General features: G+C 68.7%; 56 protein-coding genes (1 of these 56 running past the window's edge). 34 read left to right on the top strand and 22 right to left on the bottom strand.

Translation table 11 applies throughout. From position 1 onward, the window contains the following. The 5 genes from ACWELJ_RS08225 to ACWELJ_RS08205 all read right to left on the bottom strand — a co-directional run. A protein-coding gene (locus ACWELJ_RS08225; protein ID WP_452365480.1) for an MBL fold metallo-hydrolase crosses the window boundary here: on the bottom strand, positions 1-779 show its 5' portion. It extends 46 nt beyond the left edge of the window; 779 of the gene's 825 nt are visible here — the first part of the coding sequence; its start codon is at positions 777-779; the stop codon falls past the left edge of the window. 96 nt (positions 780-875) lie between these two features. After that, positions 876-1,688 carry a carbohydrate ABC transporter permease gene (locus tag ACWELJ_RS08220; RefSeq protein ID WP_452365479.1) on the bottom strand — a complete coding sequence of 271 codons (813 nt, stop codon included), beginning with the start codon at positions 1,686-1,688 and terminating at the stop codon, positions 876-878. Next, positions 1,678-2,625 (bottom strand): carbohydrate ABC transporter permease, encoded by a 948-nt coding sequence (locus tag ACWELJ_RS08215; protein WP_452365490.1) that lies wholly within the window; start codon positions 2,623-2,625, stop codon positions 1,678-1,680. Before ACWELJ_RS08215 ends, ACWELJ_RS08220 begins: the two co-directional genes overlap by 11 nt. Next, complete coding sequence (locus tag ACWELJ_RS08210) at positions 2,625-3,989, bottom strand: ABC transporter substrate-binding protein (protein ID WP_452365478.1); 1,365 nt, start codon at positions 3,987-3,989, stop codon at positions 2,625-2,627. The genes ACWELJ_RS08215 and ACWELJ_RS08210 overlap by 1 nt, the downstream gene beginning before the upstream one ends. 29 nt (positions 3,990-4,018) lie before the next feature. Beyond that, entirely contained in the window at positions 4,019-5,185 is a 1,167-nt protein-coding gene (locus ACWELJ_RS08205) for an ABC transporter ATP-binding protein (protein WP_452365477.1), read from the bottom strand. 205 nt (positions 5,186-5,390) lie between these two features. Between ACWELJ_RS08205 and ACWELJ_RS08200 the strand changes: the two genes are divergently transcribed. Genes ACWELJ_RS08200 through ACWELJ_RS08165 form a run of 8 tightly spaced genes read left to right on the top strand, consistent with a single transcriptional unit; the run spans position 5,391 to position 12,661 of the window. Continuing rightward, positions 5,391-6,326 (top strand): PDR/VanB family oxidoreductase, encoded by a 936-nt coding sequence (locus tag ACWELJ_RS08200; protein ID WP_452365476.1) that lies wholly within the window; start codon positions 5,391-5,393, stop codon positions 6,324-6,326. A gap of 42 nt (positions 6,327-6,368) precedes the next feature. After that, positions 6,369-7,049: a hypothetical protein gene (locus ACWELJ_RS08195; RefSeq protein WP_452365475.1), complete on the top strand. Its 681-nt coding sequence runs from the start codon at positions 6,369-6,371 to the stop codon at positions 7,047-7,049. Between the two features lie 36 nt (positions 7,050-7,085). Beyond that, a complete protein-coding gene (locus ACWELJ_RS08190) occupies positions 7,086-8,054 on the top strand; it encodes an acyl-CoA desaturase (protein ID WP_452365474.1) in 969 nt (322 codons plus the stop codon). Between the two features lie 12 nt (positions 8,055-8,066). Continuing rightward, positions 8,067-8,333, top strand: a complete 267-nt coding sequence (locus tag ACWELJ_RS08185; RefSeq protein WP_452365473.1) for an acyl carrier protein — start codon at positions 8,067-8,069, stop codon at positions 8,331-8,333. Positions 8,334-8,335: 2 nt separating this feature from the next. After that, positions 8,336-9,247 carry a class I SAM-dependent methyltransferase gene (locus ACWELJ_RS08180; protein WP_452365472.1) on the top strand — a complete coding sequence of 304 codons (912 nt, stop codon included), beginning with the start codon at positions 8,336-8,338 and terminating at the stop codon, positions 9,245-9,247. Then, on the top strand, positions 9,244-10,488 hold the full coding sequence (locus ACWELJ_RS08175; protein ID WP_452365471.1) for a cytochrome P450: 1,245 nt from the start codon (positions 9,244-9,246) through the stop codon (positions 10,486-10,488). Before ACWELJ_RS08180 ends, ACWELJ_RS08175 begins: the two co-directional genes overlap by 4 nt. Positions 10,489-10,499: 11 nt before the next feature. Then, positions 10,500-12,218, top strand: a complete 1,719-nt coding sequence (locus ACWELJ_RS08170) for a fatty acyl-AMP ligase (RefSeq protein ID WP_452365470.1) — start codon at positions 10,500-10,502, stop codon at positions 12,216-12,218. A gap of 2 nt (positions 12,219-12,220) precedes the next feature. Then, positions 12,221-12,661: a PaaI family thioesterase gene (locus ACWELJ_RS08165; protein WP_452365469.1), complete on the top strand. Its 441-nt coding sequence runs from the start codon at positions 12,221-12,223 to the stop codon at positions 12,659-12,661. 51 nt (positions 12,662-12,712) lie between these two features. Here the strand turns inward: ACWELJ_RS08165 and biuH are convergent, their stop codons facing one another. The 3 genes from biuH to ACWELJ_RS08150 are packed head-to-tail and all read right to left on the bottom strand — an operon-like array spanning position 12,713 to position 15,422. Continuing rightward, positions 12,713-13,393 (bottom strand): biuret amidohydrolase, encoded by a 681-nt coding sequence (gene biuH / locus ACWELJ_RS08160; RefSeq protein WP_452365468.1) that lies wholly within the window; start codon positions 13,391-13,393, stop codon positions 12,713-12,715. Further along, a complete protein-coding gene (locus ACWELJ_RS08155; protein ID WP_452365467.1) occupies positions 13,390-14,697 on the bottom strand; it encodes a purine-cytosine permease family protein in 1,308 nt (435 codons plus the stop codon). Before ACWELJ_RS08155 ends, biuH begins: the two co-directional genes overlap by 4 nt. Then, complete coding sequence (locus ACWELJ_RS08150; RefSeq protein WP_452365466.1) at positions 14,694-15,422, bottom strand: GntR family transcriptional regulator; 729 nt, start codon at positions 15,420-15,422, stop codon at positions 14,694-14,696. Before ACWELJ_RS08150 ends, ACWELJ_RS08155 begins: the two co-directional genes overlap by 4 nt. A 117-nt stretch (positions 15,423-15,539) precedes the next feature. Here ACWELJ_RS08150 and ACWELJ_RS08145 point away from each other — a divergent pair, with 117 nt between their 5' ends. The 4 genes from ACWELJ_RS08145 to ACWELJ_RS08130 all read left to right on the top strand — a co-directional run bounded on the left by ACWELJ_RS08145 (position 15,540) and on the right by ACWELJ_RS08130 (position 19,708). Beyond that, positions 15,540-15,938, top strand: a complete 399-nt coding sequence (locus ACWELJ_RS08145; RefSeq protein ID WP_452365465.1) for an allophanate hydrolase-related protein — start codon at positions 15,540-15,542, stop codon at positions 15,936-15,938. Positions 15,939-16,560: 622 nt separating this feature from the next. Beyond that, positions 16,561-17,880, top strand: coding sequence for a GH25 family lysozyme (locus tag ACWELJ_RS08140; protein WP_452365464.1), 1,320 nt, complete (start codon positions 16,561-16,563; stop codon positions 17,878-17,880). A 72-nt stretch (positions 17,881-17,952) separates the two neighbouring features. Beyond that, positions 17,953-18,345 (top strand): nitroreductase/quinone reductase family protein, encoded by a 393-nt coding sequence (locus ACWELJ_RS08135; protein ID WP_452365463.1) that lies wholly within the window; start codon positions 17,953-17,955, stop codon positions 18,343-18,345. A gap of 103 nt (positions 18,346-18,448) precedes the next feature. After that, entirely contained in the window at positions 18,449-19,708 is a 1,260-nt protein-coding gene (locus ACWELJ_RS08130) for a lipase family protein (RefSeq protein WP_452365462.1), read from the top strand. A gap of 155 nt (positions 19,709-19,863) precedes the next feature. Here the strand turns inward: ACWELJ_RS08130 and ACWELJ_RS08125 are convergent, their stop codons facing one another. Beyond that, positions 19,864-20,553 (bottom strand): TetR/AcrR family transcriptional regulator, encoded by a 690-nt coding sequence (locus ACWELJ_RS08125; protein ID WP_452365461.1) that lies wholly within the window; start codon positions 20,551-20,553, stop codon positions 19,864-19,866. A 125-nt stretch (positions 20,554-20,678) separates the two neighbouring features. Further along, complete coding sequence (locus ACWELJ_RS08120) at positions 20,679-21,902, bottom strand: oxygenase MpaB family protein (protein WP_452365460.1); 1,224 nt, start codon at positions 21,900-21,902, stop codon at positions 20,679-20,681. Positions 21,903-22,203: 301 nt separating this feature from the next. On the opposite strand from ACWELJ_RS08120, the gene ACWELJ_RS08115 reads away from it, so the two are divergent. The 4 genes from ACWELJ_RS08115 to ACWELJ_RS08100 all read left to right on the top strand — a co-directional run bounded on the left by ACWELJ_RS08115 (position 22,204) and on the right by ACWELJ_RS08100 (position 24,399). Continuing rightward, the gene (locus ACWELJ_RS08115) at positions 22,204-22,590 is read left to right on the top strand and encodes a hypothetical protein (protein ID WP_452365459.1); all 387 of its coding nucleotides are present in this window, start codon (positions 22,204-22,206) and stop codon (positions 22,588-22,590) included. Between the two features lie 69 nt (positions 22,591-22,659). Further along, complete coding sequence (locus tag ACWELJ_RS08110) at positions 22,660-23,262, top strand: Rv1733c family protein (protein WP_452365458.1); 603 nt, start codon at positions 22,660-22,662, stop codon at positions 23,260-23,262. Positions 23,263-23,559: 297 nt separating this feature from the next. Further along, positions 23,560-23,808: a three-helix bundle dimerization domain-containing protein gene (locus ACWELJ_RS08105; RefSeq protein ID WP_452365457.1), complete on the top strand. Its 249-nt coding sequence runs from the start codon at positions 23,560-23,562 to the stop codon at positions 23,806-23,808. A 78-nt stretch (positions 23,809-23,886) separates the two neighbouring features. Then, the gene (locus ACWELJ_RS08100) at positions 23,887-24,399 is read left to right on the top strand and encodes a hypothetical protein (RefSeq protein ID WP_452365456.1); all 513 of its coding nucleotides are present in this window, start codon (positions 23,887-23,889) and stop codon (positions 24,397-24,399) included. On the opposite strand, the gene ACWELJ_RS08095 is transcribed toward ACWELJ_RS08100, so the two are convergent. Then, entirely contained in the window at positions 24,380-25,684 is a 1,305-nt protein-coding gene (locus tag ACWELJ_RS08095) for a family 1 glycosylhydrolase (RefSeq protein ID WP_452365455.1), read from the bottom strand. The two genes, ACWELJ_RS08100 and ACWELJ_RS08095, sit on opposite strands and share 20 nt — an antisense overlap. A gap of 114 nt (positions 25,685-25,798) precedes the next feature. Here ACWELJ_RS08095 and ACWELJ_RS08090 point away from each other — a divergent pair, with 114 nt between their 5' ends. The 4 genes from ACWELJ_RS08090 (at position 25,799) to ACWELJ_RS08075 (ending at position 30,364) form a co-directional block, all read left to right on the top strand. Continuing rightward, positions 25,799-26,164 carry a BlaI/MecI/CopY family transcriptional regulator gene (locus ACWELJ_RS08090; RefSeq protein WP_452365454.1) on the top strand — a complete coding sequence of 122 codons (366 nt, stop codon included), beginning with the start codon at positions 25,799-25,801 and terminating at the stop codon, positions 26,162-26,164. Next, entirely contained in the window at positions 26,161-27,108 is a 948-nt protein-coding gene (locus ACWELJ_RS08085; protein ID WP_452365453.1) for a M56 family metallopeptidase, read from the top strand. Before ACWELJ_RS08090 ends, ACWELJ_RS08085 begins: the two co-directional genes overlap by 4 nt. A 43-nt stretch (positions 27,109-27,151) precedes the next feature. After that, the gene (locus ACWELJ_RS08080) at positions 27,152-29,083 is read left to right on the top strand and encodes a peptidase (RefSeq protein WP_452365452.1); all 1,932 of its coding nucleotides are present in this window, start codon (positions 27,152-27,154) and stop codon (positions 29,081-29,083) included. A 192-nt stretch (positions 29,084-29,275) separates the two neighbouring features. Continuing rightward, positions 29,276-30,364, top strand: a complete 1,089-nt coding sequence (locus ACWELJ_RS08075; RefSeq protein WP_452365451.1) for an AI-2E family transporter — start codon at positions 29,276-29,278, stop codon at positions 30,362-30,364. 13 nt (positions 30,365-30,377) lie between these two features. Here the strand turns inward: ACWELJ_RS08075 and ACWELJ_RS08070 are convergent, their stop codons facing one another. Then, complete coding sequence (locus tag ACWELJ_RS08070; protein WP_452365450.1) at positions 30,378-32,066, bottom strand: hypothetical protein; 1,689 nt, start codon at positions 32,064-32,066, stop codon at positions 30,378-30,380. Positions 32,067-32,308: 242 nt separating this feature from the next. On the opposite strand from ACWELJ_RS08070, the gene ACWELJ_RS08065 reads away from it, so the two are divergent. Further along, entirely contained in the window at positions 32,309-33,148 is an 840-nt protein-coding gene (locus ACWELJ_RS08065) for an IclR family transcriptional regulator (RefSeq protein ID WP_452365449.1), read from the top strand. A gap of 6 nt (positions 33,149-33,154) precedes the next feature. Here the strand turns inward: ACWELJ_RS08065 and ygiD are convergent, their stop codons facing one another. Together ygiD and ACWELJ_RS08055 are read right to left on the bottom strand one after the other, a co-directional pair. Then, on the bottom strand, positions 33,155-34,000 hold the full coding sequence (gene ygiD / locus ACWELJ_RS08060) for a 4,5-DOPA-extradiol-dioxygenase (RefSeq protein ID WP_452365489.1): 846 nt from the start codon (positions 33,998-34,000) through the stop codon (positions 33,155-33,157). Between the two features lie 23 nt (positions 34,001-34,023). Next, positions 34,024-34,998 (bottom strand): hypothetical protein, encoded by a 975-nt coding sequence (locus tag ACWELJ_RS08055; protein ID WP_452365448.1) that lies wholly within the window; start codon positions 34,996-34,998, stop codon positions 34,024-34,026. Between the two features lie 264 nt (positions 34,999-35,262). Here ACWELJ_RS08055 and ACWELJ_RS08050 point away from each other — a divergent pair, with 264 nt between their 5' ends. Beyond that, complete coding sequence (locus ACWELJ_RS08050) at positions 35,263-35,736, top strand: cytochrome P450 (protein WP_452365447.1); 474 nt, start codon at positions 35,263-35,265, stop codon at positions 35,734-35,736. Between the two features lie 24 nt (positions 35,737-35,760). On the opposite strand, the gene ACWELJ_RS08045 is transcribed toward ACWELJ_RS08050, so the two are convergent. Further along, positions 35,761-36,549: an SDR family NAD(P)-dependent oxidoreductase gene (locus ACWELJ_RS08045; RefSeq protein ID WP_452365446.1), complete on the bottom strand. Its 789-nt coding sequence runs from the start codon at positions 36,547-36,549 to the stop codon at positions 35,761-35,763. 159 nt (positions 36,550-36,708) lie between these two features. Here ACWELJ_RS08045 and ACWELJ_RS08040 point away from each other — a divergent pair, with 159 nt between their 5' ends. Continuing rightward, positions 36,709-37,911 (top strand): cytochrome P450, encoded by a 1,203-nt coding sequence (locus tag ACWELJ_RS08040; RefSeq protein ID WP_452365445.1) that lies wholly within the window; start codon positions 36,709-36,711, stop codon positions 37,909-37,911. A 148-nt stretch (positions 37,912-38,059) separates the two neighbouring features. Here ACWELJ_RS08040 and ACWELJ_RS08035 read toward each other — a convergent pair whose 3' ends face one another. Further along, positions 38,060-38,260 (bottom strand): hypothetical protein, encoded by a 201-nt coding sequence (locus tag ACWELJ_RS08035; RefSeq protein ID WP_452365444.1) that lies wholly within the window; start codon positions 38,258-38,260, stop codon positions 38,060-38,062. Between ACWELJ_RS08035 and menD the strand changes: the two genes are divergently transcribed. From menD to ACWELJ_RS08015, 4 genes are read left to right on the top strand one after another with little or no spacing between them, the layout of a single operon-like run. Then, positions 38,241-39,929 (top strand): 2-succinyl-5-enolpyruvyl-6-hydroxy-3-cyclohexene-1-carboxylic-acid synthase, encoded by a 1,689-nt coding sequence (gene menD / locus ACWELJ_RS08030; protein ID WP_452365443.1) that lies wholly within the window; start codon positions 38,241-38,243, stop codon positions 39,927-39,929. The two genes, ACWELJ_RS08035 and menD, sit on opposite strands and share 20 nt — an antisense overlap. Beyond that, entirely contained in the window at positions 39,929-41,101 is a 1,173-nt protein-coding gene (locus tag ACWELJ_RS08025; protein ID WP_452365442.1) for an AMP-binding protein, read from the top strand. The genes menD and ACWELJ_RS08025 overlap by 1 nt, the downstream gene beginning before the upstream one ends. Continuing rightward, positions 41,094-42,191, top strand: coding sequence for a chorismate-binding protein (locus ACWELJ_RS08020; RefSeq protein ID WP_452365441.1), 1,098 nt, complete (start codon positions 41,094-41,096; stop codon positions 42,189-42,191). Before ACWELJ_RS08025 ends, ACWELJ_RS08020 begins: the two co-directional genes overlap by 8 nt. After that, positions 42,191-43,363 carry a thiolase family protein gene (locus ACWELJ_RS08015; protein ID WP_452365440.1) on the top strand — a complete coding sequence of 391 codons (1,173 nt, stop codon included), beginning with the start codon at positions 42,191-42,193 and terminating at the stop codon, positions 43,361-43,363. The genes ACWELJ_RS08020 and ACWELJ_RS08015 overlap by 1 nt, the downstream gene beginning before the upstream one ends. A gap of 25 nt (positions 43,364-43,388) precedes the next feature. Here the strand turns inward: ACWELJ_RS08015 and ACWELJ_RS08010 are convergent, their stop codons facing one another. Then, positions 43,389-44,246, bottom strand: a complete 858-nt coding sequence (locus tag ACWELJ_RS08010; protein ID WP_452365439.1) for a hypothetical protein — start codon at positions 44,244-44,246, stop codon at positions 43,389-43,391. 311 nt (positions 44,247-44,557) lie between these two features. Beyond that, the gene (locus tag ACWELJ_RS08005) at positions 44,558-45,100 is read right to left on the bottom strand and encodes an Rv1476 family membrane protein (protein ID WP_452365438.1); all 543 of its coding nucleotides are present in this window, start codon (positions 45,098-45,100) and stop codon (positions 44,558-44,560) included. A gap of 182 nt (positions 45,101-45,282) precedes the next feature. On the opposite strand from ACWELJ_RS08005, the gene ACWELJ_RS08000 reads away from it, so the two are divergent. Beyond that, positions 45,283-48,075: an aconitate hydratase gene (locus ACWELJ_RS08000; protein ID WP_452365437.1), complete on the top strand. Its 2,793-nt coding sequence runs from the start codon at positions 45,283-45,285 to the stop codon at positions 48,073-48,075. 185 nt (positions 48,076-48,260) lie between these two features. Then, positions 48,261-48,827 (top strand): TetR/AcrR family transcriptional regulator, encoded by a 567-nt coding sequence (locus ACWELJ_RS07995; RefSeq protein ID WP_452365436.1) that lies wholly within the window; start codon positions 48,261-48,263, stop codon positions 48,825-48,827. Between the two features lie 49 nt (positions 48,828-48,876). Here the strand turns inward: ACWELJ_RS07995 and ACWELJ_RS07990 are convergent, their stop codons facing one another. Further along, positions 48,877-49,383 carry a MarR family winged helix-turn-helix transcriptional regulator gene (locus tag ACWELJ_RS07990; RefSeq protein WP_452365435.1) on the bottom strand — a complete coding sequence of 169 codons (507 nt, stop codon included), beginning with the start codon at positions 49,381-49,383 and terminating at the stop codon, positions 48,877-48,879. 71 nt (positions 49,384-49,454) lie between these two features. On the opposite strand from ACWELJ_RS07990, the gene ACWELJ_RS07985 reads away from it, so the two are divergent. The 4 genes from ACWELJ_RS07985 (at position 49,455) to ACWELJ_RS07970 (ending at position 52,183) form a co-directional block, all read left to right on the top strand. Beyond that, positions 49,455-49,955, top strand: coding sequence for a cupin domain-containing protein (locus ACWELJ_RS07985; RefSeq protein ID WP_452365434.1), 501 nt, complete (start codon positions 49,455-49,457; stop codon positions 49,953-49,955). 184 nt (positions 49,956-50,139) lie between these two features. Next, a complete protein-coding gene (locus tag ACWELJ_RS07980; RefSeq protein WP_452365433.1) occupies positions 50,140-50,556 on the top strand; it encodes an acyl-CoA thioesterase in 417 nt (138 codons plus the stop codon). A gap of 193 nt (positions 50,557-50,749) precedes the next feature. After that, the gene (locus ACWELJ_RS07975; protein WP_452365432.1) at positions 50,750-51,211 is read left to right on the top strand and encodes a hypothetical protein; all 462 of its coding nucleotides are present in this window, start codon (positions 50,750-50,752) and stop codon (positions 51,209-51,211) included. 12 nt (positions 51,212-51,223) lie between these two features. Continuing rightward, positions 51,224-52,183, top strand: a complete 960-nt coding sequence (locus tag ACWELJ_RS07970) for a hypothetical protein (RefSeq protein ID WP_452365431.1) — start codon at positions 51,224-51,226, stop codon at positions 52,181-52,183. A gap of 94 nt (positions 52,184-52,277) precedes the next feature. Here ACWELJ_RS07970 and ACWELJ_RS07965 read toward each other — a convergent pair whose 3' ends face one another. From ACWELJ_RS07965 to ACWELJ_RS07955, 3 genes are all read right to left on the bottom strand, one after another. Continuing rightward, positions 52,278-52,526, bottom strand: a complete 249-nt coding sequence (locus ACWELJ_RS07965) for a helix-turn-helix domain-containing protein (protein ID WP_357082573.1) — start codon at positions 52,524-52,526, stop codon at positions 52,278-52,280. Positions 52,527-52,699: 173 nt separating this feature from the next. Next, the gene (locus ACWELJ_RS07960) at positions 52,700-54,331 is read right to left on the bottom strand and encodes an ABC-F family ATP-binding cassette domain-containing protein (RefSeq protein ID WP_452365430.1); all 1,632 of its coding nucleotides are present in this window, start codon (positions 54,329-54,331) and stop codon (positions 52,700-52,702) included. 119 nt (positions 54,332-54,450) lie between these two features. Continuing rightward, positions 54,451-54,759 carry a hypothetical protein gene (locus ACWELJ_RS07955; protein WP_452365429.1) on the bottom strand — a complete coding sequence of 103 codons (309 nt, stop codon included), beginning with the start codon at positions 54,757-54,759 and terminating at the stop codon, positions 54,451-54,453. A 123-nt stretch (positions 54,760-54,882) separates the two neighbouring features. Between ACWELJ_RS07955 and ACWELJ_RS07950 the strand changes: the two genes are divergently transcribed. Continuing rightward, positions 54,883-55,509: a hypothetical protein gene (locus tag ACWELJ_RS07950; RefSeq protein WP_452365428.1), complete on the top strand. Its 627-nt coding sequence runs from the start codon at positions 54,883-54,885 to the stop codon at positions 55,507-55,509. The last annotated feature ends 56 nt before the right edge of the window (positions 55,510-55,565 follow it).

Here is a 55,565-nt window from a genome sequence, read left to right as displayed (position 1 = left end):
GGGCCCGGAAACAGTTGCGCCGCTTCGTCCATCCGGGCCTTGCGCCAGACCTCGTCACCGGTGGGCAGGTGCGTCAGCAGCAACTCGCGCGCACCCGCGGCGACGGCGGCCCGCGCGGCGTCGGCGGCGCAGAGGTGGCCGTGGGCACTGCGATCGGTCCGCTCGAGGCTGGCCTCGCTCAGGAACAGGTCCACCCCGGCGGCCAGCCGCTCGAGCGCGTCCGAGACCCCGGTGTCGCCGGTATAGGCCAGGGAGCCGTCCGGGCCGCAGATCCGCAGTCCGCAATTGGGTTTCGCGTGCGGCAAGGCGATGAACTCGCAGGTGCTCTCGCCGATGGTGACGATGTCGTCGGGCCGGTACTCGCGAATGTCGAAGGCCGCCTCGAAGACTCGGTCCAGCACGGGCAGCGACTCGGTGGTCAGCGCGGAGGCGAGGGTCTCGAGCACCGGGCGCGCGCCGACGGGAACGTACAGCGGTATCAACGGCATTCGATCCGGGAGGTCCGCGTACCACGACTCGAAGCCGGGGTATTTGGCCAGCGCGTAGGGCGCGAGCAGGATCTTGCCCAACGGCAGCAGGTCGTAGCAGTGGTCGATGTGCAGGTGACTGATGATCACCGCGTCCAGCCCGGCCGGATCGTGATCGGCGGTGAGCGCGGTCGCGATGCCGGGCCCGCAGTCCAGCAGCACCCGGCTGCCGCCGGTTTCCACCAGATAGCCGGAGCTGGGCTGGCCGTCCGCCGGCATTCCGGCCCGGCAGCCGAGCACAGTGAGTCGCATGGTGTTTCTCCGTTCCACGGGTGCGCGCGTCCCAGCGCGCACGCGATACCTGAGGTAGCGACCGGGAGCACCCGGCCGAAAGGAATTGCCGGGCGGTTACTTCAAGCCCGAACGCACGAAGGCGTTGACGATCTGGCGCTGCAACAGCAGATACAGCACCAGCACCGGCAGGCAGGCCAGGCTGGCCACCGCCATCATCGGACCCCACTGATCGCCCTCGGTGCCCATGAAGCTGCGCAGCCCCAGCTGCAGCACGCTGTTCGACCTGCGCAACAGCACCGCGGGCCAGAAGTACTCGTTCCAGGCATTGATGAACAGCACGATGGTCAGCGCGGCCAGCGCGGGCCGCAGATTCGGCACCACCACCGTCCACAGGATCGACCAGGAGGAGCGGCCGTCGATCTTGGCGGCGGCGACCAGCTCCTTGGGGAAGGCGGCCATGTGCTGGCGCAGCAGCAACAGCGCCAGTGCCGAACACAGGGTCGGGAACACCACGCCCACCAGGGAATCCAGCAGACCCATCCGGTTCAGCAGGATGTAATTGGGCAGCATGGTGACCTGGAACGGCACCAGCCAGGTGCCGACGAACGCCAGATACAGCAGTCGCTGCAGCGGGAAGGTGTACATGGCGAAGGCGTAGGAGGCCAGCAGGGCGATCAGGAGCTGCCCCACCGTCGACAGCGCCGCCACGAAGAAGGTGTTGGCCACCAGGCCGGTGATGTCCACCTTCCGCGCGGCGTCGGCGTAGTTGGCCGCCGATATTGGCCAGGGCAGCGGCGACAGCGAGGTCACGTCCTCGGGGCGCCGCAGCGCGGTGGCGAAGAGCCAGTAGATCGGGAAGACGCACACCACCGCGGTGGCGATCAGCAGGACGTGGCTACCCAGCCGGCGCAGTCGGTCAATCATCATGGAAGGCCACCTTTTCCGAGATCCACACCAGTGCGCCGGCGACGACGCCGAACCCGAGGAACAGCAGCACCCCCGCCGCGGCGCTGAGCCCGGCGTCGAAACTGTGGAACGCGTAGTCCCAGAGCAGGTAGTACACATTGGTGGTGGACTGTGCCGGACCGCCCTGGGTCATCGAGTCGATGAGCGGGAAGGTGAGCGTGGGACTGAGCAGCACGGTCGTGAGCACCAGGAACAGCAGGGTCGGTGAGAGCAGCGGCAGCGTGATCCAGCGGCAGATCTGCCGCGGGCCCGCGCCGTCGACCCGGGCCGCCTCGTCGTAATCATCACTGATCCCGGCCAATCCGGCCCACACCACCAGCACCGCGAAGCCCAGCAGCTGCCAGCCGGTGATGACGATGATCACCCACGGCGCGGCCTCGGCGTCGTAGACCCAGTTGCGATCGGTGCCCAGCACCCGGTCCACCGCGCCAGCGCCGGGATGCAGCAGCCAGCGCCAGACCGCCGCCGCCGCGACCGGGGCCACCAGGAACGGCGCGAAAGCGAAGGCCTGATAGGCGGTTCGGGCGCGGGCCGACACCCGGCGGCTGGCCAGCGCGATCAGCACCGGCAGCACCACCGTGAAAGGGAGCAGGCCCACGATCAGGATCACGGTGCGCCAGATCGAATCGCCGAACGACGGAAGCGACAGCAGCCGTTCGTAATTGGCGGTGCCGACCGACCGGATCGGCGAGGTGGGCAGCAGGTTCCACGACACCGTGGACAGTTCGACGGCCTGGACCAGCGGACGGTAGGTCCACAGCACCAGCATGCTCAGCGCGGGGGCCAGGTACAGGTAGGGCACGGCGGGCCGCAACAGGCGGCGGCGCGCCGGTCGGCGCGCCGCGACCTGTTCGGGAACGGCGGCGCCGGTCTCCTGCGGAGCTTCGAGAACGAACATCACGGAAGCAGTTTCGCGCCGGTGTCGCGGGCCGCGGTGAGCGTGGACTGCGGGTCCTTGCCCTGGAACACCACGGATTCGACGGCCTCCATCATGCCGTCGCGGATCTGCAGATAGCTGTTGCCCGGCATGGAGATCCACGGCTCCATGCGGTCGAGCTGTGCCACGTTCGGAGTCAGCAGCGGGTTCGCCTTCGACCAGTCGGCCAGACCGTTGGCGTCGCCGAGCAGACCGGTGCGCAGCGGCAGATAGCCGATGCCCTGGGAGATCTTGGTGTACGCGGTCTCGCTGGTGAGGAAGGTGATCAGCTCCCAGGCGGCGCGCTGCTTGACCGGGTCCTGGGACAGGATGTGCAGTCCCGCACCGGAATTGGTGGGAATGGTGGGCTTGCCGTCGAAGCTGGGCATGGCCGTCGAACGCAGGTCCCACTTGCCCTTCGCGCCCGCCATGAAGGTGCCCTGGATGGCGCTGGACTCCAGGATCATGCCGACGTCACCGCGGGCGAAGGCCTCGTAGCCCTGCTTCTGGTCGAGCTTGGGCATGGCCCCGGTGGAGACCAGCGACTGGCCCAGCTTGGCCACCTCGACCACGGGCTGGTCGGCGTAGACCAGCTTGGCGCGATCCTCGGAGATCACCCGGCCGCCGTTGGAGCGCACCATCGACTGGAAGCACCAGTCCTTGGCGGACTTGGTGAGGCAGTCGACGTAGACGCCACCCTTCCCGGTGCGCTCGGCGATCGCCTTGCCCGCCTCGGCGACCTGCGCCCAGGTGGCCGGCGGCGTCGCGGGATTCAGGCCCGCCTGCTCGAACAGCGAAGCGTTGTAATACAGGACGGGCGTGGACAATACGAACGGGATGCCGTAGGTGTGGCCGTCCCAATCGCTGAGCGTGCGGGCCTTGGGGGCGAAGGGGTAGCGCGCGCCGTCGAAATTGCGCGCCACCTCCTGCTTGCCGACCAGCGTGTCCAGGGGCTTGGCGCCCAGCTGGTGAATGGTGAAGTCCAGGTCGCTGAACCCGAGCTGGGCGACATCGGGCGGATTGCCGGCCACGATCTGACTCTGGATGCTGGAGATGGTGTCGGTGGTCGGGTTGGGGCTGTTGCCCTGCGGCTTCTGCGCGGTCACCTTGATGTTCGGGTGCTCGGCGCCGAACTGGGCGATCAGGGCGTTGAAGGTGTCGGTCCAGGCGCCGGCCAGGCCGTAGTTGTAGGACTCGAACACGATCGAGACCTGCTGGCCGGGAGCGAGTTCCGGGATCTGCGCGGCGGATGTGGAATCGCTCTGGCTGCCCGCTCCGAGGCCGCAGGCGGTGAGCGCGATCAGGGCGGTGGTCACCAGGCCGAGCAGGGGCACGGTGCGTTTCACGGGGTTTCTCCTCATCGGGGGTGAGACAGTCATGGGACGGGGACGGCGGCGGCGTCCGCGGCGGCGCGCGCGCCGTCCGGGGTCGGCGGCCGCCAGGTCAGACGCAGGCCGGAGGCCGGATCGAAGAGGTGGATGTCGGCCGGGTCGACCGCGAAGCCGATGGCGTCGCCGACGCGGACCCCCGCCGGGCGCGGGACCCGCGCGACCACCTGCTGCTGCGCGCCGTCGGGCACGGTGTCACCGACATGGGCGTGGACCAGTTCCTCGCTGCCCAGGTTCTCCACCATGGTCACCTGGCCGCGAATCGCGCTGATATCGCGGGTGATTCGCAGCTTCTCGGGGCGGATCCCGAAGATGACGTGGGTCGAGATGGCGCTGTCGATCGCGTCGTCGGCGTCGATGCCGAGCGCGGCGTCCACGCCTTCGGCGGTGACGCGCAGCCCGTCGATGTGCGGGCGTACCTCGGCGTCGATCAGGTTCATCGGCGGGGAGCCCAGGAATCCGGCGACGAAGGTGGAGCGGGGGCGGTCGTAGAGCTCCTCGGGGGTGCCGACCTGCTCGACCTGCCCGCCGTTGAGCAGGGCGATGCGGGTGGCCATGGTCATCGCCTCGACCTGGTCGTGGGTGACGTAGACGAACGTCGCGCCCAGCCGCCGATGCAGGGCGATCAGTTCCGCGCGGGTGGCGCTGCGCAGCTTGGCGTCCAGATTCGACAGCGGCTCGTCCATCAGGAAGGCCCCCGGATCGCGGACCATGGCGCGCGCCAGGGCGACTCGCTGCCGCTGACCACCCGACAGCGCGGCCGGACGGCGGTCGAGCAACTCCCGCAGGCCCAGGGTGGCGGCCACCTCGGCGACCCGCGCGACGATGGCGCGCTGCGGCTCCCGGCGCGAGCGCAGCGGGAAGCCGATGTTCTTCTCCACCGTCAGGTGCGGGTAGAGCGCGTAGCTCTGGAACACCATCGCCAGATCGCGGCGCTGCGGGGGTTCGTCGGAGATGTCCTTGCCGTCCAGCAGGATTCGGCCCTCGGTCGGCTCCTCCAGGCCGGCGATCAAGCGCAACAGCGTCGACTTGCCGCACCCGCTCGGGCCGAGCAGGACCAGGAACTCACCGTCGGCGATATCCAGCGTCACCGCCCGCACCGCGTCGGTCCCGGCGAATCGCTTGGAGATCGCATCCAGGTATAACCGCGCCACCACTGCTCCTTCAGGCCTGGTCGGCCACTGTCGGGATACACATCTCGGGGGTTCAGTCTGGGACAGATCGGGGCCGCGCGACCGTGGCGATAGTCAACTCCAATCGGACGAATCGAGTCACCACCGCACACCTGCGCCGCCGGCCGGGCTCGGGTGAGGGTGGTGGCGACGACGATCGGTTTTCGAGATTCGACAGGGGCCGGAAATGACCGAGTTTCCCGTGCGTGTGGTCCACCGCCGCGACGAGGCCGAGGATGTCTTCTCGCTGGAGCTGGCGGCCGTCGACGGCGGTCCGCTGCCGCCGTGGACGCCGGGCGCGCATATCGACGTGCGCGCCGGTGCGGCCGGGGTGCGCCAGTATTCGTTGTGCGGCGACCCGGCCGACGACCGGCGCTGGCGGATCGCCATCCTGCACGAGCGTGAGGGACGCGGCGGGTCGGATCATCTGTACCGCACCGCGCAGGCCGGAACCGAGCTTCGGGTTTCCCTGCCCCGCAACAACTTCGAGCTGACACCGGCGTCCTCGTACGTGTTCGTGTCGGGCGGGATCGGCATCACCCCGATACTGCCCATGATCGCGGCCGCCGCGGCCGCGGGCGCCCGCTGGCAGCTGTTCTACGGCGCTCGCAGCCGCACGCACATGGCCTTCGCCGCGGAGCTCACCGCGAAATACCCGCAGGTCACGCTGGTGCCGCAGGACGTCGACGGATTGCTGCCGCTGTCGCGCATCCTCGACGCGACCGGGTCAGCCGAAATCTATTGCTGCGGACCCGAACCCATGCTGGCCGCGATCGAGACGCAGGCCGCCGACCGCGGACTGACCATCCGCACCGAACGTTTCGCGGCCCGCCCGGTCGCCGCCGGGGTGGTGAATCCGCCCTTCGAGGTGCGGGTGCACAGCACCGGCGTCACCTACCGTGTCGACGCCCGGCGCTCGATCGCCGATGTGTTGGAAGCCGCGGGCGTCGACATCGTCACCTCCTGCCGCGAGGGCACCTGCGGCAGCTGCGAAACCACCGTTCTCAGCGGTGAGATCGACCATCGCGACGAGATTCTCACCGCCGAGGAACGCGCGCGCGGCAACACCATGATGCTCTGCGTCTCGCGTGCCCGGTCCGGCGTCCTGGTCCTGGACCTCTGACCCCACAGATCCCCCGCACCACCCGAGAGAGAAAGAAAACCGATGAGGAAAACCGCTGCGACGACCGTGCTCGCCGCCGCATTGGCCGTCTCCGCCGCGCCCACCGCGCACGCGGAGCAGGCCGCCGTCAACTACACCGCCACCACCACCGACAAGTCGATGACGATCCGCACCGACGGCGGCTCGATGGGCGTCGAGGACGGCGCGTTCAAGATCAAGGACGCGGCCGGCACGCTGCTCGGCGGCACCGAACTGTCCTTCCGGGTCGACGATTACGTCTTCCCCATCGCCGCCGAGATCACCGACCGCACGGCCGTGCTGACCCCGCAGTTCGACACCGAGCACGCCAAGTACCAGCCGGTCGCCATGCCGTACGAGGACCAGGCGCCCTGGAAGAGCACCTACGAGCGCGAGCAGGCCGCCTGGAACCGGATGGTCACCACCATCAGCACCGGCGCGACCATCGGCACCCTGGTGGGCGGCATCGGCGGCGCGGCCGTCGGCTGCCTGCTCGGCGGCGCGGGCGGCGCGGTCCTCACCGGCGCGCTGTCGGCCATGTTCGGCGCGGTGCCCGGCGCGATCGCCGGCTGCGTCGCGGGCATGAGCGTCGTCGGCTTCCTGGGCACCCTCGCGGGCCAGCTGCTGATCACCGCCCCGGTCGCGGTGCTCGCCGCCGGACAGTACTTCACCACCATCAATTCGCCGTTCGCGGCGCCCAAGTAGTCAGTTCCCACCGCGATAGGAAGAACGGATCGGCTCATGGCCATCACCTCGAGCGCCGCGACCGGGACACCCGAGCCGCGCAAGAAGACGATCAGCAATCCCTATATCCATCGTTTGCAACGTCGGCACTTCCTGTTGTTCGACGTTCTCCCTATCGCCGGAACGGCCGTGGCCGTGGCGTTCCTGTGGATCCGCCCCTTCGGACTGCTCGAATCGGCGCTGCTGTTCTCGATGTGGCTGCTCACCGGTCTCGGGATCACCGTCGGCTACCACCGGCTGTTCACCCACCGCACCTTCAGCGCCACGCCCGCGGTCACCGTGGTGCTCGCCGTGCTCGGGTCCATGGCCGGACAGGGCGGCGTCATCTCCTGGGTGGCCCTGCACCGCCGCCACCACGAATGCAGTGACCGCGAGGGAGATCCGCACTCCCCCAACCTGTCCGGCAGCGGCTTCCGCGGAGCGGTGCGCGGACTGGCGCACTCGCACTTCCTGTGGATGCGCCGCCACGAATACCCCAATATCGTTCATTACGCCCCGGACCTGATCAAGGATCGCCGGCTGGTGCGCGTCGCCCGGCTGTACTACTGGTGGGTAGCGCTCGGGCTGCTGATTCCCACCGTGATCGGCGGGCTGGCCACCCTGTCCTGGACCGGCGCGGTGAGCGGGCTGCTGTGGGGCGGCCTGGCCCGCATCTTCATCCTGGAACACATTGTGTGGGCGATCAATTCGTTCCTGCACATGTTCGGCACCAAGCCCTACGAGTCCCGCGAGAACAGCCACAACGGCGGCATCTTCGCGCTGGTGACGCTGGGCGAGTCCTGGCACAACAACCATCACGCCTTCCCGGAATCGCCGTCCTTCGGACTGGACTGGTATCGGCTCGACCCCGGCTACTGGCTGATCCGCGCGCTGGCCGCGACGGGACTGGCCTGGGACCTCAAAGTGCCCTCGCAGGCACGCATTTCCGCCAAACGCATTGCTGTTCCCGCCACACGCGCTGCCTGAGAGGGGCTCACCATGAACACCCACCCGACGAATACCGCGGACATCGTCACCTGGTGCCGGGAGTACCTGGCCGCTCAGCTCGAGGTGCCCGCCGACTCGATCGATCCCACCGCCGACTTCGACCGGCTCGGCGTCGATTCCGCGCTCGCGGTCGCGCTGCTGATCGAGGTGGAGGAGCGCTACGGCGTCGACATCTCGCCCGAGGATCTGTTCCGGCACCCGACCCTCACGGCGGTCGCCGACTACCTGCACCAGCGGCTCAGCGCGGATGTGGCCTGAGCATGACCGGCCTCGACAGCAGCCGGACCGTCGCCGCACGGTCGGACGCGGCGGCCGCCGCCATTCGCCACCACTACGACGTCGGCAACGACTTCTACCGGCTCTGGCTCGACGGGTCGCTCAGCTACTCCTGCGCGCTGCGGGAAACACCGGGTGACACACTGGAAGTCGCGCAGGCCAACAAGCTGCGCCATCACCTCGATGCCGTGGGCGCCCACGATGCCGGGGCCGTCCTCGACATCGGATGCGGCTGGGGCGCGGTCCTGCGCGAGCTGTCGCAGTCGCGGGGCGTGGGCCGATCGGTCGGCCTCACGCTCAGCGATGAGCAGGCCGACTATGTTCGCGCGCAGGAGTATCGCGGCGTCGAGGTGCGGGTCGAGGACTGGCTGAACTACCGGCCGGAGGATCGCTTCGACGGGATCATCAGCATCGGTGCGTTCGAGCACTTCGCCCGGCCCGACGACCCGATCGAGCAGAAGATCGGGGTGTACCGCGAGTTCTTCACCCGGTGCCGGGAATGGCTGAACCCGGCCGGTGCGCTGTCGCTGCAAACCATCGCGTACGCGAATATGACCGCCGCACAAGCCGATCCCTTTATGCAACGGGACATCTTCCCCGATGCCGAGCTGCCGACACTGGCCGAGATCACGGCGGCCGCCGAGGGGCTGTTCGAGATCACCGCGGTCACCTCCGGCCGTCTCGACTACGCGTGGACCTGCGCCGAATGGGCGCGGCGGCTGCGGGCCCGGCGGGCGGTGGCCACCGAGCTGGTCGGTCCCGAGGTGGTGGCCAGGTATCTGCGGTATCTCACGCTGTCGGCCATGGGATTCCGGATGGGCAAACTCACCCTGCTGCGGCTGGTGATGCGACCGTACCCGGACGGATTCTTCGGCGCGGGAGCGGAATTCGCATGACCGCGCAGACCACCACGGGCGCACGCGCCCGGTTCAATCCGTTCGGGGCCGAGTTCCGGCGCGACCCGTACCCGATGTACCACGCCCTGCGCGCGCAGCGGCCGGTGCACAAGACGCTCGGCATGTGGGTATTGACCCGGCACGAGGATGTGCGGGCGGTGCTCACCGATCGCCGCTTCAGTGCCGGGCTGATCCCGCAGCTGGTGAGTGAGCAGGCGCAGCGGCTCGGGCAGACCGACGTGGATCGCATCGCCCGGCTGGGGCGTAAATCGCTGGTGTTCACCGACAATCCCGACCATGCTCGGCTGCGCGGGCTCGTGAACCGGGTCTTCACCGCGGCCGCGGTGGAAGAGCTGCGACCGGTGGCCACGTCGTTCACCGAGCGACGGCTGCGCCGGGCCCGGTCCGAGGCAGAGCTGGACGTGGTCGCCGATCTGGCCGCGCCGCTGCCGATTTCAGTTCTGTGTGAATGGATGGCGTTGCCTGCCGCCCTGCGCGAGCGGGTCGGCCCGTGGACCCATGACATCCGGTTCCTGCTGGAGCCGGGGATGATGCAGGAAGCGGACTTCATCCGGGTGCGCGAGGTCGTGGAACTGTTCGCGGCGGCGCTGGGCGAGGTGCTGGAACAGCGGCGGCGGGAGCCTGGCGAGGATCTCGTCAGCAGGCTGCTCGCCACCCGCACCGCCGGGGGTGATGCGCTCAGCGACGAGGAACTGATCTTCGTCTGCATCATGTCGTTCGTCGCGGGTAACGAGACCACCACATCGCTGATCGCCAATGGGACGCTGGCGCTGCTGCGGCATCCGGAGCAGGCGCGGATGCTGCGCGACGGTGCCGTCCCGGTGAGAACCGCGGTGACGGAGGCGTTGCGCTACGACAGCCCGCTGCAGCTCACCAAGCGGCTGGCGACCCGGGACGTCGAGATCGGCGGGGAGGTGATTCGCGCCGGCGATCAGGTGATGGTGTGCCTGGGCGCGGCGAATCGGGATCCGGCGGTATTCGAGCGGCCGGACGAATTCGATCTGCTCCGGGGCGGGGCCGGGCATCTCGCCTTCGGGCACGGGCTGCACGGCTGCCTCGGCGGGCAGCTCGCCGAGCTGCTGGCGGAGACCGCGTTCGAGGGGCTGCGGGGGCTCGAGATGACTCCGCTGACCGACGAATTCGAATGGCAGGACCACAGTTTCATCGTGCGCGGACTCGCCCGCCTGCCCGTGGCGATCCGCGGTACGGGCGCACGGTAGGGGAAACCGATATGCCGCAACCGACATCGCTTCTTCCGGACATCCTGCGGCGGCGTGCCGCCACCGAACCGGACCGGACCGCCTACATCTTCCTCGACGACTGCGGGTCGGAGTCGGCGGTGATCAGCTACGGCGAGCTGCACGCGCGGGCGCTCGCGGTGGCGGCCGGGCTCGCCGAGCGCTGCGCCCCGGGCGACCGGGCGCTGCTGATCTTTCCGCAGTGCCCGGAGTTCATCGTCGCCTACTTCGGCTGCCTCTACGCGGGCGTGCTCGCGGTGCCGTTGAATCCGCCGCGCCGCGACCGGATTCAGGACGCCACGGTGTCGATCGTGCGGGACTGCGATCCTGCCGCGGTGCTGACCACGGACCTGTTCCTGGAGCCGCTGCGGGCCGCGTTGGACCCGCTGTGCCCGGGTGCGCACTGGCTGGCCGCCGACCGGATGGGCATGGACGCGACCGGATTCGAACCGGTCCCCCGCGTCGGCGCCGATGTGGCGTTCCTGCAATACACCTCGGGTTCCACCGCGGCGCCCAAGGGCGTCATGGTCACCCACGGCAACCTGGTCGCCAATGAGGAGATGATCCGGCAGGGGTTCGGGCACGACCGCGATTGCACCGTGGTCGGCTGGGCTCCCTTCTTCCACGATCAGGGCCTCATCGGCAATGTGCTGCAACCGCTCTACATCGGCGCCACCAGTGTCCTCATGTCGCCGTCGGCGTTCATTCGCCGTCCGCTGCTGTGGTTGTCGTCCATCTCCCGGTATCGGGCGCACACCAGTGGCGGGCCCAATTTCGCGTTCGATGCCTGTGTCGCCCGCGCCGCGGGCGCGGCGGGGCCGGGACTGGACCTGAGCAGCTGGCGGGTGGCGTTCAACGGCGCCGAGCCATTGCGCGCGGAGACGTTGCGCCGCTTCGAAACAGCGTTCGCCCCCTACGGATTCCGGTCCGACGCGTGGTACCCGTGTTACGGGCTGGCCGAGGCCACCCTGCTGGTGACCGGGACCGCCCCGGGCACGGGACCGCGATACCTCGAGGCCGACGTGACCGCCCTCGAGGAAGGCCGATACGTTCCCGCCGGTGCCGGGCGGAGCAAGACACTGGTGAGTTCCGGCCGGGTGCTGGCCGACGAGGATGTCCGGGTGGTCGACCCCGCCACGGGCGAGCCCAGCGACTCCGGCCGCATCGGTGAGATCCGGGTATCGGGCGACCATATCGCCTCCGGCTATTGGCGCAACGCCGCCGCCACCGCCCAGACCTTCGCGGACGGGTTCCTGCGGACCGGTGACCTCGGACTGCTGCTGGACGGGGAACTCTATGTCGTGGGCCGGTCCAAGGACATCATCATCATTCGCGGCCGCAACTATTATCCGCAGGATCTCGAGCAGGCCGCCCAATCCGCGCACCCGATCCTGCGTTCCGGTGTATGCGCGGCGTTCTCGGTGCCGGGACGCACCGGCGAGCAGCTGGTGGTGGTCCACGAGATCCGGGACACCGCTGCCGCGGACCCCACCGCCTCGGATCCGGCCGAGCTGATCGCCGCGATCAAGGCGGCCATCCTCGCCGAACACGGCATCGCCCCCGCCGCGGTGCTGCTCACCGCCCCCGATCAGGTCCAGCGCACCAGCAGCGGCAAGATCCGCCGCGCCGCCGCCCGAACCCGTTACCTCGCCGATGAATTCACCCCGTGGACGCCCCCGTCCGCGGAACTCGCCGCAACCCGCAGGAGCTGACAATGCAGAACTGGGAAGCACCGAACCCCGACTACGCCACCCTCGTCCCCGCCGTGGTGCTCAGCATGCCCGCCGCCAAGCACCTGGGCTTCGAATTCACCCGCGTGGCCCCGGGCGAGGCCGACATCCAGCAGCCCCACCGCCCGGAACTGACCCAGCACAACGGCTTCTTCCAGGGCGGCGTCCTCGGCTCCCTCGCCGACTTCGCCGCCGGCTCGGCCGCGGGCACCCTGCTCCAGCCCGGCTGGATCAACATGACCATCGACTACACCATCAAGATCCTCGCCCCCGCCAAGGGCACCCACGTGATCGCCCGAGGCCGCGTCCTCAAACCCGGCGCCCTCATCACCACCGCCGCCGCCGACCTGTTCGCCGTCGACAACGACACCGAAACCCTTTGTGCCACCGCACTCGTCACCATGCGGAACGTGAAGGCGGGCTAGCGGCGAGGCCGATGCCCTCCCGTCGTGCACGCGGGTGGTTGCCGGGCGTGGTCAGGTCAGCGCGCGCAACAGTGCCGTCGAATCCGCGACCGCACCGAAAACGCCGCCTTGCATAGTCACCATTCGCAAGGCCGCCTCGTGATTGGCGGGGTCGGTGGCACCCGTGCAGTCGGACAGGATCAGGCATTCGTAGCCGCGATCGTTGGCCTCGCGCATGGTGGTGTGGACGCACACGTCGGTGGTGATGCCGGTGAGAACGATGTAGTCGATACCGCGGGTTCGCAGGATCAGGTCCAGGTCGGTGGCGTAGAACGATCCCTTGCCCGGTTTGTCGATGATCGGCTCGCCGGGTAGCGGCGCCACCTCGGGCACGATCTCCCAGCCCGGTTCGCCGCGTACCAGGACGCGGCCGCGCGGGCCGGGTTCGCCGATCTCCGCGCCGATTCGGGCGGATCGCCAGCGTTTGTTGGCGGGCAGATCGCTGAGGTCGGGGCGGTGGCCTTCGCGGGTGTGGATGACGGTCATGCCCGCCGCGCGCGCGGCGGCCAGGACCCGAGTCGTGGGTTCGAGTCCGGCCCGGGTGAGGGAGATGTCGTAGCCCATGGTGTCGACGTAGCCGCCGGGGCCACAGAAGTCGACCTGCCAGTCGATGCAGATCAGCGCGGTGCGCCGGACGTCGATCGGGCCGTCGAAGGGCCACGGGTAGGGGTTGGCCCGGACCTGTGCCGTCACCGGGCCACCGCCTTGGACGCGGTCGCGACCCGCAGCCCGGCGAACATCGCCGCGCTGGTGAGCATGCCGACGATCGCCTCGGACAGTTCCGGCGCCCACTGATGAGCCGCCAGCGCGCACCCGGCGCCGACCGCCCAGGCGAGGAAAGTGTCGAGGTGCCAGGCCGTTTCGGTGCGCGACAATCCGAATCCGGGCAGCACGAGCAGGTCGAGGATCATCACGATCCCGATCGGCGGCACCAGCACCCCGAGCAGATTGAGCCAGGTGTCGAAGTGCGACCACACACCCAGTCCGGCGAGCACGACGCCGACGACACCCAGGACCACGGTCAGGGTGCGCATGGACCGCCCGGTGAGCTGTCCCCACCCGATGGCGCCGTTGTAGAGGCAGTGCGAGCAGACCGAACCGAGATTGACGAACACGAAAGCGATCGCGACGGCGACGATCCAGCCGCCGTGGTCGACGAGAATTCCCAGGAAATTCCCGCCATCGGCCGCGGTATCGCGGGAGGCGCCGAGTGCGACGATCAGTCCGCCCACCGCATTGGCCACGATATTGGCGACCGGGAAGGCCGCGAACGCGGCCAGGAACCCGGAGCGGCCGTCACGGGACCAGCGGGTGAAATCCGCGGTCATGGTTCCCGAATCGGCGAAGCAGGCGATGATCAGGGTGACGCACGCCCCGAAGCTGAGCGCGCCCCCGCCGCCGTGGTAGTCGAATGCGGTGCCCAGGTCGGTCTTTCGTGTCACCAGCGCCAGTGCCACCAGCGCGAGCACCAGATACATGGGTGCCGCGATCATCCCGAGAATCGACAGCGCGCGAATGCCCACGAGCGTGATCAGGACGTAGCCGACGCCGGCGGCGATCGATGTCGCGGTTTCGTTCCAGCCCATGGTGCTGTGGATGACGGCGCCGGTGAGGCCGGTCTGGAAGGCGAACCAGCCGATCACGATCGTCGCCAGGAACGCGGCCGGAACGATCCGGCCGCGGTGGCCGAAGGTGCGGGTCGCCAACTGCGCGTAGCTCTTTCCGGTATCGCCGGCCACATAACTGAGCGCCCCGACGTAGGCCATCAGCACCAGGTTGCCGGCCACGATGGCCAGCATGCCGCGCCAGAATCCCTGCGAATACACCACCAGGCCACCGAATACGGCGCAGGTGAGGATCATCGGGAATCCCACCCAGACCGCCGATACCGAGGCCAGACCGCGGCGCGCGTGACCGGGCACCGGTTCGTTCTCGTACTCGGCCAGCGCGTCACCGATCTCGGGCGCGGGTCTTTCAGGATCAATGATGCCGGTCATTTCCGGGATTCCTTCCAATCGAGCTGCTCGGCATGGGTGCCGAGGAAATGCGCGGCCACCGCTCGGGCCGCCGCGGCTTCGACAACCTCGTACGAGCTGCCGACGTGTTCGTGGAGCAAGGCGCGGGCGCGCTCGAGCTGTCCGGCGAGAATCGCCTCGACGATCCCCAGGTGCTCGTCGATGGTGGCGTTGACCCGCTCCTCGGTCCCGTAGTCGAAGGCGCGCACCATGCGGATCTGGCTGTTGACTCCGGCGAGAAGCCGTGTCAGCGACGGATTTCCGGCAGCCGCGCTGAGCCGGAGGTGGAAATCCTCGTCCAGGAGCAGCACCTCGGACCCGGGAGCGGGCGGATCGGCTCGATGGGCGGCCCAGTCGTCTCGCAATGCCGCGATCGCCTCGAGATCGAAACTCGCTTGCGGGGAGTCGATGACGCGTTGGATTCCCCTCAGCTCCAGGGTGATCCGTACCTCGTACAGGTCGCGGATGGTCGCCAGATCGGGGACCACCGGGTAGTACCCGGTGTCGTCGTAGGTCAGCAGCCCCTCGACATGCAGCCGGATGAGCGCTTCACGCACCGGTGTCCGCGACGCCCCCAACAGTTCCGCGACCCGGGTCTCCACCAGCCGCCCCCGCAGCGGCAGGTCACCGGCCATCAGCCGGTCGCGCAGCTCCACATAGACCTGTTGTCGAAGATCCGCTCTCGCCGCTGGAGTAGGTGAATTCATAGCTGTATACAGTCGTGTCGACACATTTCCGCCGATGTCACCGGCCGTAACGCGGTCGTGACAACCAGTTGCGATCGTGTTTCCGACCACGCACCGCGTCGAAAGGGGCTACCGCGCATGACAAACCGGCGCACGATCGTTCTCGCCGTCAACGGCACACTGATGCGCGGGCTGGAGCTCAACGCCAATATGCGCAGTGCCGGTGCGGTTTTCGTGCGCGAAGCGCGCACCGCGGCGTGCTACCGCCTGTGGACCATCGAGGACCGGCACCCCGCGATGCTGCGCGACGCCGACGGTGCGGCGATCGAGCTGGAACTGTGGGAGGTTCCGGTCGCCGGTCTGGCCGGAATCCTGCTCGACGAGCCGTCCGGACTCTGCGTCGGAAAGGTGCGGCTCGACGACAACAGCGAGGTCCTCGGTGTGCTCGGCGAACCCGCATTGGTCGAGAACGCCCGTGAGATCACCGAATTCGGAGGCTGGCGCCGCTATCTGGCAGCCCTACGGCCGGGCGAGTAGCGCCCGAGCCGCTCCAACCCGTGATTCGCGGCATATCGCAATGGCTTTGGACTGGTTGGCGTCGACTGATGACATCTTTCGGCGCGCCAAACCGGCAACACCCTCGCCCCATCTCGTCGCGTACGTGGTTCTGGTCGATCCGGGCGAGTTCGACGGTGCTCGGTGGTGGGACCTCGCGCCCGGCGGGCTACCCGCGACCGACCGCACCTGCCGCGGTTCATCCGCAAGCTCGACACCGTGCTGGGGCGGCGGGACCCGCGGTGAGTGCGCCGGCGGGGTATCACGGGTGGCAGCCGCTGCCGTTCGCTGACGCGGTCCGGATCGACGCCTCGTGGGGAGTCGAGGCGATCGTGGACCGGATCGATCAGGACATCAGGTGCAGGTAGCCGACTACTTGCTCTGACGCCAGCGTGTCCGGTGGTGGGTCGGTGCGGCGGTGGCTTGCCGGGCGGGTGCCGGCGGATTCGGGACGGTGGGGGCGAAACTCACGTAGTAGAACACTCGTTACGGCGGCGAATCCCGGTGCGATTCTTTGATTCTCACAGCACATCGGCTTGCGTGAGCGGCGGGAATCGTCTCGATTCCCGCGGTCTTTCACACCATCCGTACCGAGGAGAGAGTCATGGCCATTCAACAGTTTCCGGGCGTCGTGCTCGGCCCCCTGGGGCGGAGGATGGTGAAGTTTCTCGAGAACTATCCGAGAGCCGATGAGCTGCGGATCACCAGTGGCATGGACGGGGATCACGGGCTCCAGTCGCACCATTACGGGTTGTTCTACGACGGGTCGCCCACGGCGGCCATCGATATCGGATGCGACCTGGATGACGTCAAGATGCGGGACTTCGCCAAATGGCTGTACGACAGGTACTGGAATTACACCGTCGAACTCATCCATTCCACGCCGTTCGCCGACGATGACGGGTTCTACGTCAAGAACCAGCGTCAATATCCCGGCGGCGGGCCGTACGGCGGGCCGGCCGCCATCGGCCATTACGACCACATTCATTGGGCGACCTCGGCCGACCTGATGACGCAGCTGGAACAGATCGCGGGCGGGTCCGCGCCGGACCGAGTACACCCCGAGATCACCGGAACTCCCGCCACCGCGGTCACCACCACCGTCGCCAACACGGCGCCGGTCTGGGGTTGGGACGCCTCCGACTACGACTTCGGCCGCGGGCCCATGAATATGGTCGCCGCGCAGAACGACGGAATCTCGTTCTTCATCTACAAGGTGAGTGAAGGCAGCGACTGGAAATCGCAGCACTATCAGACGGTCCTCGAACGGGCTCGCGACGCGGGCATCCCGGTGCTCGGCAGCTACCACTTCCTGTGGCCCGGAGACATCGAGGAGCAGGTCGACTTCTGGGTGAGCTGTGTCGACGAGCAGACGCCGTGGTGGAAGGACCGGCCGTGGATCTGGCAGGTCGACGCCGAACAGTCGACCAACGCGCCACGCCCGCCCAGCGCCGACGAGGTCCTGCGGGCGGTGGATCTCACCGGGCAGCGCCTCGCCGACCTGGGAGCCCCCGGCTATGTCATCGGATACACCCCGTTCTGGATGTACGGCGACACGCTCACCGGCGACTACGACATCTGGGCCAGCAACTACAACGGATCCGGCGCGCCCCGCCCGTTCAAGGAGCAGTACCAGGGCGTCGGCGACCACGCCGTGGGCTGGAACGTGATGTCGGGACGCAAACCCGCCATCCTGCAATTCGCCTCCGACGGTGTCGTCGGCAATCAACAGACCTGCTGCGTCGACAAATTCGACGGCGACCTCTACGGTCTCATCCGCAAATGCGGCCGCGAACCCCAACCGGCCGCCGGCACCACGGCGGTGATCGCGGCCGCACTGCCCCGGTCGGCCGCGCGGCGCCGGCCGGTCACCTCGCCCATCATGGTTCCGGGGACCGACCTGGCCCACGCCCCCACCGCGTAGCCCGGATCGCCACGGCGCACGGCAGTCCGCGGCCGCCGCCGCGGACTGCCTCGCCGGTGCTAGCGTCGGGGCATGGTGAACCGGCGCGACATACAACATGCTGTGGTGACGGGATTCCAACGGAGGGTGGGGAATCCGATTCTCGGGCGTTTGCCGATCCAGACGCTGCTGGAGACGACGGGGCGGGTCAGCGGGGAGCCACGGATCACGCCGATCGGCGGGCGACGCAGTGGCGGGGCGTTCTGGCTGGTGTCGGAGTTCGGGCGGCGATCTCAGTACATCCGCAATATCGAGGCCGACAATCGGGTTCGGCTGCGGATTCGCGGGCGGTGGTTCACCGGTACCGCGCACCTGCTGCCGGAGGATGATCCGGTGGCCCGGTTGCGGTCGCTGCCGCGGGCCAACAGCACGGCGGTCCGGGTCATGGGGACCGATCTGATGACTGTTCGCATCGATCTCGACTGATACCGGCGCCTGACCGGGCGGCTCCCCGGCGCCGGGCAATCCAGGCGCGACACACCGCTTCCGCACCGCTTGACCAGCCAATACACCGGATACTGTGGCTGCGATGCGGAAGACCATGAGGCGCCGCACGTCATGCGGCATTGTGCAGAAGACCGCCCGGCACGCCCTGTTCCTCGGCGCGCTCGTTCTCGCGTTCACCACCGCTCTCTCCTCCGCGGTGGCCGCGCCCGCGCCCGTGCCCGAAGCCGATCCGTTCTACAGCACGCCCGCCGACCTCGGCTCCCACAAGAATGGGGATCCGCTCGCCTGGCGCAGTGTGAAGCTGTTCGGGTTGTCGACGCCGCTGCCTGTCACGGTGTGGCAAATCCAGTACCTGACAACGGATTCCGAGAACAAGCCCACCGCGACCATCGCCACCGTCATCGAACCGACCGCGCCCTGGCGGGGCCCCGGTCCCCGGCCGCTGGTGGCGTTCGCCAGCGCCGAGGACGCCCTCACCACCGCGTGCGCGCCGTCGGCCACGCTGCGCGCGCCCATCAACATCAACAGCCAAACCACCTTGGATCTGCCGTTTCTGGTGGGGCCGCTGCTCTTCGGCTGGGCGCTGGTGATCCCCGACTACGAGGGCCCGCAGTCCCGATTCCTCGACGGCGTGATGTCCGGCCACGCCCTGCTCGACGGCATCCGGGCCGCGCGCCGCTTCCCCTCCACCGGACTCGCCAATAGCCCCACCGGGATCTGGGGATACTCCGGCGGCGCCTACGCCGCCCTGTGGGCGGGGCAACTACACGCCGATTACGCTCCGGAATTGCCGTTGACCGGCATCGCCGCGGGCGGCATCCCCGCCGATATCCCGGCCATCGCCCGCGCCGCCGACGGCGGACCGAAAGCGGCCCTGGCCCTGCTGATCACGGCCGCGCTGATCCGCAACGAGCCGAAGTCCAGGATCGAGTTCCTACTCAACAAGAGCAGCACCGCCATGCTCGCCGACGTCGGCAAACGCTGCGGAACCGGCTTGCTGCAGACCTATTCGGGCACACACGTCCGCGACTACTCCCTGGCGGCCGACCTCTTCGCACACCCGGCGGTCGTGGCCGCCGCGCAACGTCAGGAGCTGGGCGCCACCACCCCCGATGTCCCGCTGTACCTGTACCACAGCAACGCCGACGAAATGATCCCCGCCCCCGGCGTACACGCCCTCATCAACCGCTACTGCTCGATGGGATCGACTCTCACCCAACGCTTCTCGAACGTCCCCGGCCACAGCGGCGCGGCCATGACCGAGGCCATCGGCGCCGTGCGTTACCTCGGCGACCGTTTCGCCTCCGGCCCGCCCACGAGAGGTTGCGCCGCCGCGTCTTGATCCGACAACACCCCGTCATCAGTGTCCGAGATCGGCCAGAGGTCCTCGGGCACTCCACAACCACGAGGGTCGACATGAAGGCCGCGCCGGCGGCGAGCATGGCGGCATCGTACCGGGCGACCGGGCATCGCCGAGTTGGTCTGCCACTCGGTCTTTCAGGGCGGGTCGAGCATGGGAAGGAGGAATTGGCGGGCGATCTCCGCGAGTTGTTCGTCGTCGTCGAGGTCGACGACCTGACTCGGGATCGCCAGGAAGGACGCGCAGATGCGGACCATCAGTTCGGCCACGAGCTCGACCCGCAGGTCCGCGGAGATGGTGCCGGCCCGCTGCTCCTGCCGGAGCTGGCGGGCGACGAATTCCCGCACCATGGCCACCGCCCGGCCGCCGTCGCCGACCAGTGAACTCACGAAATAGTCGGGTTCCGCGGTGATGAGGGCGCCGATCAGCGGATTGCCGCGCAACGCGCGCAACGAGCTCACGAAGCCGACGACCACCCGCTCACCCACATCCGCGGCCGCGGCGATATCGACCAGGAAAGTGTCGAAATACCGGCGGAATTCACGGAGGATGACCCGTTCGACCAATTCCTCTTTGGTGCTGAAGCGCCGGTAGACGGTGATGCGCGAAACTCCCGCGGTACGCGCGACGTCCTCCATCGTCGACCGCTGCACACCCCAGCGCCGGAATTGCTCGTCGGCCGCGTCGAGGATGCGGGTGCGCATGCTGTCGGTGTCGTCGACCTGCTCGACCGCCTGCAGATACGCGCGTTCGATCAAGGACTGGCCGAGCGGGAGCTCATTCGCGCGCGGCGCGGGTTCCACGGCGTCCTCCTGATGGCGTTTCACGTCTCCACATCGTTGCCGATACAGCGATACGTTAGCTGTTTCCTTGGATCCGCGGGCCCGTGGGCGACGGCGAGCCGCGGCTCGCCGTCGCCGTCAGCGTGTGCCGCCCCGAATCGGCGGGCGAATCACCGGTTGGTCAGCGGGATTTCGATACTCAACGGCATCCGCAGTTCGGCCATGTACCAGAGCACGAACTGCCGCAGGAACTCGTCGAACATCCAGTAGGGAGCGTCGACCACCGGGGCCACCGACAGCACGCCTTCCCGCACCGCGACATACGGACCCCACGCGACCTCGAGCAGCGGACTCCACACCGGCTCTCGCGGAATGGCGAGCCAGTCGGCGACCTTGTCCCCCATGATGAATCGGGTGAACGCGCCCAGAATGCCGTGACTGAGCAGCGTCAGGTCCAGATCCGCGCCCAGGTTGAGCAGCTGATGGGCCAGATCCGTGCCTTCCGCGCTCGGGGCCAGAATCGGGTCGAGCTGCTGCGCGGCCTGTGCGTCGGCCTGCTCCCAGGTCGCCGGGATGTACTCGTCTCGGATCCCGAGCAGATGTGCGGCCAACTGCCAACTGTGCAGGTAGCCAGCTGATTCCGCGGCCGGGATGGGCAGCTTCCACGCGGTCAGGGTGCGCATGATGGTGGTGGCGAGGCTGTGCCAGGTGACCATCATGTCCTCCTGGCTGATCGGCGTGACATCGGACGGCCAGTGCGGCGACCGCGGCAGCAGATGCCGGACCGAGGCGTGGATGATCCGGGTCTTCACACAGGTGACGACCATTTCGCCGCCCTCGCCGTAGGCGTTGACCGTGCCGATGTCGTACCCGAACTTCGCGGTCTTGGCGATGCGCTCCTTCAGATGCGATCCGCCGCGCGAGTAGTACACCGCGCGCGCCTCGTGCGGAATGACCGTCGACATCATGCCGCTGGCGAACGCGTAGAGCACGCCCAGATAGGTCCCCCGCTTCTTGGTGAACTCGAACGAGCCGGCCAGCTTGCCCTGATCGGTCCAGGCGGGCAGCTGCCGCGCGTCCTCGATGAAGTCCGCCAACGACTTCGGCAGTCCGGCGGGCAGGGGTTGGTCGTTGTAGCTCCAGGTCGCCAGCAGCTGGTTGATCCGCGGTACGTCGGCGTGGTCGATGATGTCGGCCAGCACGGAGTCGGCGTCGGGGTCGTAGACGGTCATCGGGTCCGCGCCGCCGCCGACGCCGGCCACCGAATCGGCCGGCGACCACTTCCAGGGCTCCGCTCGCGCGGTGCGCGGCGTCAGCGCCATGGCGCCGACGACCCCCAGCAGGCCGCTTCCTGTCCTCAATGCGTCGCGCCTGCTCAGACGGTGTGCATCCATAGCCGTGAATCCTCTTCGATTGGCTCTGATACACAGACACAGTTCACGTATCTGTGTATCTTGATGAGACCACACCGTGACGGCAGTCACAACCGTCCGTCGCGGATTTCCGGAAGAAGGATCAGCAGATGAACCCGTACGTCGTCATCCAGAACCTGCTCAACCACCTCGATCTGGGGTCGGCGGGCAGCAGCGGGCCGGTCGCGTCGCCGCTCGATTTCCCCCGAGACTCACGCCCCTGATCACGGTAGATTGGTCAATACGCCTGAACATGTCATCTCTCCGACTGAGGAGGACCGCCATGATGGACAGTTCCGATTCAGGCTCCTACCCGTTCCGGGAACAGCGAACTCGCCGCCGCCGCACCAGGCGCTTCATCGTGCTGTGCGCGGGTGCGGTCGCGGCCACCTACCTGTTCTACAGCTGGCTGTTCGGCAGCATTCTGTGGGTTTTCACCGGACCCGACTCCATTTGGGTCCCCGGTAGCTACGGCGGCCTCGGCCAGCGCTTCGAAACGCATAAACTCGCCGAGGATTACGCCTACCAATGCGGAGAATCCGCCTCCCTCCCCTTCCCCGGCGTCTCCTATTGCCGGCAGGAGCCGGAGGAGGCCTCCTCGGTCATCGTCACCTGGTACAACGGCGACAAATACATCTTCGACAATCAGGACCCCTTGGGCAGCTTCTGAGCCCGCCGCGGCCCCGGACCGACTCCGGCGCGACCGTTTCGGGCGACTGCCACGGGGTAACGCGCCAACGTGCGCAAGCTCGTGCGGCGGATCGTCCGGACGGCTCCCTGGAGCCGGAACCGGCTGATGCGACGGTCCGATCGATTCCAGGCGGCGTGGCACATGCTCGCCGCTCTGCTGATCGCGGCGTGCGTCCCGTTCGCGATCATGTGCGGGATCAGGACGGCCGATACCGCCGCCGCCCGCATCCACGCCGCCGACGCGACCAAGACCTCGGTCACGGCCACCGTCATCTCCGAACCGATCCGTATCCCCCGTCCCGCGGGCCAGAGCGTGGCCCCGGGCGCACCGCAGGCCATGGTGCGGTGGGATACCAACGGCCACACCAATATCGCGCTCGTCGACGTTCCGGGAACCGCCGAGCGGGGCGACAAGGTGGTGCACTGGGTGGACGCCGCCGGACGTGACACCACCCCGCCCGGGTCCATCTCCGACGCCGTGGCCCAGGGCGTCAGCACCGGGGCCCTCATCGTGATCGCGACCGCCTGCGGCGCGACATTTCTCGCCTGGTGCGCCGACCGGTTCCTGGCCCGGCGGCACAGCGCCGACTGGGCCGGCGAATGGCGGAGAATCTCGCCCACCATCGGCCCCAACCACCCCGGGCGGCCCTAGGAACCGGCCGTTAACCAGCCTTTTTCTGACATTGCCGGGGGAATTCCGCATTCCGCGCGAAGTGTGCGTGAAAGTCACTGTTGCAGATGTACTTACATTTGCTCCTTTCACTGTGCCTAGTCGCTGACAACCAGTGCCAAATAGTCATTTGCGGAAGAAATGCTCGTTTGGGTGCCGTAACAATCGAGGAGCACGGTCCGGAGCCGCAGGGCTCCGGGCCGTTGTCCACTTCGCCGGTCACCCGCAGGGCGGTACGGGTGCCGGCATCGAACACCGCATTGAAGGAGGGCTCGAGGCATGACGCAATCCGACGAAGAGCAGCAGATCAGTGAACTCGTCGCGCGGTTGGCCGCTCGGTTTCCCGATTTGACGGTGCGGTTCATCGGCGAGGTCGTGCACGGGGTCCATCGCGATTTCGAGGGCCACCGTGTCCGCGAGTTCATTCCGCTTCTGGTGGAACGGATCTCCGAACGCCACCTACACCGGCGCATGGACTATTCCACGCCCGCAATGGATCTCGACGATCTGCTCCGCACCGGAGCCTGAGCACGCAGCCGCCTAGACTCCATCGCAGTGGGCGCCGGGCCTCGGTCCGGCGCCCGGCTCGAAGCGATGGGGGCGGTTATGGCAGTGGAATGGTTGGCGGTCGTCGGGACGCTGGGCGGGGCGGTCGTGGGCGCCGCGACCACGCTCGCCATCGATACGACGCGGGCGCGCCGCGAGAAGTCCCAGCGGTTCAGCGACACCAAGCGCGAGATCTACGTGCGGTACCTGACCACGCTCGTGCAGACCGATACCGCCATGCAGGCGCTGGGATTACATGAACCGACACCACTGGACCGGGAGGCCGTCACCGCGGCCTTCCGGTCCTACGCGTTGGTGGCCGTGGGATACGAGCTGGATCTGATCGCGGCCAGGGCGGTCCGCGAGGACGCCGCGGAGGCGTATCGGAAGCTGCGCGATATCCGCGAGGCGCTCGTCGAGACCAGCATGAGCGTCGGGCGAGGGCCTGCCGGTTCACCGGAATGGCATGCGGTGCACGAACCCTTCGTGAGGGCGCTCGATCGGCTGCGGCAGACCATGCGGCACGAGTTGAACGCCCACGACGGGGACTGGGTCAGCGACCCGGAACAGTGACGGGGTCGACGCAGCTGGAGGGAAGGTCCTGGATGGAGCACAGGGCCGGGGCCCGGCTGGGCACGTAGCCCGCGGGGACGCCGCCGGAGGTGGCGATGTCCCGGTACGCCGGGACCGCGGGAGTGGGGTGGCGGGACAGGCTGGGATCACCGGTGACGTCCACGGTGTAGAGGCCGAAACGCGGAGCGTAGCTGCCCCATTCGTAGTTGTCGGTGATGCTCCAGTAGTTGTAGCCGATGACGTTCATGCCGTCGGCCTTCGCGCGTTGCACCCAGTAGACGGTGTCGCGCAGATGGTCGGCGCGGGTCATGCCATCGGTGGTCGCCGATCCGCCGTAGGTGGGCATGCCGTTCTCGACGATGTAGAGGGGGCGGCCCGGGAACCGGTGGGCGTAGCGGCGCAGCGCGTAGTAGATGCCGTCCGGCTCCAGGATGAGGGGCGAGGGCTGATTGGTCAGCTGCGCGAGCACATTCGGCGGATGACTCAGTGATCCGCCGTAGTAGTAGTCGACGCCGATGTAGTCGACCTTGTCCGCGATCCGGTCGATGAACGAGGCGTCGGCCTGGTCCGCGCCGACGGCGGTGAAGGCGATATTGCTGGTGACCATCGCACCGCCCTGCCGGGCGTGGATGTGGTCGTAGATCGCGCGATGCGCCGCGATCAGCCGATCGATCATGGGCACGACATCGCCCGCGCCGAGATCGCCGATCTCCTGCTCCTTGCCGACGTAGGCGAGCGGCTCGTTGAAGGTGACCCACAGCGGATCGGCGCTCGCGTAACGGTCCACCACCGCACGGGCATTGGTCAGCCAGTCCTCGACCATCCCCGGATTGCGCCAGCCGCCGCGATCGACCGCCCACCCGGGGAACACCCAATGGTCGAGGGTGATCATCGGCCGCATTCCGGCCCCGCGAATCCGCGCGATCATGCTGTCGTAGAAGGAGAAATCCCATTCACCCGGATTCGGTTGCACGCGCGCCCATTCCACGCTCACGCGATAGACGCCCACACCCAAGTCGGCCGCGTTCTGAATATCCTCGCCGTACCGATGCAGGAAGTCGACGGAGTTCCCGTATCCCTCGGCGCGACCGGATCCGGCGAACCGGCTCCAATTGCTGTCCGGCGCAAAGCCTTCGCTCTGGAATCCGGAGCTGGACACACCCCAGAAGAAATTCCCGCCCACCGGCGGTAACCACGAATCGGCGGTGGCCTTTCCGGGTGTGACGACCACTCCCCAGGCCGCCAGCATGATACAGACGAGCGTGAACAGCGCACGTTGCCTCATCGCATCGAGAGTACCTGTCGGAGAGCCGCTTCCGTGGCGTTCCGATAGAGGATGGGTATCACCCCTCGGGAAACTATCGCGAATAGTAGATTGGCGGGCGAACCGAGGAGGGTGATGAAAGGACTGGGTGCGCTCGAGAGCCGGGTGATGGCGGTGCTGTGGGACAGTCCCGAGGCGCTGACGGTTCACGACGTGGTCGATCGGCTCAGTGACGACCAGCGGGTTCCCGCGTACACCACGGTCTTGACGGTCTTGACCCACCTGTGGGAAAAGCAGTGGCTGCGGCGCGAGAAGGTCGGACGCTCCTACCGCTATCGGCCCAGCCGCACGCGCGCCGAGGCGACCACCGACCTGCTGCGCGAGATCCTCGACGCCAGCCCGGACGCGCCCGCGGTGCTCCTGCATCTGGCCCGCACCGCGAGCGCCCGCGAGGTCGAGGCGCTGCGGCGGGGCCTGTCCGACGACGAGCGCCCCCGGTGATCCTGATCGCGGCCCTGCTGGTGGCCGCCGTCGCGGTCGCGGTGGCCACGCCGGCGGCGTTGTCCCGCATCGATTTCGGCGCCGCCCCCGCGATCGGGATGGCGGCCTGGCTGGGCGCGTTCGCCGCCGCCCTCGGGTACCTGGCACTGGCGTTGATCGCGCTGGCGTGGCCGGGCTATCCGCCGGGCGAGTCCTTCGCGGGCAGTGCGCTGGCGTGCCTGGGCGCGCTGGAGCCGATCGTCGTCACCTGGACGGCGGGGCTGGTCGCCCCGGTGACCGCCATCGGTTTCACCGCCCCCACCGGTCAGCTGGCCCGGATCGCCATCGGGCATCGGGGACGCGGTGCGGCCCTGCGCCGCAAGCACAATGAGCTGGTCGAGGTGCTGGGCCGCACCGATACCGCGCACGCGGACCTGGTGTGGCTCGACCATCCGGCGCCGCTGGCCTACAGCGTCGCGGGCCGCGGCGGCTATGTCGTGGTCACCGACGGTCTCGCGCGGTGCCTGACCCAGGCGCAGTGGCGGGCGGTGCTGGCCCACGAGCACGCGCATCTGCGCGGACGCCATCATCAGATCCTCGGCGTCTGCCAGGTTTTCGCGCGCGCGTTCCCGTGGATCCCGCTGTTCGCCGCCGCACCGGCGGCCATGACCACGCTGATCGAACTCGCCGCCGATCGGGCGGCCGCGGCCGAGTCCGGCCCGCAGGCCCTCGCGGCCGCGTTGCGGACGGTCGCCTCCCGCACCACGACCACCACTTCGGCGCTGGGCCTGGTCGACGAGTCGCTGGCACTGCGACTGGAATGCCTGTCCGCCCCACCGGAATCCCGCGCCGCCGCTCGCCGCCGGGCGCTGCTCGGGGTGATCGGGACGATGCTGCTGCCTCCCGCGGCGTCGATCCTGGCCATCGGGCTGAGCGCCGCGGTCGTCGCCATGATCATGATCTGAGATTCCCCCACGAAAAACTATGCTGCATAGTATTTTCGTCGGCGTGAAGTACCTATCAGCCCTCGCCACCGTCCTGCTGGCCGCGGGAATGCTCGGCCCCGGCACCGGATTCGCGATCGCTGACCCCACCCCCGACCCATCGCAGACCCGCTATTCACTGGCCGGCGGCTGCTACCGCATCGACACCCCGGCCGGACCATTGGCGCAGGCCGCGGGCCCGTTCCGGATGCACGCGACCACGCTCGGCGAGTATCTGCTGTACGGCCGGACCGAGGAGGTCGTGGACGCCTCGGCGGGCTCGATCCACCCCGCGAAGAATCCGTCGGTCACCGCGGTCTGGAAGGTGGACGGTTCCGGCACAACCGGATTCACGCTCTCGAACGCCGCGACCAAGACCAGCACCCCGGCCACGTTCGTCCCCGACACCGGCTGCGCGGACTTCCCCGAAGCCCGCGACGGCGCCACCGGGACCCCCGGCCCGAGTGTCGGCGCGGACGGCTCGATCATCGGCACCATCGACGCGCACGTGCACGTCTCCGCCTACGAATTCCTGGGCGGCGACTTCCATTGCGGCCGCCCGTGGCATCCCTACGGGGTGACCTACGCGCTGCCCGACTGCGCCTCCGATCGCACCGGATCCAACGGCCTGGTCGCCGATTTCCTCGACTACGGCGGCTCCCGCAGGTCCGATACGGCCGGCTGGCCCACCTTCCGGGACTGGCCCGAGCCCGCCAAGCTCAGCACCGAGGGCACCTACTGGACCAGCATCCAGCGCAGCTGGAAGGCGGGCCTGCGGGTGATGACCGTGGACCTGGTCGACAACGAGTCGCTGTGCGCGATCATGACCGAACGCCGGAACCCGTGCGACGACATGACTTCGGTGCGCACCCAGGCCGCGGACATGCGCGCGCTGCAGGATTACATCGACGCCCAGGCGGGCGGACCCGGTCAGGGCTTCTTCCGCATCGTCACCGATCCCGCGCAGGCGCGTCAGGTGGCGGCGGCGGGCAAGCTCGCGGTGATCCTCGGCATGGAATTGTCCGACCCGATGGGCTGCGGCGTCTTCCTCGGCCAACCCAAGTGCGGCACCGCCGATGTCGATCGCTGGCTGGGCGAGCTGCGGGCGCTCGGCGTCAGCAGCTTCTTCCCGGTCCACAAGTTCGACAACGCCTTCGGCGGCACCAAGATGGACAGCAACACCACCGGCCTGCTGGTCAATGCCGGAAACTTCCTGCAGACCGGCACCTTCTGGAATGTGCAGCCCTGCACCGGCCCCGGGCACGACAGTCCACAGCCGTCGGTGCCGATCGCCGGTGACGTCAACCAGCTCCTGGCCAAGCTCACCGGCCCCCTGCTCGGCGGGGCTCCCCTGCCGCTGTATCCGGCCGGAACGCAGTGCAACGCACGCGGACTGACCGAGCTGGGCCGATACCTGATCGACAAGATGATCGACCAGGGCTTCCTCATCGAGGTCGATCACCTGAGCGAGGCCACCGCCGACGAGGTCATGTCGATCATCGAGGCGCGGCACTACCCGGGCGTGCTGTCCTCGCACGGCTGGGATTCCGAGCGCACCACCCAACGCGTCTACGCCGCAGGCGGATTCGTGACTCCGTACGCGGGCGGGCCCGTGGGTTTCGTCAAGGCCTGGCAGCAGGCCCGGGCGATGCGGCGGCCCACCGGGGATTTCGGGTTCGGTTTCGGCTCGGACATGAACGGGCTCGGCGGCCAGGGCGCACCGCTGGGCGCGGAGGTGGTCCGGTACCCGTTCACCTCGCACGACGGTGCGGTGACCTTCGATCGGGAACGCTGGGGCGAGCGGGTTTTCGACATCAACGCCGACGGCACCGCCACCTACGGCACCTACGCGGACTGGCTCGAGGCGGTCCGGGTGCTCGGCGGACCGGAGATCATGACCGACGTCTTCCATGGCGCGGAGGTCTATCTGCGGCTGTGGTCACAGGTCAGGCCGTAGATCCGATTTCCCCAGCAACACGCGGCGGCGCGGCCGGGTCGGCGAGGCGGGTCGCCGCTAGGTTGGCGGTGTGCCGCTGAGAAATCCCCGAAATCGCCCGCCGGAGACGACGAGACCAACGCCCAGAACTCCGACGTCAACGCCCTGGACACCGAGGACGCCGGCGTCCGGCCCGACGCCCTGGTGGCCTCGGTGATCCCCGCCTGGCTGCCGCGCGCCTACCTGCTGGCGGCGGCCACGGTCGCGGGCATCGTGGTGACCTTCTGGGCGCTGACCCGGCTGCAGGGGCTGCTGACCGTGCTGGTGGTGTCGCTGTTCCTGGCCTTCGCCATCGAGCCCGCGGTGAACTGGCTGGCCGCGCGCGGCTGGAAACGCGGGGCGGCGACCGGGGCGGTGTTCGCGATCGTGACCGTGGTGCTGGTCGGATTCGTCTGGACCATGGGCGAATTGGTGGTCGGGCAGGTGTCGTCGCTGATCAAGAACCTGCCGCACGATATCCAGAGCGTGGTCACCTGGATCAACGACACCTTCCACACCGACCTCTCGGTCGCCGACATCACCGACCGCACCTCGGAGATCAGCGCCAAGCTCCAGACCTGGGCGCTGGATCTCGCCGACGATGTGTGGGGCATCGGCACCACCGCCCTCGGGGTGCTCTTCCAAGGTCTGGGCGTGCTGCTGTTCACCTTCTACTTCGCCGCCGACGGCCCGCGCTTCCGCAACGCGGTCTGCTCCCTGCTCCCGCCGCAGCGCCAGCGGCACGTGTTGCGCGCCTGGGACATCGCCGTCGAGAAGACCGGCGGCTACCTGTACTCCCGAGCCCTGCTCGCGGCCTGCTCGGCCCTGGCCCACTACGCCGCCATGCGCGTGCTCGGCATCCCGTCCGCCTTCGCCCTGGCGCTGTGGGTGGGAGTCGTGTCGCAGTTCATCCCCACCGTCGGCACCTACCTCGCGGGCGCGCTCCCGGTCCTGGTGGCCCTCGCGCACGAACCGCGCACGGCGCTGTGGATCCTCGGATTCATCGTCGTCTACCAGCAATTCGAGAACTACGTGCTGCAGCCCCGCATCACCGCCACCACCCTCGACATGCACCCCGCGGTCGCATTCGGCGCGGTCCTGGCGGGCGCGGCCCTGTTCGGCGCGACCGGCGCGCTGCTGGCGATCCCGGTGACGGCCACCGCGCAGGCCTTCCTGTCCGCCTATGTCCGCCGCTACGACGTGGAGGCTCCGGAAACGCCCGCGCGGCCGGCGCATTCGCACCGGGAGCACCCGGCGGAGTGAGCCGGGCACCGCGTCACTCCATGCGCGGCAGCGCCAGATCGACGGAGTGATCGGTGTGCAGGGTGAACGCGGAGGTGTCGGCGGAGGCGACGATATTGCGCAGCCGCCCGGACCCGATGAGATGTTCCACCAGCTCGCGCAAGCGACTCGAGCGGCCCGGCAGGGCATCCCACTCGTCCTGCGAGATGGTGAGGATGCCGTGGTAGTCGCGCGGCGTCTGGGAGAGGCCGTCGGGCTGCCACCCCAGGCGCACGGTGTTCGCGAGCAGGGCATCGATATCGGCGCACGCGCCGTCGGCCGCGCACAGCCGGAATCCGACCCGATCCGCCGCGTAGTCGAAGTCGCGAGTACCGATGGTCCAACCCTGCGGGTCCCGGTAGCCGAAATGCACGCCGGTCGGCGGCGCCAGGGTCCGGGCCGAGGTGTCACCGGCGGGGTTCTCGAGCGGATCGCCGAGCAGCGGGCGGTCGGTCGGTGTGAACGACCAGTCCGCTCCGGGATCGATCGGCTTGTGCCAGAATCCGGTCCGGTCCTCGTCGCGGCCCTCCACCCGCAATTCGCGATCGGCGGATCGGCCGCCGGTCTGATGGATGCTGATGGCCGAGGTGATCTCGCCGGGCACTTTCGGCTGCCGGACCCAATCCGGCGCGGGCAGCTGGATATTGGCGTAGTCGCCGACCACCGGCCGGAAATCCGGAAACCGCGAGAACTCGTGATTGAAATTGTTGGGCGCGGATTCGTAGGCGGACTGATCCTCGTAGGAATAGGAGAAGAAGATCGTGTCCGCGCCCGACATGTCGAAATCCCACAACCGCGTGAACATGTCGCCGAATTCATTGATCACGAACGTGGTCGACCCGGCCGCACTCAGGTTGACGGCTTGGAAGCGGCCGTTCAACGGGCCGGGCATCTCGAAGCTGTAGTCGTCGGCGAACACCTCCTCCCGCGGTCGCAGCGGATCGCCGGACGGCAGCCACGGGTCGAGGATGTGGATGCGATTCCCCTCCGGTGACAGCACGAACACCGTGGTCACGCCCGCGCCCCCGACCGGCACGTCCTTGCCCGCGGTATCGGTCCAGAAGCCGTCCATCCGGAACGGCAGCACCTCCAGATACCGCGGATCCAGCCACGACAGACTCCACGCGCGCGACTGCGCCCGCACCCGCGAACCCGCCGGGTTCAGCCAGATGGGCGCACCGAACCGGCCTGTCCACCACCAGATCTCCGGGGTCTGATCGGCCGATTCGAGGGTGTACAACCGGCCGTCCGGCCCGGTCGCCGACAGCCGCCCGCCATCCACGGAGATACCGGAGATCTGTCCGCGCAGGCAGTTGGGCACCGGCGGGACCCGCCACCCGGACTCCCCCGCGACCGCCTTGATGTACAGGTTCCCGTCCAGCACCGCGTATTGCCAGACCTCGTTGAATCCCATCCGGGAGGTGCGCAGGTCGACCCGCTCGGGTAGGCGCGCGACCACGTCGGGGGGCGCCGGGAACATGGTGAACAGGCCGATGCCGACATTCGGGTAGTGCAGCGGCACCGGCCACGCGCCGGCGCGGCCCGGTAGCGCGAGCGCGGCGCAACTGATCACCGGCGGCAGGATCCCGATCGGCAGATACTCGTCCGCGACCGCCGGAGCCGCCGCGGGAATCGACAGCGCCGTCACGGAAATCGCGACCGCACGCGACCACCATTTCGCCATCAGCGAATTCAATCCTTCCGAATGCGATGCGGCCGCGCGTAGCGGGCTGCGCGGCAGTGATTTCGGCGCCGGATTCGGGCCCGCCGATTCGATCGGAATGTGCCCTCCGATTCGATCGGAGTGTATTGATATCGGGCCGGACGGCCGCGCTCGACACGCCACCGATGCGAGCTCCGGTATTCCACCCGGGCCCGCCGCACCGTACGCTGCGGTTGAGCAAGAGCTTGGTGAGAGGACTGTGCATGACGGTGACGGACCAGCCGCCCGTCGGCGGCGACACCGCCCTTCGGGAATCGCGCTCCGGGGTCATCGAGCGAATGTCGGCCATTCTGGACGCGTTCGACAGCGGGCGGGAGTGCCTGCGGCTCGAGGACATCACCGATCGGACCGGGTTGCCGCGGTCCACCGCCTTCCGCCTGGCGTCCCAATTGACCGAGCTGCAGTGGCTCGTGCACGACGAGCAGGGGTATCGGCTGGGGGCGCGCACCAGGCGGCTGGCACGGATCACCGATTTCGAGGACATTCGGGCCGCGGCGTCGGCGGCATTGTCGGAGCTGCACGTGGCGACGGGGGCCGTCGCGCATCTGGCGGTGCTCGAGGGCAATACCGTCCACTATCTGGACAAGGTGGGCGGGCCGTTCGCGGCGTCCATTCCGTCGCGGGTGGGCGCGCGGCACGATGCCACGCAGACGGTGTGCGGGCTGGCGCTGCTGGCCTCGATGGACCCCGAGGAGGCGGACCGGGTATTGCGACTTCCCTTGCGCAGCTCCACCGTTCGGCCGATCGCGCGCCGGCGGGCCGTGCAGGCCGACCTGTATCGGGTGCGGCAGCGCAATGGGCTGGCGATCTCGCTGGGGACCACCTGCGAGATGGGGATCAGTGCCGTCGCCGTGCCGGTGCTGGGTCCGGACGGCCCGGTCGCCGCGATCTCGGTGGCGACCCGGGGTGAGCTGGAACTGCGGCGGGTCACGCCGCTGGTGTTCACCGCCGCCCGCCGCACCGCCGCGGAGATGTTCGCCGACGGGTCGATGGGGGCCGAGCCGCTGGAACCGCGGTTGCGCACGCGCGCCCGGCTGGCCTGAGGCCGGTCAGCTGTTGGTGCCGTCGGGCGGGACGCCGTCGGGCAGCGCGGCGGCCGCGCCCGTACCGGAATCGGCTCCGGGGCAGGAGATTCCGAGTGAATAGGCCGTCATCGACAGCGAGCCGTAGCTGTAGCCGTCGACCAGGGTCTCGGTGTCCTCGGACGCCGCGGCGGCCAATCCGGCCAGGTACAGCAGCGGGATGAAGTGGTCGGGGGTCGGCACCGCGAGGGAGTAGTCGCGCTGGTCGGTCAGCGCCAGGATGTCCGCGGGCCGATTCAGCATGAGGTTCTGCGCGGCTTCGTCGAAGCGGCGCGCCCAGTCGAAACCGGTGTCGGGGCGGCGGGGGTCCATGCCGCGCAGATTGTGCACCACATTGCCGCTGCCGACGATGAGAATTCCGCTCTCGCGCAAGGCGTTCAGCCGGATGCCGAGTTCGAGGTGGTATTCGAGGGGCTTGTCGGCATTGATGCTCAGCTGCACGACCGGGATGTCGGCGTCGGGGAAGGCGTGCCGCAGCACCGACCAGGAGCCGTGGTCGATACCCCAGCTGTCGGTGTCGGCGCCCACCCAGTTCGGTTTGACCGCCTCGCTGACCTCCTCGAACAGCGCGGGCAGTCCTGGCGCGGGGTACTGGACGGCGAACAGTTCGGGCGGGAAACCGTAGAAGTCGTGGATGGTGCGCGGATACGGCATCGCCGTCACCGCGGTCGCGTTGATGTACCAGTGCGCGGACACGAGGAGGATGGCGCGCGGGCGGGGCACGCCGCGGCCGAACGCCTCCCACGCCTGGGTGTAGCGATTGCTCTCCAGCGCGTTCATCGGGCTGCCGTGGCCGAGGAAGGCGGCGGGCATGCGGGCGGCCGGGTCGGCGGCGGTCATGCGCGGTCACCGGCCTCGGACGCCGGGGCGGGCCGTGCGGATTGCGGTCCGCGCGTGCGGGTCCGGCCGTGCGTGTCGACGGCGGCGTCGAGCGAGAGGTTGATGTCCATCAGCTGATCGATGGTGTCGCCGTGCAATCGGACGAACTCCTCGCGGGCCTTGCCGCGCCGGAAGGAGATGAACGACCGGTCGGATTCGAGCTGCCAGGTGTACCAGAACAGGTACGGCACGGTGAGCACGAAATTGACTATGCCCCAGACGATCCAGACATCGTTGTCGAACCAGCCATCCGACGGCATCACCTTCGGGAAGAGGTTGTAGATGGCGATCACCAGCATCAGCACCGGCAGCGTGTAGATGCGCGCCATGATGTAGAGCTCGGGCCGCCGCTTCACCAGCGGATAGATCTCGGCGACCGCGAGAATGCAGACGCTGGCCGCGAAATGTTCCTCCTCGGGCGGGTATCCGCCGAAGGTGAAGCACAGATTCCAGGTGGTGTAGAGGAAGTTCCACGCCATGGTGGTGTAGGCGACGAGTTCGGCGTTGCGGCCCGGCAGGATCTCCCAGAACCGCGGCGAGTACGGGATCGTCAGGCACAGGCCCAGTCCCACCGCCGCGTTCCAGTAGTTCCCGATCTCGGCGTCCCGCAGTGTGGCCTCGGCGATATTGAGGAACAGGATCGCGTACGGGAACCACAGGAACCGCGGATCGCGCAGGATGTCCCAGAACCGCCCCACCCGCTGCTCGGCCACCGCGACGCGCATCAAACCCACGATGGTCAGCGGAATCAGCACCGAGAGGATCTTGGCCCACGAGAACCAGTTCACCAGCCCGATATCGCGTCCGGGGCCCCAGATCCACAGCGGGAATGTCAGCAGCGACAGCCCCCACACCCAGGTCGCCGGACGCGGGTGCAGCCGCATGTAATCGACGATCACCCAGAGGATCGCGCAGAACACGAGCATGGACACCGCGGTCACCCAGGTGAAAGGAGCCGGGTTCCCCGAAACCGCCTCCGAGGCCGCACTGATCACACCGATCCCGCCTTCCTACGAACGGACTGGCAACCTGTCAGCAATCACCGATTCTCGTCATCGTGCCTCATCCGCGTCCGATTCCGGCCGCAACGCGCCACAACCACCGACGGGACCGCCGACCGGCGCCTATCCTGTGTCACACTCCGATGACAACCGGCTGGTGCCCTGCTGCTGCTCATCGCCGGACACGAGACGACGGTGAACCTCATCGGCAGCTGCGTGCTCGAACTGCCCGGCGATCGCGGCGCGCGCGATCGGATCGCCTCGGATCCGGTGGCCGCCAAGGCCTTCCGGGAAGAGGTGCTCCGGTTCCACCGCCCGGTCAATATCGCCACCTTCCGCTACACCACCGCGCCCCTGACCCTCGGCGAGGTGCGGATCGATCCGGGCGACCTGATCATGGTGGCGCTCGGCACGGGCAATCGCGACCACGCCCGCTTCGACGAGCCACACACCTTCCACGCCGACCGAATCGACAACCACCACATCGCCTTCGGCTACGGGGCCCACTTCTGCCTGGGCGCGCCCTTGGCCCGCCTGGAGGCCGACATCGCCCTGGCCCGCCTGCTCACCCGGTTCCCCGAGCTCACCGTCACCGATCGGGAGCGGTTGCGCTGGCGGCCGAGCCTGGTGATCCACGGCCTCAGCGAACTGCCGGTCCGCTGCGGCTGACCGATCGGGTGGACGGGAGACGCCTCAGGGGAGGATCGAGTCGACATAACCGCCGTCGACCCGCAGGGCGCCGCCGGTGGTGGCCGAGGCGAACGGGGAACTGAGATAGACCACCATGTTCGCGATCTCCTCGGGCTCGATGAGGCGCTGGATCAGTGATTGCGGGCGGTGGGCGCGCATGAACTCGCGCTGCGCCTGATCCCACGGCAGCGCGGGGTCCACCAGCTGGTAGACGAAGTCCTCCACCCCGGCGGTGTGGGTCGGCCCGGCGATGACCGAGTTGACCGTGACCCCGGTTCCGGCAGCGTCTTTCGCGAATCCGCGCGACAGCGCCAGCAGGGCGGTCTTGGATACGCCGTAGTGGATCATCTCCTCGGGGATCACGATGGCCGAGTCGCTGGCGATCTGCAGCGCGCGGCCCCAGCCCCGGTCGATCATGCCCGGCAGGTAGGTGCGGATCAGCCGCGCCGCGGACAGCACATTGACCTCGAAGTAGGTGCGCCACTGGGCATCGGTGATCTCGCGCGCGGGCACCGCCCCGAAGATGCCGAGATTGTTCACCAGGATGTCGACGGCGGGCAGTTCGTTCAGCAGCCGATCCACGCCCTCGGCGGTGGCGACGTCGGCGGTGACGCCGTGGGCGTCGGCCCCTTCGGCCCGCAGTCCGGCGACGGCGGCCTCGACCCGGTCGGCGGTGCGGCCGTTGACCGCGACGCGCGCGCCGCTGCCGGCCAGCCCGGCGGCGATGGCCAGCCCGATGCCCTGGGTGGAACCGGTCACGAGGGCGGTTCTACCGGTCAGATCGATGTTCACGAGCGACACTCCTTCGCAGGGGACGACCGCGCGGCCGTGGCTCGCGCCGGGGCCGAGTCTATGGTCGTGGCCGGATCCGGGCGGGCAGCGAGGCGTCGTTCGGCGAGGCGCGAGCGGGCGCGGGCAACTAAGGTCACGTCCAAAAACAGGGAGTACCGCGTGACCGCACACATCGAAGCCCGTCCCTACCCGTTCGGGGAGCCGGTTCGGCTCGATCCGCCGCCGCTGGTGGCGAAACTCCAACGCGAGGAACCGATTTCGCGCATCGTGCTGCCGTACGGCGGCGAGGCCTGGCTCGTCACCCGGTACGCGGACGTGCGCTCGGTGCTCAGCGACCCCCGTTTCAGCCGCGCCGCCACCGTGGGCCGGCTGGACGTGCCGCGCGTGCGGGAAACCCCTGCGCTGCCGAACATTCCGACCAGCATGGACCCGCCGGAGCTGACCCGGCTCCGCAAACTCACCATGACCGCGTTCACCTCCCGCCGGGTGCAGCAGCTGCGCCCGCGCGCCGAGCGCATCGTCGACGACCTGCTCACCGCCATGGAGGACGCCGGCTCCCCCGCCGATCTGGTGGCGGCGCTGGCCTTGCCGCTACCGGTCACCGTCATCTGCGAAATGCTCGGCGTCCCACCGCGAGACCAGCATCGCTTCCGCGATTTCTCCGACGCGATCATGTCCACCACCGCCGTCAGCGATATGGAACGGGCGATGGCGTACGCCGCCGTCGCGGGGTATCTGACCGAGCAGATCGCGGTGCGCCGCGCGCGACCGGCCGACGACCTGCTCGGAGCGCTGGTGGCGGCCCGCGACAACGAGGACCGGCTCAGCGAGGAGGAGCTGATCACCCTCGGCATCACCCTGCTGGTCGCCGGGCACGAGACCACGGCCAACCAGATCGCCAACTTCACCTACGTGCTGCTCACCGAACCGGGCGAATGGGATCGGCTGCAGGCCGATCCCGAGCTGGTCCCGACCGCCATCGAGGAGTTGCTGCGCTACATCCAGGTCGGCAACGGCGGCGCGTTCCCGCGCATCGCCACCGAGGACGTCGAGCTCTCGGGCACCCTCATCCGCGCCGGGGAGTCGGTCTTCGTCGACCTGCAGGCCGCCAATCGCGACGAGACGGTCTTCCCCGATGCCGACACGCTGGACTTGACCCGGCATCACAACTCGCACTTGACTTTCGGCCACGGATTCCACCACTGCGTCGGCGCGCAGCTGGCCCGCCTCGAATTGGACGTCACGCTGACCGCGATGTTGCGCCGATATCCGAAATTGCGCCTGACGATTCCGGCCGCCGCAGTCGAATGGAAGACGGGCATGCTGCTGCGTGGCCCGAAGGCGCTTCCGGTGGCTTGGTAACCAAGTGAATACGCGCTGCCGATACAGACGAATCTGACTTACGGCAGCGCGGCAGGCCATTGACAGACCAGTCTGTCCACCGACCCGGATCACACCCCCACACCGCACCCGAATCGCTCTGAGCTGCAAGACTGTTGAGAGCCGCGGCTCACATTGACAGCATCAGCCACGTGCCGATAGCGTGTTGCCATGGCGTTGCGGGTCGGATGACCAACAGCGGATAATTGTCGGGGTCGCGCTGTCGGGGTTGTCTTTGTGAATATTTTTCAATGGGTTTCGCATTCGCGCGGAACGACATCATTTCAGTTTGGAAATACGCCATGCCATCGGTGATCTCGGCCATCGTCATCGATGAACTCATTCGCAATGGCGTGCAATGGTTCGTATATTGTCCCGGCTCCCGGAACGGTCCGATCGGCTTCGAATTGGCGCGCCGCGCCCGGGCCGGGGAGATCGAACTCCAGGTCCGGCTGGACGAACGCTCGGCAGCCTTTGTGGCACAGGGCATCACGAAGGCGACCGGCCGTCCGGCGGTCGTGGTCACCACCTCCGGCACCGCGGTGTCGAACCTGCTGCCCGCGGTCACCGAGGCCAACTACTCGGATCTGCCGCTGGTGCTGGTGACCGCGAATCGCCCGCCCGACGTGCTGGGCACCGGCGCGTCGCAGACCGTGGACCAGACCGCGCTACTCGCCTCGCAGGTGCGTCACGTGCAGCAGACCTGGTCGGGCGGCGCGGTCGACGCGAACGCCAATGGCGTGCTGCGGTCGCAGGTGTGCCGCACCCTCGGCATCGGAAGCGGCAAGCTGGTCGGCCGTCCCGGCCCGGTGCAGATCGACGTGCCGCTGTCGTCGGGTCTGCCGCCGCAGCCCGAAACCTCCTCTCCAGCTGGGCGTCCCGGCGGCGCACCGTGGATCGCCATGCCCGTGTTCGCAGGGCCGGCCCACCCGGATTCGGTCGAGCTCGACCTGCGCCGGTCGACCCTGGTCATCGCCGGTGACGGCGCGGACCCGGCCGTCCTGCCGCCGCTGCCGGTGATGGCCGAGCCGACCGTGGCGGTCGGCGACCGGAAACGCCTGCACCCCTGGGTCCTCGACCAGGTGCGGCCCGAACAGGTCGTGGTCTACGGCCGTCCGACCCTGCATCGCAATGTCGGCCGCCTGCTGGCCCGGCCGGGCGTGCGCACCGTGCTCGTCGCCGGGGGCGGCGACTGGCTCTACGCCGCACCGGATATCGAACTGCTGTCGCGGAATCCGCGCTTCCTCGGCGACGCGGCGCCGGACTGGATCGAGGAACTCGACCACGCCGACGAGACCGTGCGCGACGCCTGGGCTCGGACGATGGCCGAGCCCGCCAACCGCCGCACCGGCGTCGGCGTGGCGCACACGGTGCTCGGCGCGCTGCGCCCCGGCGACCTGCTGTGGCTCGGCGCGTCCAACCCGATCCGCGACGTCTCGCTGACCGGGCAGATCCCGCCCGGCGTGGACGTACTGTCCAATCGCGGTGTCGCGGGCATCGACGGCAACGTCAGCGCCGCGATCGGAGCGGCGCTGGCCTGCCCCGACCGGCACGTCGTCGCGCTGCTGGGCGATCTGACCTTCGCCTACGACGCGTCCGGACTGCAGACCGGGCGGCTGGAGCGCATGCCCGCGAACCTGACCATCGTGGTGTCCAACGACGCGGGCGGCGGCATCTTCGAGCTGCTCGAGCAGGGCGACGCCCGCTACAAGCGCGAGCCCTACGGCGACACCTTCGAACGGATCTACGGGACACCGCAGAACGTCGACATCGCCCACCTGTGCCGGGCCTACGACGTCGCCCACGCCACCGTCGAGATCGACGACCTGCCCGCGGCCCTGCCGCGCGCCCGCGGCGCCGGGCGCCCCGCCGTGCTCGAAGTCCCGGTCACCCGAACCGCTCTGCGCGATGTGCACGCCGGTACCCGCCAGGCGGTGGAGGCGGCCTTCGACGCGACCGCCGTCTCGGCGCTGAATCTCGAGCTGGAGCTGCACTCCTGATGTCACACCCGTCCCACGCCATCCCGCTGACCCCCCTGCTCGTCCCCGAGGATCCCGACGCCGCGGTCGACACGCTCCAGCGCGCCATCGAGGTCGCGTACCGCGGCGAGGAGGCCATCGCCCCGATCACCGATCCCGTTCAGGCCCGCGGCCTGCCGGCGACCGTGCCCGCCACCACCGCGGTGGTGCTGTCCACCTCCGGGTCCAGCGGCGTCCCGAAGCGAACCCTGTTGTCCCGCACCGCCTTGGCCGCCTCGGCGCAGGCGAGTTCGGAGCGGCTCGGCGGCGCGGGCGACTGGCTGCTGTGCCTGCCGGCGGGATTCGTCGCGGGCTTCCAGGTGATCTCGCGGGCCACGCTCGGCGGCACCCGGGTCACGACGCTGCCCGGCGGCCACTTCGATCCGGCCGGGTTCGCGGCCGCGGCCCGCGGCTTGCCCGCGGGTCGCCGCTACACCTCGCTGGTGCCCACCCAGGTCACCCGGCTGCTCGCCGACGCCGAATCCCGTACCGCCCTGGCGGTTTTCGACAAGATCCTGATCGGCGGCGCCCGCCTCGACGACGAGACCGGCCGCGCCCTGCGCGAGCTGACCGACGCCGTGGTCACCTACGGCATGACCGAGACATGCGGCGGCTGTGTCTACGACGGCACGCCGTTGCGCGGTGTCCGGGTCGAGATCATCGACGGCATAATCCATCTCGGCGGCAGCGTCGTCGCCGACGGCTATCTCGATGCCACCGGCGAGCAGCCCTTCTACCGTGAGGGCGACACCCGCTGGTACCGCACCTCGGACCGCGGGCACTGGTCGGGCGAGCTGCTGGTTCCCACCGGCCGCGTCGACGACCTGATCAACACCGGCGGCGTGAAGGTGTCCGCGGTCGCGATCGAACAGGCCCTGGCCGGCGTGCCGTGGATCGAGTCCGCCGTGGTCATGGGCGTGCCCGACCGCGAGTGGGGCGAGCTGGTGGGCGCGTATCTGGTTGCGCGACCATCGATTCCGGACCACGACCTGGAGCCGCTGCGCGAGCGGGTGCGGCAGCGGCTGGGCCGGGCCGCGGTGCCCAAGCGCTTCGTCCTCGGCGCCGAGCTGCCGTTGCTGCCGAACCAGAAGATCGACCGCCGCGCCGTGCGCGACCGACTGACCACCACCGAATCGGAGCACACCCATGCATGACCCCGTGCGATTCCGCCTGGCCGGCGCGAACGGCCCGGTCGGCCTGGAAGGGCCGTTGATCTGCTATCACAATCTCGCCGAGGCCGAGGCCGCGGTGCGGGCGGGCGCGTACGGCAATGTGGTGGCCGGCGCGATCCCCTTCGACACCGAGCTCGCCGAGTCCTCGCTGTACCTGGGCTGGCGGACCGCCGAGAAGGACCGGAGCCCGCGGCGTCCCGGCCCGCGCCCGGAGTTCCGCGCCGACGTCGAGTTCAACGACGCCGCCATCGCGAACTACCTGCGCCACATCGACGATGCGCTGACCCTGCTGCGGGCCGCCGAGCCCGAGCTGGACAAGATCGTCATCTCGCGCTGCGAACGCTACTTCTATGACGGCGTGGTCGATCCGCTCGCCCTGTTCGACCGGATCACCGAGCTGTACCCCAACGCGCGCAGCTACTTCGTCGAACACCTCGACCACCCCGGCGTGTACACGATGGGCGCGAGCCCCGAGCTGTTCCTCGCCAAGTCCGGTGCCACCGTCACCATGACGCCGCTGGCCGGAACGGTGCTGCGCGACACCCGGCTGCCCGAGTCCGCCGACCGCGAACGCGCCCGCGCCCTGCTGTTCGACGACAAATACCTGACCGAACACCGGCACCTGGTCGACTTCATGGTGAAGGGCCTGTCCACGTTCTGCCCCGACCTCGACTATCCCGACGATCCCGAACTGGTGACCGCTCCGGGCCTGTGGCACTTGGGAACTCCCATCACCGCGCGCCTGCTCGACCCCGAGGTCCCGGTGACCGAGCTGGTCGCCGCGCTGCACCCCTCCCCCGCGGTGTGCGGGGTGCCGCAGGCCGGGTCGCGGCGCATGATCGCCGACTACGAACCGGCCCGCGCCTACTACGGCGGGCTGGTCGGCTGGATCGACAGCTCCGGCGACTGCGAGTTCCACATGGCGCTGCGCGGACTCGAATTGGATTCCCACCGCAGCGATCTCACGCTGCGCACCGGCGGCGGCGTGGTGTCGCGCAGCCGGATCGACGTCGAATTCGCCGAGACCTCGGCCAAACTGGCGACCATGCGCCGGGTGCTGGGGATCCCGTGATGCGTGACGCGGTGATCGTCGCGGCGGTGCGCACGCCGATCGGACGTGGAAAACAAGGCGGCGCGCTCGACGGCGTGCACCCGGTGGATCTGATGGCGCACAGCCTGCGCGCCGTGGTCGAGCAGGCCGGGATCGACCCGGCGCTGATCGACGAGGTGATCGGCGGCGTGGTCAGCCAGGTCGGCGAACAGGCCACCAATGTCACCCGCCGCGCCTCCCTGGCGGCCGGGTTCCCGGAATCGGTGCCCGCCAGCACCATCGACCGGCAGTGCAGCGCCAGCCAGCAGGCGCTGCGCTTCGCCGCGCACGCGGTCATCGCCGGGGACTGCGACCTGGTGGTGGCCACCGGCGTGGAGTCGGTGAGCCGGATCCCGATGGGCACCAGCCTGCTCGATGTCGACAACCTGACCGGCTCGGCGTTCCTGGAACGCTATCCGCAGGGCGTGCCGTGGCAGGGCATCAGCGCCGAACTCATCACCGCCCGTTGGGGATTCGACCGCGGCCAGCTCGACGACTACGCGCTCGAGAGCCACCGCCGCGCCGCCGAGGCGACCCGGCGGGGCGGCTTCGACGCCGAACTGACCCCGCCCATCAACGGCCTGGCCCGCGACGAAACCATCCGATTCGACGCCTCCGCGGCCGGACTCGGCGCGCTGTCGCCGTCGTTCTACAACGAGGCCATCGCCCAGCGGTTCCCCGAGATCGCCTGGCGCATCACCGCGGGCAATGCCAGCCAGCTCGGCGACGGCAGCGCCGCGGTGCTGGTCACCACCAGCGAACACGCCAAGCGGCTCGGGCTCACCCCGCTGGCCCGTATCCGCAGCCACATCGCCGTCGGCGACGACCCGTTCCTCATGCTGACGGCCGTGGTCCCCGCCACCGAAAAGGTGCTCAAACAAACGGGATTGACCCTCGACGACATCGATCTCATCGAGATCAACGAGGCCTACGCCAGCGTCGTGCTGGCCTGGGCCCGCGAAACCGGAGCCGACCTCGACCGGGTCAATGTCCACGGCGGCGCGATCTCGCTCGGGCATCCGCTCGGGGCCAGCGGCGTGCGGCTCACCGCCACCCTGGTCCACGCGCTGCACGAACGCGGCGGCCGCTACGGGCTGCAGACCATGTGCGAATCCGGCGGCCAGGCCAATGCCATGATCCTGGAAGCACTCTGACGCCGCCCGCGCACCGAGCCGTTCGCTACGCGGCGCGGGCGGCGGCCTGGGCGGCTGCCTCCTCGGCCTTGCGCTGCTGGTCCCAGGCGACGAAGGCGTCGCGCTGGCTCTGCAGGCCCGCCACATTCGCGCGGGCGGAGTCGAGCCGCTGCTGGGCCGAGTCACGCTGGGAGACAAGACCGTTGCGGACGTTGTTCTGCTGGTTGAACTCGGCCTGGGCGGTGGTGACGGCGTTCTGCGCGTCGGCCTTCCTGGCGTCGGCGGCGGCCGCGGCGGCGTCGGCGGCCTGCTGGGCCTGTTTGGCGGCGGAGGTCTTGTTGGCCTGATCGACCTGGGCGTGCCGCAGGCCGTCGACGACCTGCTGCTGATTCTTGGACGCGATGGTCAGGATCTGGGCGCGGTTGAGCGCGATCTCCGGGCTCGGCGCGGCCATGTAGCTGATCAGCGAGGTGGAGCCGGGCCGCATGTAGACCTGCGCGACGTACTTGTCGAAATTGCCGTGGGCGCTATCGACTTTCGCGCCCGCGTCGGTCAGCTCCTGCTGGCACTGGACGACGGTCTGGGCAGCGGCGTCGGCGGCGTCGCGGGCGATCTGCAGATCCACCAGGGCCTTGTTCACCGCCTCGCGGCGCACGGCGATGGCGTCGTCGAGCTGCTGCAGCTGCTGTTCGGCGGTGGCGACCTGGTTGATGAGCGCGCCGACCTCGCCGACACCGGCGTCGACCTGGGCTCCGGCCGCGTTGAGGTCGCCGTCGCTGGGATTCGGGGGTGGGGGTGGGACGGCGTGCCCGGAGGCCATGCCACAGGCCAGCACGACGGCCGCTACGAGCAACTCCGTAGCGACTCGCGCTGGACGTCCGCGCCGCTTCGCCGGTCGTCGCATCGCACCTCCCTGGAGTCCCATTCGGCACATCTGTCCCAGTCGTGCCATCGCGAAACCGTACGACATGTCGCAGACCGCTCTGATCAGCCACGCCACAATCACACGGATGTAATTCGTCAGTAGCCACATATTTGCAGGTAGACCACACGATCACCACGCGTCACATGACGCGACACGCATCACCGATCCGGCGTGTCGCATACGAACCGGGCGGTTTGCTTTACCGCGCACCCGATTTCGGGCAAGAAAAAAGGGGCCCGGGACGAACCCGAACCCCACCCGGCGACCGCGTCGCCGGCACCGGAGAACCCCTACGCCACCGGAGTCGGCGGCTGTGCCCCAGGCGCGGGCCGCCGCGACTTCACCACGTACAGACCGCCGATCCCCGCGATCAGCAAGCCCAGCAGCACCAGCGTGATCACCGTCCAGGACACCGCCTCCGGCTGCTGCAGCCGAGCCACGAAAACCCGTGCGGCATCGGCGGTGTGCTCGGATCCGCGGTACTTGGCCCCGTCCTCGGCGCGCTCGAGCCGCCCGCGGGTGAACTGGTCGCTGTAGGTGCCGACCCAGTCGTCGCTGAAGACCACCACGGTGCCGTGTTCGAGCTTGCCGACCTCGTTGGCCAGATCGCGCAGATTCGCCTCGATCCCCGGATTGCCCGGCACCACAACGATATCGAGCTTGATGCCCTGGTCGCGCGCGTCGGCGGCGACGGCCGCGAGGGCCTCCTGGTCGCGTCCCTCGGGGGCGGCGACATGATCATCGGCCAGATCGGCGATGATCTTATTCAAGTCGGTGTTCGGCGGTAGTTCCGCCTTCACGGGCGTGAAAACCGAGGGGTGCGAGACGGTCACGAACGCAGGGTACGGGACGGCTTGTCAGATCGCCTCACCGCGCCACGCTCTTCCCGCCCCCGATGTGCTCACAGGACAAGCGTACTGTTAATGTCGGAAAACGGACGAGGCCCGCGCCTCGACGAGGCCATCGGCACAGCCCCGCCGCTGGCCCTCCCATTCACAGACGAGTGGAGCTGAACGTGACGAGTATCGATACCTTCGGCGCCAAGGGCACCCTCGAGGTCGGAAGCAACTCGTATGAGATCTTCCGTCTCTCGGCCGTGCCCGGCACCGAGAAGCTGCCCTACGCCCTGAAGGTCCTCGCGGAGAACCTGCTTCGCACCGAGGACGGCGCGAACATCACCGCCGACCATATCCGCGCGATCGCCAACTGGGATCCCTCCGCCGAGCCGGACACCGAGATCCAGTTCACCCCCGCCCGCGTGATCATGCAGGACTTCACCGGCGTGCCCTGCATCGTCGACCTGGCCACCATGCGTGAGGCCGTCGCCACCCTCGGCGGCGACCCGAACAAGGTCAACCCGCTCTCCCCCGCCGACATGGTCATCGACCACTCGGTCATCCTCGACGTGTTCGGCACCGCCGACGCCCTCGAGCGCAACGTCGACCTCGAGTACCAGCGCAACGGCGAGCGTTACCAGTTCCTGCGCTGGGGCCAGGGCGCCTTCGACGACTTCAAGGTCGTCCCGCCGGGCGTCGGCATCGTGCACCAGGTCAACATCGAGTACCTGGCCCCCACCGTCATGGTCCGCAACGGCCAGGCCTACCCGGACACCTGTGTCGGCACCGACTCGCACACCACCATGGTCAACGGCCTGGGCGTGCTGGGCTGGGGCGTCGGCGGCATCGAGGCCGAGGCCGCCATGCTGGGCCAGCCGGTCTCCATGCTGATCCCGCGCGTCGTCGGCTTCAAGCTGACCGGTGAGATCAAGCCGGGCGTCACCGCCACCGACGTGGTGCTCACCGTCACCGACATGCTGCGCAAGCACGGTGTGGTCGGCAAGTTCGTCGAGTTCTACGGCGCCGGTGTGGCCGAGGTGCCGCTGGCCAACCGCGCCACCCTGGGCAACATGAGCCCCGAGTTCGGCTCCACCGCCGCGATCTTCCCGATCGACGGCGAGACCATCAACTACCTGCGCCTGACCGGCCGCACCGACGAGCAGCTCGCGCTGGTCGAGGCGTACGCCAAGGAGCAGGGCCTGTGGCACGACGCGGCCAACGAGCCCGCGTACTCGGAGTACCTGGAGCTGGACCTGGGCACCGTGGTGCCGTCCATCGCCGGCCCGAAGCGCCCGCAGGACCGGATCCTGCTGTCGGACAGCAAGGACGCGTTCCGCAAGGACATCCGCACCTACACCAACGACCCGGTTCCGCACACCGCGCTGGACGAGGCCATCGAGGAGTCGTTCCCGGCCAGTGATCCGGTCGCCCCCGGCACCGCCACCGACGAGACCGCCGTCCCGACCGCCGCCAACGGCAACGCGGGCCGTCCGTCCAAGCCGGTCAAGGTCTCCGACCCGGAGCGCGGTGACTTCGTGCTGGATCACGGCGCCGTCGTGGTCGCGGGCATCACCTCCTGCACCAACACCTCGAACCCGTCGGTCATGCTGGGCGCGGCCCTGCTGGCGCGCAACGCGGTCGAGAAGGGCCTGGCCTCCAAGCCGTGGGTGAAGACCAACATGGCCCCGGGCTCGCAGGTCGTCGCCGACTACTACGAGAAGGCCGGTCTGTGGCCGTACCTGGAGAAGCTGGGCTTCTACGTGGGTGGCTTCGGTTGCACCACCTGCATCGGCAACACCGGTCCGCTGCCGGAGGAGATCTCCAAGGCGATCAACGACAACGACCTCTCGGTCACCGCGGTGCTCTCGGGTAACCGCAACTTCGAGGGTCGCATCTCCCCCGACGTGAAGATGAACTACCTGGCGTCCCCGCCGCTGGTCATCGCCTACGCGCTCGCGGGCACCATGGACTTCGACTTCGAGACCGACGCCCTGGGCCAGGACCAGAACGGCAACGACGTCTTCCTGAAGGACATCTGGCCGTCGCCGCAGGAGATCGACGACACCATCAAGTCGGCGATCAGCCGGGACATGTTCACCAAGTCCTACGCCACCGTCTTCGACGGCGACCAGCGCTGGCAGGGTCTGGACACCCCCGAGGGCGACACCTTCGCCTGGGACGAGTCCTCCACCTACGTCCGCAAGGCCCCGTACTTCGACGGCATGTCGATGGACCCGGCCCCGGTCGAGGACATCAAGGGCGCGCGCGTGCTGGCGCTGCTGGGCGATTCGGTCACCACCGACCACATCTCCCCCGCCGGTCCGATCAAGCCGGGCACCCCGGCCGCGCAGTACCTGGACGCCAATGGCGTCGCGCGCAAGGACTACAACTCGCTGGGCTCGCGTCGTGGTAACCACGAGGTGATGATCCGCGGCACCTTCGCCAACATCCGGCTGCGCAACCAGCTGCTCGACGACGTCTCGGGTGGTTACACCCGTGACTTCACCCAGCCGGGCGGCCCGCAGGCCTTCATCTACGACGCCTCGCAGAACTACCAGGCCGCGGGCATCCCGCTGGTCGTGCTGGGCGGCAAGGAGTACGGCTCGGGTTCCTCGCGTGACTGGGCCGCCAAGGGCACCAGCCTGCTGGGCGTCAAGGCCGTCATCACCGAGTCGTTCGAGCGCATCCACCGCTCGAACCTGATCGGCATGGGCGTTGTGCCGCTGCAGTTCCCGGCCGGCCAGTCGGCCGCGTCGCTGGGCCTGGACGGCACCGAGACCTTCGACATCGAGGGCATCACCAAGCTGAACGAGGGTGTGACTCCGAAGACCATGAAGGTCACCGCCACCAAGGAGAACGGCGAGAAGGTCGTCTTCGACGCGGTCGTCCGCATCGACACCCCCGGTGAGGCGGACTACTACCGCAACGGCGGCATCCTGCAGTTCGTGCTGCGCAACATGATCCGCGGCTAGTAACCGCAGCGTCTCGGTCTTCGAAGGGCTGTTTCGAAGCCGAGTCGTGGTGGTGGGCACCGGTTCCCGCCGGTGCCCACCACGCGGCCCCTTTCCGGGCCGCTTCGCTCGTCGCTCGTGCGGGTTCTCCGTTTTGGTCGCAAGATCGTTATGGAGAACCCGCACAACACGTTTCGGAGGAGCCAGTGCCCAAGGTCTCAGACGACCACCTCGCCGCCCGGCGCAGCCAGATCCTCGACGGGGCACGCAGCTGCTTCGCCGAGTTCGGCTACGAGGGCGCCACCGTGCGTCGTCTCGAAGAAGCGACCGGTTTGTCGCGGGGCGCGATCTTCCACCACTTCCGCGACAAGGACGCGCTGTTCCTGGCGTTGGCCCAGGAGGACGCGGGCCGCATGGCCGAGGTCGCCGCCAACCAGGGTCTGATCCAGGTCATGCGCGATATGCTGGCCCGCCCCGAGGATTTCGACTGGCTGGGCACCCGCCTCGAGATCGCCCGCCGGCTGCGCAACGATCCCGAATTCCGCGCCAATTGGGAAGAACGCTCCGAGGAGCTCACCGCCGCGACCGTCGCCCGCCTGGAGCGCCGCAAGGCCGCCGGGGCGCTGCGTGACGACGTCCCCACCGAGGTGCTGCTCGGTTACCTCGATCTGGTGCTCGACGGTCTCATCGCCCGCATCGCCTCCGGTCACGCCGGCAAGAACCTCGAAGCGGTCCTCGACCTGGTCGAGGCATCCATCCGCCGCAAGGAGTAGGACACCCCCCGGGGGGCATTGGCCCGGATCCGGCCGCGCCCGGCGCTGCTCAGTTCTCGCGTTCGAGGTCGGCGAGCAGTAGCCGCGAAATGCGGTCCAGTTCTTTGCGGTCCGTGGCGGTCAGCACCGACAGGATGCGGGTCTCGTTCTCGAAGTGGTCGGTGACCACGATGTCGATCAGGTGCAGGCCGCGGTCGGTGAGTGCCACCTTGATGGCGCGCCGGTCCCCCGCGTCGGCGATGCGGCGCACCAGACCGGCCTGCTCCAGGCGGTCGAGCCGGCCGGTCATGCCCGCGCGCGACATCATCAGGGTGTCGGCCAGGGCGGAGGGGTTGAGCTCGTAGGGCTCCCCCGAACGGCGTAGCGCCGCAAGCACATCGAACTCGCCGCGCTGCAATCCGTGTGCGGTGAACACCGATTCGACCTTCGCGCCCGCCACTGTCGCCAGCCTGCCCAGGCGGCCGATGATGGCCATGGCCTCGCCGTCCAGGTCGGGCCGCTCCCGCCGCCACTGTGCCGCGATGGTGTCCACGGCGTCGGTCTTGTTCTCACCCATGGACAACACTCTATTCGATGGCATATAGTTCGGTAGCGAATTATCAACCATCGAATGATTCGGAGCCAGTCATGAACACCGCCGCCCGCCCCGCCGCCATCCGCCGCCCCGAGGACTCCGAGATCATCGGCGCGGGCCGGCCCGCCGCGGTGCGACTGCTCATCGACTCCGACGAGGCCGGCGGGTCGGTCAGCACCGTGGAGGTGACCCTGACCGCGGGCGCCGACGGGGCCGCGCCGCACTATCACACGCTCTCCGACGAGCTGTTCTTCGTCGCGGACGGCGAACTCCAGGTCATGGCCGGCGACGAGATCGTCACCGTCGGCGCGGGCGGGGCCCTGGTGGTCCCCAAGTTCATGCCGCACGCCTTCGGTGCGGTGCCCGGCAGTGGGGCCCGCCTGTTCATCGCCCTCATGCCCGGCGTGGAGCGGCACGGATACTTCCGGTTCCTGGAGCGGCTGGCGCTCGGGCAGACCACTCCCGCCGATGTCGAAGCGGCCCAGCGGGACTACGACAACTACTTCGTCGACGCCCCGCGGTGGTGGGCCGAACGCAACGCGAACCGCGCCTGAACACCCGAGTTCGCCTGCCGCGCCGCGGATTCGCCGGAGCCTCGGCTCGCTTCACCGGCAACCGATCGCAACACCCGCCGGGTGCGCCGGGCCCGGCGGGTAGCCCGGGGATCGCCGGGCCGGATGTGCCGGAGGCCACCCGATACGCGGAATGATCATCGAGGCGCACGGGGTTGGACCTTGCATGGCATTCTCTGTTCCGGTCACCGTGCGCGGCTACGAGCTCGATATCAACGGGCATCTCAATCAGGCGGTCTATCTGCAGTACGCCGAGCACGCGCGCTGGGAGCTGCTGAAGGCCGCGGGCATCGCCGGGGACAAGATGGTGGCCGCGGGGATCGGGCCGGTGGTGCTGGAACAGACCATCAAGTACCAGCGGGAGCTGCACCTCGGCGACGAGGTGACGGTGAGCTGCGAGTTCGAATTCACCGGCGGCAAGATCTTCCGGATGCGCCAGCGCATCGTGAAACTCGACGGCACGGTATCCGCGGAGATCGACGCGGTGTCCGGCATTCTCGACCTCGCGGCCCGCAAACTTGTTGCGGATCCCGGTGCGGCACTGCGGGCCGTGGCCGACTCGCCCGGCGCCCTGGGCCTGTAGGCCCCACCCGGCCCGGCCGCACCCACCCCGGTTATTCAGCGAAAATCTTTCGGCGGGAGCGATTTCCGAAACCCCGGCGAAGTTTGCCGAGGTAGCTGAAATCTTTCGTTGCGGACCGAATTCGCCCCGCCGCGGGATATGATTCAGATCACGCTCGGCCCCGCAGCAAATCCCGAGCAGATCGGAGTTCCGCATGACCGGCGCCCTGCACCGAACGGGATCGGCGACCTTCGCCAGCACCTCGCCACCGCTACCCGGCTACCTCGTCGCAGCCACCGAGCGAAGTATCAGCGTGCGCGTCGGCGACGGCACCTGGACCCTGGATCGCGCGGATGTGCTCGATATCGCCCGGTGGGACGCCGCGAACGCGCAGTCCGGTTGCGAGGGCCGGCCGGTGCTGGTGCGCGTACGGTCCGGCGCCACTGCCGATTTCACCCAGCGCCGTCGCGTCGAGGTCACCGACCGTCCGCTCACCCTGGCGCCGGAGCAGAGTCCCGCGCGCGGTGACGACGAGCTGCGCCGGCAGACCGAGATCTGGGCCCGGGGACTGGATCTGGCCGCGGGGCCCGGGGTCGGCGGGGCCACCATGACCTGCTGCCAGACTCGGTCGCACAACGGCAGCGACGACGGCATCGCCTGCGACAGCCTCGACTGACGGGGGCCACGCATGGCCGCCCGCACCATGGGCTCGGTCCTCATCGTCACCGAGGCCGAGGATCTCCACGGCGACGCCCTCGCCGCTACGCTGCGTAAATTTCACGGGCACAATCCGATTCGCCTCGACATGCGTGACTTCCCGCGCGAGAACGGCACTTTCCGGCTCGGCGCGGACGGCTCCTACCGCAGCCTGTCGCACGTGTTCGGGCTCGACGACGTCACCTCGGTGTGGTGGCGGCGCCCGCACCCCACGCTGGTGCCGGGCGGGCTGAGCGCCGAGGACGACGACTACCGCCGCGCCGAATGCGACGGCTTCCTGCAGGGGCTGTTGTGGTCGATCCCGGCCCTGTGGGTCAACGATCCCGGGGCCGACCGCACCGCCGGGCGCAAGATCGTGCAGTTGGAGACCGCCGCCCGGGCCGGATTCGCAATTCCGGAGACCCTCGTCACCAATGACCCCGACGAGGCGCGCGCCTTCGTCGAATCCCGGCCCGGGCCAGTGGTTTACAAGCGCACCGGCACCGGGCGCGGGGCGTTCACCGAGACCCGCCTGTTCACCCCGGCCGATTTCGACCGGCTCACCACGATCCGCAACTCCCCCACCATCTTCCAGGACTACATCCACGCCGAGAGCGATCTGCGCATCGTGTGGGTGGACGGCATCGAGTGGGTGGTGCGCATCGACTCGCAATCCGGTGTGGGGCGGGTGGATTCGCGCCTGGACACGTCGGTGGCGTTCACCGCCGATCGCCTGCCCGCCTCGGTGAGCAAGTCGCTGACCACGCTGATGGGCGCGCTGGGACTGGCTTTCGGCGTGCTGGATCTGCGAGTGGGGCTCGACGGCGAGTTCTACTTCCTGGAGGTGAACCCCCAGGGGCAGTTCGCCTATCTCGAGATCAAGACCGGTCTGCCGATTTTCCAGAGCCTGGCGAACCTGCTGGTTCTCGGTGACGGGTCGGTGACCGCGTAACGGCCGCACGCCATCGCCAGCGGAGCGAGATCGCAAGTCCCCGACCGGCTTTCACCGGTCGAGTACCCGCTGATCGTGTTCCCGGATCGGGACGCTACTTGCTGACGGGCTTGCCGGCCTTGCGGCGGTTGGCACCGCCCCGGCTGCGGAGTTGCACATGCGACTCCACGAGCACGTTGTGAATGAAGCCATACGACCGCCCGGTTTCCCTGGCTAGTGACCGGATACTCGCCCCGGCCTCGTACTGCTTCTTGAGCTGGGATTGCAAGCGATCGCGGGATTTCCCGGTGACGCGCGTGCCTTTACCCAATACGGCTTTACCCTGTGCGGGCCTGTCACTCATGGCTTCCTCCGAGTCGCCGTGGGCGCCTCATTCCAGGGTAGAGACTCGGATGCCTGTGATCAACGAAACGGTGTGATGTGAATCACCGAGTTTTGCGGAAACCGCGTTTTTCGGTGCGGGAAGCGAGTTTCCGGGCGCGGACGGTGGTTTTTCCGGGCCCGGAACGCGCGCGCTCAGGCCAGCTGGATCAGTTCCAGGTAGTCCTGCGACCAGTGATCCTCGGTGCCGTCGGGCAGCATGATGACCCGCTCGGGGTTGAGCGCCTCGGCCGCGCCCGGGTCGTGGGTCACCAGCACCACCGCGCCCGCGTAACTGCGCAGCGCGTCGAGCACCTGCTCACGCGAGACCGGGTCGAGGTTGTTCGTAGGCTCGTCCAGCAGAAGGACATTCGCGGCCGAGGACACCAGACCGGCCAGCGCGAGACGGGTCTTCTCACCGCCGGAGAGCGTGCCCGCGGGCTGCTCGAGCTGCGGCCCGGAGAACATGAACGCGCCCAGCAGACCGCGCAGATCCTGCTCGCCCGCGTCCGGGGCGGCATGGCGGATGTTCTCCCAGACCGTGGCCTGATCGTCGAGGGTGTCGTGCTCCTGGGCGAAATATCCGATCTTGAGGCCGCGACCGGGGTCGATCTGGCCCGCGGTCAGCGTCTCCACGCCCGCGAGCAGCCGCAGCATGGTGGTCTTGCCGGCGCCGTTGAGGCCCAGGATGACCACCCGGCTGCCCTTGTCGATGGCCAGGTTCACGCCGGTGAAGATCTCGAGCGACCCGTAGAGCTTGGTCAGGTTGGTGGCCATCAGCGGCGTCTTGCCGCAGGGCGCGGGTTCGGGGAACTTGATCCGCGCCACCTTGTCGGCCACCCGGATGTCGTCGACCTCGTTGAGCATGCGCTCGGCGCGCTTGACCATCTGGTGTGCCGCAGCGGCTTTCGTCGCCTTGGCGCCGAGCTTGGCGGCCTGCTGCTTGAGCGCGGACGCCTTCTTCTCGGCATTGGCGCGCTCGCGCACGCGGCGCTGTTCGTCGGTGGCGCGGGCGTCGAGGTACTTCTTCCAGCCCATGTTGTAGATGTCGGCCTCGCCGCGCACCGCGTCGAGGAACCACACCTTGTTGACCACGTCGCCGAGCAGTTCCACATCGTGGGAGATGACGATCAGGCCGCCGTCGTGGTTCTGCAGGAACCCGCGCAGCCAGTTGATGGAGTCGGCGTCGAGGTGGTTGGTGGGCTCGTCGAGCAGCAGCGTGGTGTCGGACTTGCCGCCGCTGCCGTCGGAGGCGCTGAACAGGATGCGCGCCAACTCGATTCGACGACGCTGACCGCCGGACAGGGTGCGCAGCTGCTGGTTCAGCACCCGGTCGGGCAGGGCCAGGCTGTGGCAGATGCGGGCGGCTTCGCTCTCGGCGACATAGCCGCCCAGGGCCGAGAAACGCTCCTCGAGGCGGCCGTACTTGCGGATCGCCTTGTCGCGTTCCTTCTCGTCGGCGACCTCGGCCATCAGCGCCTGCTGCTTCTCCATCTCCCGCAGCAGGGTGTCGAGGCCGCGCGCCGAGAGCACCCGGTCCTTGGCGAGGATGTCGAGGTTGCCCTCGCGCGGATCCTGGGGCAAATATCCCAGTTCTCCCGAACGAATGACCTTGCCCGCGTAGGGTTCACCCTCACCGGCGAGAATGCGCAGCGTGGTGGTCTTGCCGGCACCGTTGCGGCCCACCAGCCCGATCCGGTCACCGGCCTGCACCCGCAGCGCCGAGCCCGGCGCCGTCAGCAGGGTGCGGACTCCGGCCCGGACCTCCAGGTCGGTCGCGGTGATCACAAGCGTCTCCTCGGGTGCAGCGGATGCCGATGGTTAACTGATCGATTGTGCGTCGCGTCGACACACAAGAACCACCGATTTTATCCCAAGCGCGCGGGACCCCGAGGTCAGGGGCATGGTCAGGCGGGCTGGCCTGCGCGGATGCGCTCGCGGCGACGCCGGACCGCCAGCAGCAGGCCGCGCACCGCGACGGTGATCAGCCACAGCGTTGCTCCGAATCCCCCGCAGAAGATCACGCCCCACAGCATGATGAACGGCCCGTAGTACGCCACCCGGGCCCAGTAGCCGCACGGGCCCACATCCTGCGGAATGCTGGCGCATTCGGGGTGGCCGATGGCGGAGAACGCGAGGGCCGCGAGCATCGGAATCACCACGGCCGCAGCGAGAACGAACGCGAGTTCGCGGAACGGACGGAACGGGACTGCCATGCGGCTGAACCCTACCGGCTCGGCCCCGCGGGATGCGGCCGAACGCACCCGGCTTACAGGTTGACAGTCGCCGGTGATTTGTAACACACTCGCGAGGCTCAACTGATGAGGGAGGGTTCGGTGATGACCGATCACGCGCGTGTGGCGCTCGATTTGCTGCGGGACAGTAGCCAATTCAAGTGGTACGTGATTCCGCTGTTGCTGGTCGTCATCTACGTCTATGCCACCGAGGTCGAGCGGCGGAACTGGAACGTGCTGTTCGCGGGCCTGGCGCTGTGGGGCATGGACCTGTTCAACGAGATCTGGAACTCGCTGGTCTTCCACGGCACCGGGCGGGCGCCGGTGTGGGGCGCGACCGGGCCGACGGCGTATCAGATCCTGATCGGGTTGAACATCGAGATCTGCTTCATGTTCGCGATCATGGGCATCGCCGCGGCGAAGATGCTGCCGCCCAAGCAGACCCGCGTCCTCGGGCTGCCCAACCGGCCGGTCCTCATCGCGCTGAACTCCGTGGCCGCGGTCGGGGTCGAGGTGCTGCTCAACAAGATGGGCGTGCTGACCTGGGACTGGTCCTGGTGGCACGCGGGCTTCCCGTTCCTGATCTGGCTGGTCGGTTACGTGCCGTTCTTCGCGGCCTGCTTCTTCGTGTACGACCTGCCGACCGTGCGGGCCAAGGCCATCGCCGTCGGCGCGATTCTCGGCGTCGACACGCTCGCCGTCGCCGTCTTCGGCGCCCTCGGGTGGCTGTGATGACCGGCCGGCCCCTGCGCCACGGCGTGCTCGCGGCCGCCGCCGGACTCGCCGTC

This window comes from Nocardia sp. NPDC004582 (assembly GCF_053602115.1).
This window is presented reverse-complemented; position numbering and strand designations above follow the sequence as displayed.

What these genes read in the sequence shown, in the direction of transcription:
- ACWELJ_RS08220 (WP_452365479.1), bottom strand. Translation starts at nt 1,688, where the DNA reads ATGATGATTGACCGACTGCGCCGGCTGGGTAGCCACGTCCTGCTGATC.
- ACWELJ_RS08215 (WP_452365490.1), bottom strand. Translation starts at nt 2,625, where the DNA reads ATGTTCGTTCTCGAAGCTCCGCAGGAGACCGGCGCCGCCGTTCCCGAA.
- ACWELJ_RS08200 (WP_452365476.1), top strand. Translation starts at nt 5,391, where the DNA reads ATGACCGAGTTTCCCGTGCGTGTGGTCCACCGCCGCGACGAGGCCGAG.
- ACWELJ_RS08195 (WP_452365475.1), top strand. Translation starts at nt 6,369, where the DNA reads ATGAGGAAAACCGCTGCGACGACCGTGCTCGCCGCCGCATTGGCCGTC.
- ACWELJ_RS08190 (WP_452365474.1), top strand. Translation starts at nt 7,086, where the DNA reads ATGGCCATCACCTCGAGCGCCGCGACCGGGACACCCGAGCCGCGCAAG.
- ACWELJ_RS08185 (WP_452365473.1), top strand. Translation starts at nt 8,067, where the DNA reads ATGAACACCCACCCGACGAATACCGCGGACATCGTCACCTGGTGCCGG.
- ACWELJ_RS08180 (WP_452365472.1), top strand. Translation starts at nt 8,336, where the DNA reads ATGACCGGCCTCGACAGCAGCCGGACCGTCGCCGCACGGTCGGACGCG.
- ACWELJ_RS08175 (WP_452365471.1), top strand. Translation starts at nt 9,244, where the DNA reads ATGACCGCGCAGACCACCACGGGCGCACGCGCCCGGTTCAATCCGTTC.
- ACWELJ_RS08170 (WP_452365470.1), top strand. Translation starts at nt 10,500, where the DNA reads ATGCCGCAACCGACATCGCTTCTTCCGGACATCCTGCGGCGGCGTGCC.
- ACWELJ_RS08165 (WP_452365469.1), top strand. Translation starts at nt 12,221, where the DNA reads ATGCAGAACTGGGAAGCACCGAACCCCGACTACGCCACCCTCGTCCCC.
- ACWELJ_RS08155 (WP_452365467.1), bottom strand. Translation starts at nt 14,697, where the DNA reads ATGACCGGCATCATTGATCCTGAAAGACCCGCGCCCGAGATCGGTGAC.
- ACWELJ_RS08150 (WP_452365466.1), bottom strand. Translation starts at nt 15,422, where the DNA reads ATGAATTCACCTACTCCAGCGGCGAGAGCGGATCTTCGACAACAGGTC.
- ACWELJ_RS08145 (WP_452365465.1), top strand. Translation starts at nt 15,540, where the DNA reads ATGACAAACCGGCGCACGATCGTTCTCGCCGTCAACGGCACACTGATG.
- ACWELJ_RS08140 (WP_452365464.1), top strand. Translation starts at nt 16,561, where the DNA reads ATGGCCATTCAACAGTTTCCGGGCGTCGTGCTCGGCCCCCTGGGGCGG.
- ACWELJ_RS08135 (WP_452365463.1), top strand. Translation starts at nt 17,953, where the DNA reads ATGGTGAACCGGCGCGACATACAACATGCTGTGGTGACGGGATTCCAA.
- ACWELJ_RS08130 (WP_452365462.1), top strand. Translation starts at nt 18,449, where the DNA reads ATGCGGAAGACCATGAGGCGCCGCACGTCATGCGGCATTGTGCAGAAG.
- ACWELJ_RS08120 (WP_452365460.1), bottom strand. Translation starts at nt 21,902, where the DNA reads ATGGATGCACACCGTCTGAGCAGGCGCGACGCATTGAGGACAGGAAGC.
- ACWELJ_RS08115 (WP_452365459.1), top strand. Translation starts at nt 22,204, where the DNA reads ATGATGGACAGTTCCGATTCAGGCTCCTACCCGTTCCGGGAACAGCGA.
- ACWELJ_RS08105 (WP_452365457.1), top strand. Translation starts at nt 23,560, where the DNA reads ATGACGCAATCCGACGAAGAGCAGCAGATCAGTGAACTCGTCGCGCGG.
- ACWELJ_RS08100 (WP_452365456.1), top strand. Translation starts at nt 23,887, where the DNA reads ATGGCAGTGGAATGGTTGGCGGTCGTCGGGACGCTGGGCGGGGCGGTC.
- ACWELJ_RS08095 (WP_452365455.1), bottom strand. Translation starts at nt 25,684, where the DNA reads ATGAGGCAACGTGCGCTGTTCACGCTCGTCTGTATCATGCTGGCGGCC.
- ACWELJ_RS08090 (WP_452365454.1), top strand. Translation starts at nt 25,799, where the DNA reads ATGAAAGGACTGGGTGCGCTCGAGAGCCGGGTGATGGCGGTGCTGTGG.
- ACWELJ_RS08070 (WP_452365450.1), bottom strand. Translation starts at nt 32,066, where the DNA reads ATGGCGAAATGGTGGTCGCGTGCGGTCGCGATTTCCGTGACGGCGCTG.
- ACWELJ_RS08065 (WP_452365449.1), top strand. Translation starts at nt 32,309, where the DNA reads ATGACGGTGACGGACCAGCCGCCCGTCGGCGGCGACACCGCCCTTCGG.
- ygiD (WP_452365489.1), bottom strand. Translation starts at nt 34,000, where the DNA reads ATGCCCGCCGCCTTCCTCGGCCACGGCAGCCCGATGAACGCGCTGGAG.
- ACWELJ_RS08035 (WP_452365444.1), bottom strand. Translation starts at nt 38,260, where the DNA reads ATGACGATGGCCGAGATCACCGATGGCATGGCGTATTTCCAAACTGAA.
- ACWELJ_RS08025 (WP_452365442.1), top strand. Translation starts at nt 39,929, where the DNA reads ATGTCACACCCGTCCCACGCCATCCCGCTGACCCCCCTGCTCGTCCCC.
- ACWELJ_RS08020 (WP_452365441.1), top strand. Translation starts at nt 41,094, where the DNA reads ATGCATGACCCCGTGCGATTCCGCCTGGCCGGCGCGAACGGCCCGGTC.
- ACWELJ_RS08015 (WP_452365440.1), top strand. Translation starts at nt 42,191, where the DNA reads ATGCGTGACGCGGTGATCGTCGCGGCGGTGCGCACGCCGATCGGACGT.
- ACWELJ_RS08010 (WP_452365439.1), bottom strand. Translation starts at nt 44,246, where the DNA reads ATGCGACGACCGGCGAAGCGGCGCGGACGTCCAGCGCGAGTCGCTACG.
- ACWELJ_RS07990 (WP_452365435.1), bottom strand. Translation starts at nt 49,383, where the DNA reads ATGGGTGAGAACAAGACCGACGCCGTGGACACCATCGCGGCACAGTGG.
- ACWELJ_RS07985 (WP_452365434.1), top strand. Translation starts at nt 49,455, where the DNA reads ATGAACACCGCCGCCCGCCCCGCCGCCATCCGCCGCCCCGAGGACTCC.
- ACWELJ_RS07980 (WP_452365433.1), top strand. Translation starts at nt 50,140, where the DNA reads ATGGCATTCTCTGTTCCGGTCACCGTGCGCGGCTACGAGCTCGATATC.
- ACWELJ_RS07975 (WP_452365432.1), top strand. Translation starts at nt 50,750, where the DNA reads ATGACCGGCGCCCTGCACCGAACGGGATCGGCGACCTTCGCCAGCACC.
- ACWELJ_RS07970 (WP_452365431.1), top strand. Translation starts at nt 51,224, where the DNA reads ATGGCCGCCCGCACCATGGGCTCGGTCCTCATCGTCACCGAGGCCGAG.
- ACWELJ_RS07965 (WP_357082573.1), bottom strand. Translation starts at nt 52,526, where the DNA reads ATGAGTGACAGGCCCGCACAGGGTAAAGCCGTATTGGGTAAAGGCACG.
- ACWELJ_RS07955 (WP_452365429.1), bottom strand. Translation starts at nt 54,759, where the DNA reads ATGGCAGTCCCGTTCCGTCCGTTCCGCGAACTCGCGTTCGTTCTCGCT.
- ACWELJ_RS07950 (WP_452365428.1), top strand. Translation starts at nt 54,883, where the DNA reads ATGACCGATCACGCGCGTGTGGCGCTCGATTTGCTGCGGGACAGTAGC.